This is a genomic window from Pseudolysinimonas kribbensis (assembly GCF_030161895.1).
Taxonomy (GTDB): Bacteria; Actinomycetota; Actinomycetes; order Actinomycetales; family Microbacteriaceae; genus Pseudolysinimonas; species Pseudolysinimonas kribbensis.
The window spans coordinates 1,290,192-1,345,836 of record NZ_BSVB01000001.1 but is presented as its reverse complement, the minus strand read 5'-3'; the positions used below and the strand labels follow the sequence as shown (position 1 = coordinate 1,345,836).

At 68.9% G+C, this 55,645-nt stretch carries 62 protein-coding genes and 6 pseudogenes (2 of these 68 only partly in view); 43 read left to right on the top strand and 25 right to left on the bottom strand.

The window, feature by feature from the left end; genetic code table 11:
- Positions 1-49, top strand: the 3' end of a protein-coding gene (locus tag QQK35_RS07490) for an NAD(P)-dependent oxidoreductase (RefSeq protein ID WP_284253619.1). Its footprint begins 845 nt before the window's first position; the window shows 49 of its 894 coding nt (coding positions 846-894); the start codon falls outside the window, past its left edge; its stop codon occupies positions 47-49.
- A gap of 3 nt (positions 50-52) precedes the next feature.
- Entirely contained in the window at positions 53-1,045 is a 993-nt protein-coding gene (locus tag QQK35_RS07485; protein WP_284253618.1) for a D-2-hydroxyacid dehydrogenase, read from the top strand.
- A 16-nt stretch (positions 1,046-1,061) separates the two neighbouring features.
- Here QQK35_RS07485 and QQK35_RS07480 read toward each other — a convergent pair whose 3' ends face one another.
- Both QQK35_RS07480 and QQK35_RS07475 read right to left on the bottom strand, forming a co-directional pair.
- Positions 1,062-1,721 (bottom strand): GntR family transcriptional regulator, encoded by a 660-nt coding sequence (locus tag QQK35_RS07480; protein ID WP_284253617.1) that lies wholly within the window; start codon positions 1,719-1,721, stop codon positions 1,062-1,064.
- 109 nt (positions 1,722-1,830) lie between these two features.
- Entirely contained in the window at positions 1,831-2,565 is a 735-nt protein-coding gene (locus QQK35_RS07475; protein WP_284253616.1) for a fumarylacetoacetate hydrolase family protein, read from the bottom strand.
- A gap of 158 nt (positions 2,566-2,723) precedes the next feature.
- On the opposite strand from QQK35_RS07475, the gene QQK35_RS07470 reads away from it, so the two are divergent.
- From QQK35_RS07470 to QQK35_RS20355, 8 genes and pseudogenes are all read left to right on the top strand, one after another.
- Positions 2,724-5,216: a glycoside hydrolase family 2 protein gene (locus QQK35_RS07470; RefSeq protein WP_284253614.1), complete on the top strand. Its 2,493-nt coding sequence runs from the start codon at positions 2,724-2,726 to the stop codon at positions 5,214-5,216.
- 76 nt (positions 5,217-5,292) lie between these two features.
- Positions 5,293-5,811 carry a GNAT family N-acetyltransferase gene (locus tag QQK35_RS07465; protein ID WP_284253613.1) on the top strand — a complete coding sequence of 173 codons (519 nt, stop codon included), beginning with the start codon at positions 5,293-5,295 and terminating at the stop codon, positions 5,809-5,811.
- Between the two features lie 243 nt (positions 5,812-6,054).
- Positions 6,055-7,440 (top strand): ABC transporter substrate-binding protein, encoded by a 1,386-nt coding sequence (locus QQK35_RS07460; protein WP_284253612.1) that lies wholly within the window; start codon positions 6,055-6,057, stop codon positions 7,438-7,440.
- Positions 7,441-7,527: 87 nt separating this feature from the next.
- Entirely contained in the window at positions 7,528-8,466 is a 939-nt protein-coding gene (locus QQK35_RS07455; protein WP_284253611.1) for a carbohydrate ABC transporter permease, read from the top strand.
- Positions 8,456-8,857 (top strand): ABC transporter permease family protein, encoded by a 402-nt coding sequence (locus tag QQK35_RS07450; protein WP_284253609.1) that lies wholly within the window; start codon positions 8,456-8,458, stop codon positions 8,855-8,857. The genes QQK35_RS07455 and QQK35_RS07450 overlap by 11 nt, the downstream gene beginning before the upstream one ends.
- Positions 8,848-9,360 carry a carbohydrate ABC transporter permease gene (locus QQK35_RS07445; RefSeq protein ID WP_284253607.1) on the top strand — a complete coding sequence of 171 codons (513 nt, stop codon included), beginning with the start codon at positions 8,848-8,850 and terminating at the stop codon, positions 9,358-9,360. Before QQK35_RS07450 ends, QQK35_RS07445 begins: the two co-directional genes overlap by 10 nt.
- Before the next feature lie 25 nt (positions 9,361-9,385).
- Positions 9,386-10,407, top strand: a pseudogene (locus QQK35_RS07440) (aldo/keto reductase).
- Positions 10,408-10,449: 42 nt separating this feature from the next.
- A pseudogene (locus QQK35_RS20355) lies at positions 10,450-10,680 on the top strand (Gfo/Idh/MocA family oxidoreductase); the annotation flags it as partial.
- Between the two features lie 40 nt (positions 10,681-10,720).
- On the opposite strand, the gene QQK35_RS07435 reads toward QQK35_RS20355, so the two are convergent.
- Positions 10,721-10,864, bottom strand: coding sequence for a hypothetical protein (locus tag QQK35_RS07435; RefSeq protein ID WP_284253606.1), 144 nt, complete (start codon positions 10,862-10,864; stop codon positions 10,721-10,723).
- A 218-nt stretch (positions 10,865-11,082) separates the two neighbouring features.
- Between QQK35_RS07435 and QQK35_RS07430 the strand changes: the two genes are divergently transcribed.
- Positions 11,083-11,364: a hypothetical protein gene (locus QQK35_RS07430; protein ID WP_284253605.1), complete on the top strand. Its 282-nt coding sequence runs from the start codon at positions 11,083-11,085 to the stop codon at positions 11,362-11,364.
- A gap of 70 nt (positions 11,365-11,434) precedes the next feature.
- Here the strand turns inward: QQK35_RS07430 and QQK35_RS07425 are convergent, their stop codons facing one another.
- The 11 genes and pseudogenes from QQK35_RS07425 to QQK35_RS07375 all read right to left on the bottom strand — a co-directional run bounded on the left by QQK35_RS07425 (position 11,435) and on the right by QQK35_RS07375 (position 19,924).
- Positions 11,435-12,175, bottom strand: a complete 741-nt coding sequence (locus QQK35_RS07425; RefSeq protein ID WP_284253604.1) for an MBL fold metallo-hydrolase — start codon at positions 12,173-12,175, stop codon at positions 11,435-11,437.
- Positions 12,172-12,660 (bottom strand): GMC oxidoreductase, encoded by a 489-nt coding sequence (locus tag QQK35_RS07420; RefSeq protein ID WP_284253603.1) that lies wholly within the window; start codon positions 12,658-12,660, stop codon positions 12,172-12,174. The genes QQK35_RS07425 and QQK35_RS07420 overlap by 4 nt, the downstream gene beginning before the upstream one ends.
- 94 nt (positions 12,661-12,754) lie before the next feature.
- Positions 12,755-14,266 (bottom strand): GMC family oxidoreductase N-terminal domain-containing protein, encoded by a 1,512-nt coding sequence (locus tag QQK35_RS07415; RefSeq protein ID WP_284253602.1) that lies wholly within the window; start codon positions 14,264-14,266, stop codon positions 12,755-12,757.
- Positions 14,193-15,254, bottom strand: a complete 1,062-nt coding sequence (locus QQK35_RS07410) for an ABC transporter ATP-binding protein (RefSeq protein ID WP_284253600.1) — start codon at positions 15,252-15,254, stop codon at positions 14,193-14,195. Before QQK35_RS07410 ends, QQK35_RS07415 begins: the two co-directional genes overlap by 74 nt.
- Positions 15,251-15,445: a hypothetical protein gene (locus QQK35_RS07405; protein WP_284253599.1), complete on the bottom strand. Its 195-nt coding sequence runs from the start codon at positions 15,443-15,445 to the stop codon at positions 15,251-15,253. Before QQK35_RS07405 ends, QQK35_RS07410 begins: the two co-directional genes overlap by 4 nt.
- Before the next feature lie 50 nt (positions 15,446-15,495).
- Positions 15,496-15,924 (bottom strand): annotated as a pseudogene (locus QQK35_RS07400) (ATP-binding cassette domain-containing protein); the annotation flags it as partial.
- A 67-nt stretch (positions 15,925-15,991) separates the two neighbouring features.
- Entirely contained in the window at positions 15,992-16,321 is a 330-nt protein-coding gene (locus tag QQK35_RS07395) for an ATP-binding cassette domain-containing protein (RefSeq protein ID WP_284253598.1), read from the bottom strand.
- Complete coding sequence (locus QQK35_RS07390) at positions 16,318-17,256, bottom strand: ABC transporter permease (RefSeq protein ID WP_284253597.1); 939 nt, start codon at positions 17,254-17,256, stop codon at positions 16,318-16,320. The genes QQK35_RS07395 and QQK35_RS07390 overlap by 4 nt, the downstream gene beginning before the upstream one ends.
- Positions 17,253-18,191: an ABC transporter permease gene (locus QQK35_RS07385; RefSeq protein WP_348534905.1), complete on the bottom strand. Its 939-nt coding sequence runs from the start codon at positions 18,189-18,191 to the stop codon at positions 17,253-17,255. The genes QQK35_RS07390 and QQK35_RS07385 overlap by 4 nt, the downstream gene beginning before the upstream one ends.
- 90 nt (positions 18,192-18,281) lie before the next feature.
- The gene (locus QQK35_RS07380) at positions 18,282-19,739 is read right to left on the bottom strand and encodes an ABC transporter substrate-binding protein (protein WP_284253595.1); all 1,458 of its coding nucleotides are present in this window, start codon (positions 19,737-19,739) and stop codon (positions 18,282-18,284) included.
- Positions 19,736-19,924, bottom strand: a complete 189-nt coding sequence (locus QQK35_RS07375) for a hypothetical protein (RefSeq protein WP_284253594.1) — start codon at positions 19,922-19,924, stop codon at positions 19,736-19,738. Before QQK35_RS07375 ends, QQK35_RS07380 begins: the two co-directional genes overlap by 4 nt.
- A gap of 186 nt (positions 19,925-20,110) precedes the next feature.
- Between QQK35_RS07375 and QQK35_RS07370 the strand changes: the two genes are divergently transcribed.
- The 3 genes from QQK35_RS07370 (at position 20,111) to QQK35_RS07360 (ending at position 21,994) form a co-directional block, all read left to right on the top strand.
- The gene (locus QQK35_RS07370) at positions 20,111-20,863 is read left to right on the top strand and encodes a GntR family transcriptional regulator (protein WP_284253593.1); all 753 of its coding nucleotides are present in this window, start codon (positions 20,111-20,113) and stop codon (positions 20,861-20,863) included.
- Positions 20,860-21,027 carry a hypothetical protein gene (locus tag QQK35_RS07365; protein WP_284253592.1) on the top strand — a complete coding sequence of 56 codons (168 nt, stop codon included), beginning with the start codon at positions 20,860-20,862 and terminating at the stop codon, positions 21,025-21,027. Before QQK35_RS07370 ends, QQK35_RS07365 begins: the two co-directional genes overlap by 4 nt.
- A gap of 214 nt (positions 21,028-21,241) precedes the next feature.
- Complete coding sequence (locus tag QQK35_RS07360; RefSeq protein WP_284253591.1) at positions 21,242-21,994, top strand: phosphotransferase; 753 nt, start codon at positions 21,242-21,244, stop codon at positions 21,992-21,994.
- A 57-nt stretch (positions 21,995-22,051) separates the two neighbouring features.
- Here the strand turns inward: QQK35_RS07360 and QQK35_RS07355 are convergent, their stop codons facing one another.
- Positions 22,052-22,297: a hypothetical protein gene (locus QQK35_RS07355; RefSeq protein ID WP_284253590.1), complete on the bottom strand. Its 246-nt coding sequence runs from the start codon at positions 22,295-22,297 to the stop codon at positions 22,052-22,054.
- 197 nt (positions 22,298-22,494) lie between these two features.
- Between QQK35_RS07355 and QQK35_RS07350 the strand changes: the two genes are divergently transcribed.
- The 9 genes and pseudogenes from QQK35_RS07350 (at position 22,495) to QQK35_RS07310 (ending at position 32,450) form a co-directional block, all read left to right on the top strand.
- Positions 22,495-23,982, top strand: a complete 1,488-nt coding sequence (locus tag QQK35_RS07350) for a glycoside hydrolase 5 family protein (RefSeq protein WP_284253589.1) — start codon at positions 22,495-22,497, stop codon at positions 23,980-23,982.
- Between the two features lie 6 nt (positions 23,983-23,988).
- Positions 23,989-24,911 (top strand): annotated as a pseudogene (locus tag QQK35_RS07345) (dihydroxyacetone kinase subunit DhaK); the annotation flags it as partial.
- Positions 24,912-25,217: 306 nt separating this feature from the next.
- Positions 25,218-25,658, top strand: a complete 441-nt coding sequence (locus QQK35_RS20350) for a DAK2 domain-containing protein (RefSeq protein ID WP_284255632.1) — start codon at positions 25,218-25,220, stop codon at positions 25,656-25,658.
- 798 nt (positions 25,659-26,456) lie between these two features.
- Complete coding sequence (locus QQK35_RS07335) at positions 26,457-26,777, top strand: hypothetical protein (RefSeq protein WP_284253588.1); 321 nt, start codon at positions 26,457-26,459, stop codon at positions 26,775-26,777.
- Between the two features lie 219 nt (positions 26,778-26,996).
- Positions 26,997-27,206 (top strand): hypothetical protein, encoded by a 210-nt coding sequence (locus QQK35_RS07330; protein WP_284253587.1) that lies wholly within the window; start codon positions 26,997-26,999, stop codon positions 27,204-27,206.
- A gap of 171 nt (positions 27,207-27,377) precedes the next feature.
- Positions 27,378-28,451 carry an ABC transporter substrate-binding protein gene (locus QQK35_RS07325; protein ID WP_284253586.1) on the top strand — a complete coding sequence of 358 codons (1,074 nt, stop codon included), beginning with the start codon at positions 27,378-27,380 and terminating at the stop codon, positions 28,449-28,451.
- A complete protein-coding gene (locus QQK35_RS07320; protein ID WP_284253585.1) occupies positions 28,448-30,229 on the top strand; it encodes an ABC transporter permease in 1,782 nt (593 codons plus the stop codon). Before QQK35_RS07325 ends, QQK35_RS07320 begins: the two co-directional genes overlap by 4 nt.
- Positions 30,226-31,371, top strand: a complete 1,146-nt coding sequence (locus tag QQK35_RS07315) for an ABC transporter ATP-binding protein (protein WP_284253584.1) — start codon at positions 30,226-30,228, stop codon at positions 31,369-31,371. Before QQK35_RS07320 ends, QQK35_RS07315 begins: the two co-directional genes overlap by 4 nt.
- A 224-nt stretch (positions 31,372-31,595) precedes the next feature.
- Positions 31,596-32,450, top strand: coding sequence for a hypothetical protein (locus tag QQK35_RS07310; RefSeq protein WP_431311801.1), 855 nt, complete (start codon positions 31,596-31,598; stop codon positions 32,448-32,450).
- A 32-nt stretch (positions 32,451-32,482) separates the two neighbouring features.
- Here QQK35_RS07310 and QQK35_RS07305 read toward each other — a convergent pair whose 3' ends face one another.
- On the bottom strand, positions 32,483-33,043 hold the full coding sequence (locus QQK35_RS07305; RefSeq protein ID WP_284253582.1) for a Chromate resistance protein ChrB: 561 nt from the start codon (positions 33,041-33,043) through the stop codon (positions 32,483-32,485).
- An 81-nt stretch (positions 33,044-33,124) separates the two neighbouring features.
- Here QQK35_RS07305 and QQK35_RS07300 point away from each other — a divergent pair, with 81 nt between their 5' ends.
- The 11 genes and pseudogenes from QQK35_RS07300 (at position 33,125) to QQK35_RS07250 (ending at position 42,063) form a co-directional block, all read left to right on the top strand.
- On the top strand, positions 33,125-33,727 hold the full coding sequence (locus QQK35_RS07300) for a DedA family protein (RefSeq protein WP_284253581.1): 603 nt from the start codon (positions 33,125-33,127) through the stop codon (positions 33,725-33,727).
- Between the two features lie 34 nt (positions 33,728-33,761).
- Positions 33,762-34,535: a COG4705 family protein gene (locus QQK35_RS07295; RefSeq protein ID WP_284253580.1), complete on the top strand. Its 774-nt coding sequence runs from the start codon at positions 33,762-33,764 to the stop codon at positions 34,533-34,535.
- A 36-nt stretch (positions 34,536-34,571) separates the two neighbouring features.
- Positions 34,572-34,859: pseudogene (locus QQK35_RS07290) on the top strand (response regulator); the annotation flags it as partial.
- 113 nt (positions 34,860-34,972) lie between these two features.
- Positions 34,973-35,236, top strand: a complete 264-nt coding sequence (locus QQK35_RS07285) for a winged helix-turn-helix domain-containing protein (protein ID WP_284253579.1) — start codon at positions 34,973-34,975, stop codon at positions 35,234-35,236.
- Positions 35,233-36,222 (top strand): sensor histidine kinase, encoded by a 990-nt coding sequence (locus QQK35_RS07280; RefSeq protein ID WP_284253577.1) that lies wholly within the window; start codon positions 35,233-35,235, stop codon positions 36,220-36,222. Before QQK35_RS07285 ends, QQK35_RS07280 begins: the two co-directional genes overlap by 4 nt.
- 62 nt (positions 36,223-36,284) lie before the next feature.
- A complete protein-coding gene (locus QQK35_RS07275) occupies positions 36,285-37,787 on the top strand; it encodes a glycosyltransferase family 39 protein (RefSeq protein ID WP_284253576.1) in 1,503 nt (500 codons plus the stop codon).
- A gap of 35 nt (positions 37,788-37,822) precedes the next feature.
- A pseudogene (locus tag QQK35_RS07270) lies at positions 37,823-38,365 on the top strand (CDP-glycerol glycerophosphotransferase family protein); the annotation flags it as partial.
- On the top strand, positions 38,344-39,030 hold the full coding sequence (locus QQK35_RS07265; protein WP_284253575.1) for a CDP-glycerol glycerophosphotransferase family protein: 687 nt from the start codon (positions 38,344-38,346) through the stop codon (positions 39,028-39,030). The pseudogene QQK35_RS07270 and the gene QQK35_RS07265, both read left to right, overlap by 22 nt.
- Complete coding sequence (locus tag QQK35_RS07260) at positions 39,027-40,427, top strand: glycosyltransferase (RefSeq protein ID WP_284253574.1); 1,401 nt, start codon at positions 39,027-39,029, stop codon at positions 40,425-40,427. Before QQK35_RS07265 ends, QQK35_RS07260 begins: the two co-directional genes overlap by 4 nt.
- 155 nt (positions 40,428-40,582) lie before the next feature.
- On the top strand, positions 40,583-41,374 hold the full coding sequence (locus tag QQK35_RS07255) for a COG4705 family protein (RefSeq protein WP_284253573.1): 792 nt from the start codon (positions 40,583-40,585) through the stop codon (positions 41,372-41,374).
- A 56-nt stretch (positions 41,375-41,430) separates the two neighbouring features.
- A complete protein-coding gene (locus tag QQK35_RS07250) occupies positions 41,431-42,063 on the top strand; it encodes a phosphatase PAP2 family protein (RefSeq protein ID WP_284253572.1) in 633 nt (210 codons plus the stop codon).
- On the opposite strand, the gene QQK35_RS07245 is transcribed toward QQK35_RS07250, so the two are convergent.
- Positions 42,060-43,334 carry a DUF3644 domain-containing protein gene (locus QQK35_RS07245; protein ID WP_284253571.1) on the bottom strand — a complete coding sequence of 425 codons (1,275 nt, stop codon included), beginning with the start codon at positions 43,332-43,334 and terminating at the stop codon, positions 42,060-42,062. The genes QQK35_RS07250 and QQK35_RS07245 overlap by 4 nt on opposite strands.
- A gap of 508 nt (positions 43,335-43,842) precedes the next feature.
- A complete protein-coding gene (locus QQK35_RS07240; RefSeq protein ID WP_284253570.1) occupies positions 43,843-44,265 on the bottom strand; it encodes a MarR family winged helix-turn-helix transcriptional regulator in 423 nt (140 codons plus the stop codon).
- A gap of 70 nt (positions 44,266-44,335) precedes the next feature.
- On the opposite strand from QQK35_RS07240, the gene QQK35_RS07235 reads away from it, so the two are divergent.
- The 7 genes from QQK35_RS07235 to QQK35_RS07205 all read left to right on the top strand — a co-directional run bounded on the left by QQK35_RS07235 (position 44,336) and on the right by QQK35_RS07205 (position 48,438).
- Positions 44,336-44,755: a hypothetical protein gene (locus QQK35_RS07235; RefSeq protein ID WP_284253569.1), complete on the top strand. Its 420-nt coding sequence runs from the start codon at positions 44,336-44,338 to the stop codon at positions 44,753-44,755.
- A gap of 274 nt (positions 44,756-45,029) precedes the next feature.
- A complete protein-coding gene (locus QQK35_RS07230; RefSeq protein WP_284253567.1) occupies positions 45,030-46,319 on the top strand; it encodes a multicopper oxidase family protein in 1,290 nt (429 codons plus the stop codon).
- 22 nt (positions 46,320-46,341) lie between these two features.
- Positions 46,342-46,680, top strand: a complete 339-nt coding sequence (locus tag QQK35_RS07225; protein WP_284253566.1) for a dihydrofolate reductase family protein — start codon at positions 46,342-46,344, stop codon at positions 46,678-46,680.
- Positions 46,611-46,898, top strand: coding sequence for a dihydrofolate reductase family protein (locus QQK35_RS07220; RefSeq protein ID WP_284253565.1), 288 nt, complete (start codon positions 46,611-46,613; stop codon positions 46,896-46,898). Before QQK35_RS07225 ends, QQK35_RS07220 begins: the two co-directional genes overlap by 70 nt.
- A 43-nt stretch (positions 46,899-46,941) precedes the next feature.
- Positions 46,942-47,397 carry a hypothetical protein gene (locus tag QQK35_RS07215; protein WP_284253564.1) on the top strand — a complete coding sequence of 152 codons (456 nt, stop codon included), beginning with the start codon at positions 46,942-46,944 and terminating at the stop codon, positions 47,395-47,397.
- 17 nt (positions 47,398-47,414) lie between these two features.
- Complete coding sequence (locus tag QQK35_RS07210; protein WP_284253563.1) at positions 47,415-47,816, top strand: hypothetical protein; 402 nt, start codon at positions 47,415-47,417, stop codon at positions 47,814-47,816.
- 94 nt (positions 47,817-47,910) lie between these two features.
- The gene (locus QQK35_RS07205; RefSeq protein WP_348534902.1) at positions 47,911-48,438 is read left to right on the top strand and encodes an NADPH-dependent FMN reductase; all 528 of its coding nucleotides are present in this window, start codon (positions 47,911-47,913) and stop codon (positions 48,436-48,438) included.
- Here QQK35_RS07205 and QQK35_RS07200 read toward each other — a convergent pair.
- Together QQK35_RS07200 and QQK35_RS07195 are read right to left on the bottom strand one after the other, a co-directional pair.
- Positions 48,435-49,622 (bottom strand): amidohydrolase/deacetylase family metallohydrolase, encoded by a 1,188-nt coding sequence (locus QQK35_RS07200; protein WP_284253562.1) that lies wholly within the window; start codon positions 49,620-49,622, stop codon positions 48,435-48,437. The genes QQK35_RS07205 and QQK35_RS07200 overlap by 4 nt on opposite strands.
- On the bottom strand, positions 49,619-50,728 hold the full coding sequence (locus QQK35_RS07195) for a zinc-binding dehydrogenase (RefSeq protein WP_284253561.1): 1,110 nt from the start codon (positions 50,726-50,728) through the stop codon (positions 49,619-49,621). Before QQK35_RS07195 ends, QQK35_RS07200 begins: the two co-directional genes overlap by 4 nt.
- Positions 50,729-50,935: 207 nt before the next feature.
- Here QQK35_RS07195 and QQK35_RS07190 point away from each other — a divergent pair, with 207 nt between their 5' ends.
- A complete protein-coding gene (locus QQK35_RS07190) occupies positions 50,936-51,814 on the top strand; it encodes an MBL fold metallo-hydrolase (RefSeq protein WP_284253560.1) in 879 nt (292 codons plus the stop codon).
- Between the two features lie 39 nt (positions 51,815-51,853).
- Here the strand turns inward: QQK35_RS07190 and QQK35_RS07185 are convergent, their stop codons facing one another.
- Together QQK35_RS07185 and QQK35_RS07180 are read right to left on the bottom strand one after the other, a co-directional pair.
- Entirely contained in the window at positions 51,854-52,840 is a 987-nt protein-coding gene (locus QQK35_RS07185; RefSeq protein ID WP_284253559.1) for a LacI family DNA-binding transcriptional regulator, read from the bottom strand.
- 101 nt (positions 52,841-52,941) lie between these two features.
- Positions 52,942-53,514, bottom strand: a complete 573-nt coding sequence (locus QQK35_RS07180) for a thiolase C-terminal domain-containing protein (RefSeq protein ID WP_284253558.1) — start codon at positions 53,512-53,514, stop codon at positions 52,942-52,944.
- A gap of 54 nt (positions 53,515-53,568) precedes the next feature.
- Between QQK35_RS07180 and QQK35_RS07175 the strand changes: the two genes are divergently transcribed.
- Positions 53,569-53,706, top strand: coding sequence for a hypothetical protein (locus tag QQK35_RS07175; protein WP_284253557.1), 138 nt, complete (start codon positions 53,569-53,571; stop codon positions 53,704-53,706).
- A 385-nt stretch (positions 53,707-54,091) separates the two neighbouring features.
- On the opposite strand, the gene QQK35_RS07170 is transcribed toward QQK35_RS07175, so the two are convergent.
- The 3 genes in view from QQK35_RS07170 to QQK35_RS07165 are tightly spaced (each overlapping or abutting the next) and all read right to left on the bottom strand, a layout consistent with a single transcriptional unit that may run on beyond the window.
- Positions 54,092-54,319 (bottom strand): Zn-ribbon domain-containing OB-fold protein, encoded by a 228-nt coding sequence (locus QQK35_RS07170; RefSeq protein WP_284253556.1) that lies wholly within the window; start codon positions 54,317-54,319, stop codon positions 54,092-54,094.
- Positions 54,238-54,468 carry a Zn-ribbon domain-containing OB-fold protein gene (locus tag QQK35_RS20345; protein ID WP_431311800.1) on the bottom strand — a complete coding sequence of 77 codons (231 nt, stop codon included), beginning with the start codon at positions 54,466-54,468 and terminating at the stop codon, positions 54,238-54,240. The genes QQK35_RS07170 and QQK35_RS20345 overlap by 82 nt, the downstream gene beginning before the upstream one ends.
- Positions 54,468-55,645, bottom strand: the 3' portion of a protein-coding gene (locus QQK35_RS07165; protein ID WP_284253555.1) for a CaiB/BaiF CoA transferase family protein. The gene runs 7 nt beyond the window's last position; the window shows 1,178 of its 1,185 coding nt (coding positions 8-1,185); its start codon lies beyond the right edge, outside the window — the gene reads right to left on this strand; its stop codon occupies positions 54,468-54,470. Before QQK35_RS07165 ends, QQK35_RS20345 begins: the two co-directional genes overlap by 1 nt.

The window sequence follows — 55,645 nt, the reverse complement described above, 5'->3', positions numbered from 1 at the left end:
TCTGCTGGCGGACGAGCTGAACACCCGCCGCGCCGAGGCGATGGTCTGACCCGTGCCGGCCATCCATCACGTGCTCGCGACGGTCGACTACTCACCGGCCCATCGCGAGCACCTGCGGCGACTGTTCGCGCCTGCCGACGTCGAGTTCGTCTCGGCGTCGGATGTCGCCGCCATCGATCGGGCGCTGGAGAGGTCCGATGTCGCCGTGCTCGCCGGCGACGTGAGCGATCAGATCGCCCGGGCGCCGGGGCTGCGGTGGATCCACTGCGACCATGCCGGTCTGAACGCCAGCGCTCGGCCGGAGATCATCGGGCGGCGCGACCTCGTGGTCACCGCCTCGGCGGGACGAGCCGCGCCGGCCTTGGCGCAGCACGCCATCTTCTTCGCCCTCGCTCTCACCTATGACGCGCCCGGTCTGGTGGAGATGAAGAGCCGTCGACTGTGGCGCGGACTGCCGGGCTATGAGGATCGCCGGGGCCTCATGGGCAAGACCATGACGGTCGTCGGCCTCGGGCACACCGGACGAGAGGTCGTGCGACTCGCGGGCGCTCTGGGCATGCGGGTGATCGGCTACGGCCGCGGTGCGGCACAGGGCCAGGTCGCCGGACTCGACGAGTACGTGGATGCCGCGGCCGGCGGCCGCCTCGACGAGGTGCTCGGCCGCAGCGATGTCGTGGTGCTCTGCGTGCGGTTGACCGACGAGACCTATCACCTGATCGGCGAGCAGCAGCTCGAGGCGATGAGGTCGACCTCCTATCTCATCAACCTGGCGCGGGGGTCGGTCGTCGACGAGCACGCGCTGGTCGCCGCCCTCCGCGCAGGCACGATCGCCGGAGCCGGCCTCGATGTCTTCGAGCGCGAGCCGTTGCCCGCGGATGCGGAGATCTGGGACGCGCCGAACACGATCATCACACCGCACGTCACCGCCGAGATGCCGGATCTGGTGGCGCGCTCGCTGGCGATCATCGAGCGGAACGTCGACCGGTACCGCGCCGGCGAGCCACTGGAGAACGCGATGGCGGCGGGCGACCTCTACACGCACTGAACGGGCAGCGCGAGGATCAGCGCAGCCCCGCGCCGTCCGCCCGCGCGGCGACCAGGCGATCGGCCGCCGTCTGAAGATGGTCGGTGATGCGGTGGACGGCGAGCTCCACGTCGCCCGTCCGGATCGCCTCGAGCAGGTTGCTGTGCTCCTGCCAGTTGAGGGTCGGGTCGAAGATCGACTGCTCGTGCGCGACGCACAGGTGGGCCTCGCCGACGATGGTCTCGTACATCCGGTTCAGCCGTTCGCTGCCGACGGCGTGCACCAGCGCCTCGTGGAAGCCGATATCGAACCCGACCGCCTGCGCCGTCGCGTCCGGTCCCTCCGCCATCCGAAGCGAGTCGAGCGCGGCGCTCGCCTCCGGGGTCACCAGGCGGCGGCCCGCCAGGTTCGCGACGACCTCCCGCTCGAAGAAGATGCGGCTGCGGTAGAGATCCTCGATGTCGGCCACCGACAGGATCGGCACCAGGGCGGACTTGTTCGCGGTGCGTCGGAGGATGCCGGTCTGCACCACGCGCTCGATGGCGGCCTTGGCCGTCGGACGCGCGACCCCGTAGAGGCTCGCGACCTCCTGTTCGGTGAGCCGGGAGCCGGCAGGGAACTCACCGGTCAGCACTCGTGTGCGCACGGCGTCGGCCAGGGCATCCACGATGCTCGGCGTCTTCAGCTCAATGGTCACGTCACTCCCTCAGCTTCGTCGGAGAAGCTTGCCGCCCCGTATTGCTAGCACACTAGATATACACACGTAATGTGGCGTGCGCGCGATGGGGGAGCGGTGGGATGCGATCTCAGCCGGCGAGGTTGGCGAGCGTTCCGATTCCCTCGATCTCGATGGCGACCTCTTCGCCGGCGTGGACGGCGTGCATCGTGCCGGGGCACCCCGTCATGATGACGTCTCCGGGCCCGAGTTCCATGTACCGGGTGACGTAGGTCAGCAGCTCGGGCACACTGCGGGCGAGGTCGGCCGTCGACCCCGTCGCGACCTCCGCTCCTGCCACCCGCAGACGGATGGACAGGGCGCTCGGATCGAGGTCGGTCTCGATCCACGGCCCGACCGGGCTGTAGTTCTCGCCGTTCTTCGTCTGGGTCCAGAAGCTGTCGAGGGGGCTCTGGTCTGCGGCGCTCACGTCGTTCACGACCGTGTATCCCAGGACGGCGTCGAGGGCGTCGCGCTCCTGGAGTCGACGGGCGCGGCGCCGGATGACGACGCCCAGCTCGCCCTCGACGACGACCCGGCCCAGCGACTCGTCGATGGGCACCACGTCGCCAGGGCCGGCGAGGGTGCGCGCCGACTTGTGGAAAGCCTGCGGCGGGAGCGCTCGATCGGCGCGCGAGCCGTTGTGCGCCATGCCGAGGATGACGGTGGGCACGCTCGGAGCGAGGAGCCGGGCGGTGTCGGCGTCGATAGTCTGACCGGTCGGGGTCGGTTCGACGGCGAACGGGTCGTCGATCACCGCCCACAGGCCGTCCTGCCACATGACGGGCACGGCGCCCTCGCCTGTCTGAACCCGGGCGATGCGCATGGTCTGCCTCCTGGCGACTCTCGACAAATTTCTGTCTTATCAGATTACTTGTCAGACTATTGTCGATTCGACGGCCCAGCAGGGCCACCGGCGCGCGACGATGCGGAGAACCAGTGAAACACGACACCCCCGCCCTGTCTCTCGATGGCGAGTGGCGAGTGACCCGATGGGATCAGGCTCCGGCCGACGACGGCCCCGAGCCCGCGAACGCCGACTGGCTGCCGGCCGTGGTGCCGGGCGTCATCCAGTACGACCTGGTGCGCGCGGGTCGACTCGAGAACCCCTTCGGCGGCACCGAGGCGGCACGCGAGGCGGCGTGGGTCGCGGAGTCGGACTGGGTCTACGCGACCGACTTCGATGCTCCCGACCTCGAGTCGGCGCCCCGCTGGGGCCTGCACTTCGACGGCATCGACACCTTCGCCGAGGTGTGGCTCAACGGGCAGCTCCTCGGCCGGACCGGCAACGCGTACCGCAACTACGACTTCGAGCTCGAATCGAGTCGACTGACGCCGACCGGCAACCGGCTCGTCGTGCGCCTGCGGAACCACGCGTCCGGCGTCGCCGACAAGATCCCCGAGGCGCGCGAGCGGCTGCGCGTCACCGACGGCATCGAGGGCCGGACGGGCAAAGCGCTGATCCGCCGCTATCAGCGGAGCTTCTTCACGGGCAGCAGCCTGCTGAACGTGGGCACCAGCGTGCTGGGAATCGGCATCCATCGCCCGGTCAGTCTCGTGCCGCTGCCCGCCGCGACGATCACCGATCTCTTCGTCAAGACCGTCGATGTCGCCGACGGCACCGCGACGCTCGACGCGCGCGTGGCGATCACGCGCACGGCCCCGGGCACGGCGGTTCGCGCCCGGGTGAGGTTGATGTCGCCCGATGATCCCGACACCGTCGTGGCCGATGCCGTCGCCGAGGTGCCCGCAGGCGACGGACCGACGGACGTGCATCTGCGCCTCGAGGTACCGGATGCGAAGCTGTGGTGGCCGCGCGGGTACGGCGAGGCCGTGCTGCACGAGGCTCGTGCGACCATCGAATCGGGTGACGTCGTCGTCGACGCCGTCCGCCAGCCGGTCGGCATCAAGACCGTCGAGCTGCGTGAGGAGCTGCCCTCCGGTCGGGCCACCTTCGAGTTCGTCGTCAACGGGGTGCCGGTGCACGTGCGCGGTACCAACTACATCCCGGTCGACTACCTGAAGGTGCACGGCGACGAGGGGGCCTATCGCCGGGTGTTCGAGCTGCTCGTGAACGGCAACAACAACCTGCTGCGGATGTGGGGCGGCGGAGCCGTCGAGTCCGACAGCTTCTACGACGAGTGCGACCGGCTCGGGATCATGATCTGGCAGGACTTCTACCTGCACAGCAATGTGTACCCCGACTACGACCCCGAGTTCGTCGCGGAGTTCGCGGCGGAGAGCCGGGAGATGGTCCACCAGCTCCGCCGTCACGCCGGCCTCGTGCTGTTGTGCGGCGGCAACGAGCAGCGCGAGGGCTGGGACGAGTGGGGCTGGCGCGACACGATGGACCGCTTCTACGGCGAGAAGCTGATCACCGAGACGATCCCGGCCATCGTCGCCGAGCTCGACTCCGGCATCCCCTATATCGACAACTCGCCGCACGGTGGATCGACGTCGCAGTCGCCTCTGGCGGGCGAGGGTCACATCTGGGGCAGCTTCTTCAACTCCACCAAGGACCCGCTGTTCGTGACCGAGACGTGCTGGGGCCAGGAGAGCTATTCGCGGCCGGAGACGCTCGCCGAGGTCATGGGTCTCGACGTCGACGAGTTCGCGGGGCTCGGCTGGGCCGAGCGGTGGCAGGCCCGCACCCATCTCGGTCTCTTCATCAGGATGCCGTTCACCGACTACCACAGCGAGGGCGGCCTGCGGGAGTACCTCGCCGCCCTCGAGGTCGAGCAGGGAATGGCCGACTACTTCGCCCTCTCGAACTTCCGTTTGAGGAGCAGCTCGAACCGCGGCATCGTCTACTGGTCGTTCAACAAGGGCGGCCCCCTCTTCCAGTTCGGTGCCGTCGACTACCGGCTGCGCCCGCTCATGAGCCACTACGTGGTCGCGCGGCTGTATGCCCAGACCGTCGTCGGTGCGTACCGAGACAACGACACCGTGCGCGTGATCGTCTCCAACCGATCGCGGCGGGCGGTGGCCGGCGAACTCGAGATCGTGCACGTGCGCACCGACGGAACAGTGATCAAGCGCTGGCACCAGTCGGTCGAGGTCGCCGAGGACACGAACGCCGAGGTGCTGTCGCTGGACGGCTATTACCGCGAGGTGATCGATCGGAGCACCGAGGTGATCCTCGCGCGCCTCAGCATCGACGGCGAGCCCGTCTCGGAGGATCTGCTGCTGCTGTGCCCTCTGGCAGAACTCCGCACGCCGCGATCGGAGGTCGCCGTCGAGGTTGCCCGAGCCGGTGCGGGGATATGGGATCTGACGCTGTCGGTCGCGGGGGTGTCGAAGCTCACGCAGATCGACGGCGCCGACGATCTCGTCATGAGCGACAACTTCCTGCCCCTCGTCGCGGGATATCCGAGAACGGTCCGGGTCACGGCGACCGACTCGTCCGGGGCGGCGGCGAGGACGCTGCGCGTGCACTCCCTCGACGGCCGGGAGGTCACCGAAGTCGTCCTCGATTGAGCGCAGGACAGGGGCACACTAGGTGGGGCGTGCCGACGTGACGTTGCACGGCCACATCGATAGTGAGGCGAAGGCGATGGAGCGACGTCGAGACGCGGGCCCGGCCGGGTCGGTGCTGATCCGTCGCGCCGATGCTGGCGACGTGCCGGCGATCGCGCGGTTCCAGCGGACGGCATGGCAGGAGGCTTATGCGGGGATCCTCTCGGCCTCCTATCTGAGCTCGCTGTCGGTGCCCGCCATCGAGCTCGAGTGGGAGGCCTACCTCGAGAGCGGCTCCCGTTCGATCGCGATGGCGCACGACGCCGAGGGCCGGCTGCTGGGGGTCGCGAGCTGGGGCCCCGCCGACGTTCCCGCCGAGCGGCTGCCCCCACTCGAGCTCAAGTCGATCTACGTCGACGCCGCCCATTTCGGGAGAGGGGTCGGGGGCGCCCTGCTGAAGAACGCGCTCGGCGATCGACCGGCGCAGTTGTGGATGTTCGAGGGCAATGAGCGCGCTGCCGCCTTCTACCGGCGGCATGGCTTCTCACCCGACGACGGCCGGCTGCACGATGCCGCCGCGGACGCCTGGGAAGTGCGCCTCGTCCGCTGGGGCTGACGCCCGCGAGGGTGTGCCGGGCCCGCTCTGCGGACCGCTTCGAACCGCGCCTGCGGCTTCATGGAGCCCGTATCCGACCGCCCGCTGAATCGCTCGACCAGAATACTTGACAGACAGTCTTGCCGAAAGTTATGGTCCCTACCGGCGGGTCGTCTGCGCGCAGGCGCGACATGACGAGCCCGAGCTCAGAAGGCGCGGATCGCCCCAGATCCGCGTAGGCCCCAACGGAGGAGAGCCATCACAGTGAGTAACTTCCACGTGCGTTCGGTAGGGCGGCGGCTCGCTGCCGGCCTGCTCGTCGCGGGGATCGCCATCGCCGTCACGGCGTGCAGTTCGGGAGGCGCGACCCCCACCGCATCAGCAACCTCATCCAAGCCCGGCGAGATCTCGGGCAACATCCGCTTCTCGTGGTGGGGCAGCACCGCCCGCTCCGCGCTCATCGACCAGGTGATCTCGCAGTTCGAGGCGAAGTACCCGAACGTCACCGTCTCGGGCGAGCCGCAGGCGAACTTCCCCGACTACTGGACTCAGCTGAGCGTCGAGGCCGCGGCCAAGAACGTGCCGTGCGTCGCCATGCAGGCGACCACCTACCTGGCCAACTACACCAACCCGAGCGTCCTGATGCCTCTCAACAGCCTGATCAAGGACGGCACGATCAGCACCGACGGCATCCCGGAGTCGATCATCAACGGCGGCCGGGCCAACGGCGCCTCGTCCGGCTCGATCTACATGATCGGCACGGGCGCCTCGTCGACGACCCTCGTCTGGAACACGACGATGGCGAAGCAGTACGGCATCCCGGCGCTCACCACGAAGATGACGTGGGACGACTACACCAAGTGGCTGATCGCGGCGCAGAAGAAGCTGCCGGCAGGCGTCAGCGCCATCGACATCCAGGGCGAGTGGAACGCGATGGACATGCTCTACGCCTACGCACGCGGCTACGGCGACGACATCTACGTGAAGACCAAGACCGGATACAAGCTCGGCGTCACGCAGAAGACCCTGACCGACTACTTCGACTGGTGGGCGAACCTGCAGAAGGCCGGCGTCACCACGACGCCCGCGCAGGCATCCGAGGAGCCGACGACGGCCGGTGACGACTATCTCGCTCAGGGCAAGGCCCTCGTGGAGGTCGCGACGAGCAACCTGCTCGCCGACCAGACCACGCTCAACGCGAGCAAGCAGGTCGCGGCCGCGACGTACTTCCCGTACGGGCCGGCCAAGACCAACGGCAACGTGTTCGACGTCTCCGGGCCCTCGATCGCCGCGGACTGCGCCGACAAGCCCGCTGCCGCCGCGTTCGTGAACTTCTGGATCAACGACCCCACCGCCGTCGCGACGTTCGCGTCGAACCTCGGTGCCGTCACGAACCCGAAGCTCCTCGCCCCTCAGCTGACGGCCACGACCAACGACCCAGCCACCACGGCGAGCCTGAAGTTCAACGACCAGATGCTGAAGGACAACTTCCCCGTTCAGGTGCACGCGGCCGGCTACCCGACGCTCCTCACCCAGCTCCAGACCGTGGTGCAGAACGTGCAGTTCGGCCGACAGTCGGCGAAGGCGGCGGCTTCGACGTTCATCAGCGAAGCGAACGCGACGCTGGCGCAGGCCGCGGCCGCTCAGTAGGTGCAGCGGAGCGCCGCCCTCGTGGCGGCGCTCCGCTGCATCGCACCCGGTACCGTGCCGGAACGACGAAGAACAGGTGGGACACACGTGACAACGATCACCAGGACGGCCCGGCCCGCGGCGGCCGCGGCGCTCCCGCGGCGGCGTGCCAAGAAGAGACGGGATGGCCGGGCCGCCCTGGTCTTCCTCGCCCCGTGGCTCCTCGGCATCCTGCTCGTCACCGCCGGCCCGCTGCTCGCGTCGCTCTACCTGTCGTTCACGCAGTACAACCTGATCTCGGCGCCCGTGTGGGTGGGCTTCAGCAACTTCATCGCCCTGTTCAACGACCCGAACTTCCTCGCCTCGGCAGGGGCGACGCTCATCTACGTCGTCGTCTCCGTGCCCCTGGTGCTGGTGCTCGCGCTGCTGCTGGCCTCCGCCCTCAACGCGAAGCTGCGCGGGATGGTGATCTACCGCACGCTCTTCTACATCCCCACTCTCCTGGGGGCGAGTGTCGCCATCGCGGTGCTCTGGAGCGAACTGTTCTCGACCAACGGCGCCGTCAACAACCTGCTCTCGATCTTCCACATCACCGGGTTGTCGTGGCTGGGCGACCCGTCGACCGCGCTGTACACACTGGTGGCGCTGAACGTCTGGACCTTCGGCGGCACGATGGTGATCTTCCTGGCCGGGCTGCGGCAGATCCCGGTGAGCCTCTATGAGGCGGCTGAGCTCGACGGAGCCGGCCGCTGGCGCAAGTTCACGTCGGTGACGTTCCCCACCCTCTCTCCGGTGATCTTCTTCAACGGTCTGATGGTGACGATCGCGGCGTTCCAGTCGTTCACCCCGGCCTACGTCGTGAGCAACGGCACCGGCGGCCCGGTGAACTCGACGCTGCTCTACTCGCTGTACGTCTATCAGGTCGGCTTCGAGCAGCTCCGGATGGGATATGCGGCGGCGGCGGCATGGGTGCTCGTCATCATCATCGGCGGCTTGACCGCCATTGCCTTCTCGACCTCACGATTCTGGGTGCACTATGGCGATTAGTCAGGCGAACATCGGCCCGCGACAGGGGCGGCGCTTCATCGTGGGGCCGCGTCGCGCGATCGTGCCCGGCAAGCTCCTGCGGCACATCGTGCTCATCGTGATCCTGATCTTCATGCTGTACCCGCTGGTGTGGCTCGTCTTCGCCTCATTCGGCCCGACCGCAGAGGTGTTCACGAACACGGGCCTGCTGCGCCACACCTGGACCCTGTCGAACTACGTCAACGGCTGGAATCTGCTGCCAGGGCTCTCGTTCTCGTCGTTCTTCGCGAACTCGCTGATCATCTCGGTGCTCTCGGTGATCGGCAACGTGGTGTCGTGCACGATGGCGGCGTACGCGTTCGCCCGCCTCAAGTTCCGATTCCGGGGGTCGCCTTCGCCGTCATGCTCGTGACGATCCTGCTGCCGGCGCAGGTGCTGATCATTCCGCAGTACATCGCGTTCCATCAGATCGGATGGCTGAACACCTACCTGCCGCTCATCGTGCCCCGGTGGCTCGCGACGGACGGCTTCTACATCTTCCTGATGGTGCAGTTCATCCGGGGTCTCCCGACCGAGCTCGACGAGGCCGCGAAGATGGACGGCGGAAGTCACTTCTGGATCTTCACGCGCGTGATCGTGCCGCTCGCCCTGCCGGCGATGGCGACGGTCGCCCTGTTCAGCTTCGTGCAGAGCTGGAACGACTTCCTCGGGCCGCTGCTCTACATCACGACGCCCTCGAAGTTCACCGTGCCGCTCGGACTCACCGCCTTCACGAACTCCGGCGGCACCGGCGCCGCATCCGCCTGGGGCCCGCTCTTCGCGATGTGCGTCATCGGTCTCGGGCCGGTGGTCGCCGTCTTCCTGGCGACGCAGCGCTTCCTCTCCGAGGGCATCGCCACCTCCGGTTTCAAATAGGCCCGACGATGAGGAGGACGCACTCGTGAGATACCGGACGCTGGGACGGAGTGGGACGGTCGTCTCCACCTACGCTCTCGGAACGATGACCTTCGGGGTCGAGACCGACGAGGAGACCTCGCACGCGATCCTCGACTCGTACCTCGACGTCGGCGGCAACCTGATCGACACCGCCGACGTCTACGGTCACGGGGCGTCCGAGGAGATCGTCGGCAGCTGGCTCGCGAAGCACCCGGCCGACCGCGGCCGAGTGGTCGTGGCCACGAAGGGCCGGCTGGGCATGGGGTCCGCGCCGAACGACCTGGGGTCGTCACGTGTGCACCTCGGCCGGGCTCTGGATGCGTCGTTGGCGCGACTCGGCGTGGAGCAGATCGACCTCTACCAGATGCACTCCTGGGACCCGCTGACGCCGCTCGACGAGACCCTGCGCTTCCTCTCCGACTCGGTGAGCAACGGCAAGATCGCCCACTTCGGCTTCTCGAACTACGTCGGCTGGGAGATCGCGAAGGCCGCCCACATCGTCGACCGGCTCGGCCTGAACCCCCCGTCACGCTGCAGCCGCAATACAACCTGCTCGTGCGCGAGATCGAGGCCGAGATCATCCCGGCGTGCCTCGACACCGGACTGGGCATCCTGCCGTGGTCTCCGCTGGCCGCCGGGTGGCTGACGGGCAAGTACCAGCGCGACAGCGCGCCCGATCCGGCGACCCGGATGGGCGAGAACCCCGAGCGCGGATCGGAGGCGTGGCGGGTGAGGAATGCGAAGGAGCGCACCTGGCGCATCATCGATGCCGTCCGCGAAGTCGCCGACGCGCGCGAGGTGCCGATGTCGCGCGTCGCTCTCGCCTGGGTCGAGGCGCGTCCGGCCGTGACGTCGGTCATCCTCGGGGTGCGCACTCCGGAGCAGTTCGACGACAACATCGCGGCGGCGGACCTCGAGCTCACGCCGGAGGAGTCGGATCACCTCACCGAGGTCAGCCGGCCCGACTTCCCGGGCTACCCCTACGGTGACACCGGCACGGTCCTGCGGGGCCGGCCGCTGCCGTAGCCCGTCATCCGGCCGCAGCCCCGCCAATAGGCTGGACGACACATGGAGAACGACGATCGTGCACGCGTCGGCCTGATCGGCACCGGGCCGTGGGCCGCCTCGGTGCACGCGCCGGCGATCGCGCGCGATGACCGGGTGCGCTTCGGCGGCGTCTGGGGTCGCAACCCCGACGCCGCGCGTGCGCTCGCCGACGCGCACGGCGCCACGGCCTACGCCGACCCGCACGAGCTGATCGACGCGGTCGACGTCGTCGTCTTCGCGGTTCCGCCCGACGTGCAGCACCCCTCGCACTCACGGCCGCGCGGGCCGGGCGTCAGCTGCTGCTCGAGAAGCCGACCGGGTTCTCGACGGCCTGCGCCCTCGTGCTCGCCGACGCCGTCGACGAGCACGGCGTCGCCTCCGTGGTGTTCTTCACCGCGCAGCTCGCGCCGGAGTTCGACGCGTGGGTGCAGCGCACGCGCGACGAGGGGGCGTGGCTGGCTCAGATGCGCAACATCGCGCGAACCCTCGTCGACCCCGCGAACCCCTTCGGAGCCTCGGCGTGGCGGCATGAGCGCGGACAGCTCTGGGACTCGGCGCCGCACGAGGTCGCGATGGCGCTGCGGCTGCTCGGCCCGGCTCACGAGGTGCAGTGCCTGCGCGGGCAGGGCGACCTCTCGCTGGTGACCATCGGCCATGCCGGGGTCGGCCGAGATCGCCCTGCGCGGCGATGCCCCGGTGAGCGACGTGGGCACGCGCGTGCTGACCCGCGAGGGCGTCGCGGTGCCGCCCGACAACGACTGGGGCGACCTGGCGGCATCGGCCGCGGAACGCGCCCTCGGTCATCTGGCGGAGGCGGCCGCGGGTCGGGCCACCGGGTCGCTGCTCGACGCGCGGTTCGCCGTCGACGTCACCCGGGTGCTGGAGGCCGCGGAGCGGTCGGCCCGCGACGGCGTGCGCGTCGGACTTTCGGCCTAGGCGCGCAGGAGGCGCCCCGCCTCGAGGCCGGTGAAGTGGCATCCCAGCACCGTGTCGTGGTCGTCGTCGATCAGGCGGGCGAGCTCGGCGCGCGTGCGACGTGCCAGAGCCGGGTCGACATCGGTGACGGCGTCCCAGTCGGTGTGGGTGAGCTGCGCGGGGCAGTGGATGGCGTCGCCGAGCAGGAGGGCGCGCTCGGTACCGTCGTGCGCGGCGAAGACGGCGTGGCCGGGGTGTGCCCGGGCGCGGCCATGCGGCGCATCCCGGGGCGCACAGGCGTGTCGGCGCCGTCGCGCAGGTCGAGTCGGCCGGCGACGGCGAGCGCCCTCATGGCCGACGTGGCCCGATCCGACGGTGCCCCTTCCGCCGGGCTGCCGTCGACGAAGTGGTCCCAGTCCGCCCGGCCGAGAACCGTCGTGGCGTGCCCGAAGACCGGAGCGCCCTCGGCATCCGCGATCCAGCCGATGTGGTCGGAGTGCAGGTGGCTGATGGCCACGATGGCGATGTCGTCCGGAGCGAAGCCGACCTCGGCGAGGGCGCCGAGAAGGCGGCCGCCGCTGAGGTGAGGCGGCGGGTCGGCGAGCGGTCCGAACCCGAGGTCGATGAGCGTCACGGGATCGCTCGGGATGAGGAAGCAGCCTACGGGCACCGTCCAGTCGCCGGCGTCGTCGTGATACCGGTCCCAGGCGGCGGTCGGGTGCTGCGGGGATCCGACGAAGTCGCGGTCCATGTCGATGTGGCCGTCGACGAGGGCGAGGAGGTCGAGGTCGCCGATCCGGTAGCGGCGGGTGCGGAAGTCGGGCGCGCTCACGCCGGGCTCATCACGGGATCGGCGACGGCGTCCTGGGCGAACCGGGTGCTGTTGCGGTAGGCGAGCGCCATGATCGTGAGCACGGGATTCACGCCGCCGTTGGTGACGTGCACGGAGCCGTCGGCGATCAGCAGCTCCGGATGACCCCAGACCCGCCCCCACGAGTCGGTGACCGACGAGGCCGGATCGTCGCCCATGCGGCAGGTTCCCGCCTGGTGCTGGCCGCCGCTCGGGCCGGCCGGGCGGTCCGACGCGTCCATGCGCACGACCCGTTCGGCGCCCGACGCCGTCAGCCAGTCGGCGGCCCGGTCGGCCAGGAGGGCCGCCGCCTGCCGGTCCTCCGCGCGAATGTCGCCGCTCAGCCGCGCGACCGGCACGCCGAAGCGGTCGGTCACCTCCGCGTCGACCTCGACCCGTGAGTCCGGATTCGGCACCTCCTGCACAGGCCCGAACACCATGAGCATCCGCGGCCACAGCTCGCGCATGCCCCGCTTCGTGTCGGCGCCCCAGCGGGGAGCACGCCGAGGGCCGTGAGCGTGTCCCAGACGTTCAGCGGCGTCGGCACGAAGTCGTTCGCGATCATGCCGCCGCCGACGATCCCCGCGTTGGCGTGACGGAAGTCGTTGGTCGCGATGTTCGGGCCCGGTCCGAGGAGTCCTGCACCACGTCGGAGAAGAAGCCGATCGAGCCGGCGTAGACGTGGGCCTGCAGGTTCCGTCCCACCTGGTCGTGGTCGTTGCCGACGCCTCGGGATGCGCCGGGCCCCGTGCTGTTGAGCAGCAGGCGGGCGGTCTCGATGGCGCCAGCGGCGACGACGATGCGCCCGGCCCGCACCTCCCGGCGCTGCACCCGACCTCCCTCCGCCGAGGCGAGCGCGACTCCCACGACGGCGCCGCTGTCGTCGAGCAGCAGGCGCTCGGCCTGCACGAGCGGCAGCAGGTCGCAGCGTCCGGTGGCCAGGGCGCGGGGGATCGCCGTGTTGTGGGCGCCGTTCTTGGCGCCCGCGTGGCAGGCGAAGCCGACGCACGCCCCGCAGCGCACGCAGGCGGCGCGGCCGTCGAACGGCTCGGAGTTGATGAGCAGGGGCACGGAGCTGGTGGTGAGCCCGAGCGCGGCGGCGCCCCGCCGCAGCGTGGCGGTGCCGACGGTGTCGGGCAGCGGGGGCATCGGATACCCACGGCGGCGCGGCCCGGCCGAGCGCACCCCTTCGGTATCGCCGGAGACCCCGTACTCCCACTCGCAGCGGTCGTACCAGGGCTCCAGGTCGTCGTAGCCGATCGGCCAGTCGGCGAGGGAGCTGCCCTCCGGGGTTCCGTAGACGGACGCCATCCGGAAGTCGTCGGGAGCGAACCGCCAGGCCTGCGCACCGTAGACACGCGTGCCCCCTCCGACGGCGAAGGCGTTCGCGCTCCAGCGCAGATCGGGGCCGTAGACGATCGCATCGCCCGCGCTGCTCTCGACGACGCGCGGGTCTCCGGTCGGCGACGGGCCCGTTCGGGTCGGATATCCCGTCGGCGATCGCTCGCTGCGCAGCGGATCGAGGGGCAGGTCGCGGCTCGACAGGGCGGCGCCCCGCTCCACCAGCAGCACCGTCAGACCCGACTCGGCGAGCACCTGCGCGGCGATCCCGCCACCGGCTCCCGCCCCCACCACGACGCAGTCGTACCGGTCGCGCAGCCCGTCGAGCGCGATGGTCGGGCTCGCGGCGGGTTCGGGCGCCGGCCAGCTCGCGCCGGCCGGCAGGATCGCGTAGCCGAGCGAGCGCCGCGTGCGGTCGGTGCCCTCGCCGTAGTACCCCTGCGCGCAGAGCGCGGCCACGAGGTCGACGAATCCCGCAGGATCGTCTCCCCGGCGCAGGAGCGCGTCCTGCTCGTCGGCGGCCAGCTCTGCGAATCCTCCCGAGGAGCCGTCGAGCGCATCGAGACCGGTCAGCAGCCGATCGCGCCACGGCACGTCGTCACGGCGCAGCATGCCGTCGATGAAGCCGCCGACGCCGGCGTCCCAGCCGGACGGCAGATCATCGGCGGGGATCATGCGATCGACGACGGCGCGCAGCACCGCACGCCGGCGCGGGTCGAGCGACTCCGTCACGCGGCCGCGGCGCCCTCCTCCGGCGCCGACGCGCGATCGGGATCGAACAGCCAGCATTTCGCCGTCTGACCGTTGCCCGTCTCGAACTCCGGGGTCGGGTCTTGCAGATCTCCATCGCGAACGGGCAGCGGGGCCGGAACTTGCAGCCGTCGCCGACGGGGGCGTCGCGCCGCTCGCGCTGCGCCGGCTTGGCGTCGATGATCGTCTTGCGCCGTGCCGTCGCCGCACGGCTCGGCGCCGACTCGGCGAGCAGGCGCGTGTACGGGTGCTTGGGCCGCAGGATCACGTCGTCGGCGGTGCCGCGCTCCACGATCTCGCCGCGGTACATCACCATGATGTTCGTCGAGAAGTGCCGGGCGGTCGCGAGGTCGTGGGTCACGTACAGGAGCGCCAGCCGCCGGTCGCGCTTCATGCGGTCGAGCAGGTTCATGATCTCGAGCCGGATCGACACGTCGAGCATCGAGACCGGTTCGTCGGCGAGCAGCACCGCGGGGTCGGGCGCGACGGCCCGGGCGATCGCGACCCGCTGACGCTGGCCGCCCGACAGCTCGTGCGGGAACTTCTTGGCCACGTCGGCGGCCGGCGTCAGGCTGACCGTCTCGAGGAGCCGGCGCACCTCCGCCTCGACCTCGCCCCGGCGCGTGCCGTGGATGATCAGCGGCCGCCGTACATGGTGGCCGACGGAGAAGGAGGGGTTCAGGGAGGCGAAGGGATCCTGGAAGACCACCTGCACCTCGCCGCGGTAGCGGCGCAGCCCGCGGCCGTGCCGCGGCGCGTCCTTGCCGTCGAGCAGGATGCGGCCCGAGGTGACCTTCGTCAGCTGGGCGATCGCGCGCACGATCGTCGACTTGCCGCTGCCGCTCTCGCCGACCAGCGCGAGCGTCTCTCCCTGGTTCATCGAGAACGACACGTGGTCGACGGCCCGGAAGCGCGGCACCCCGCGGCCGGCGTAGTCCACGACCAGGTCCTGCACCTCGAGCGCGCTCATCGTGCCACCGCCGCGGGCGCGAGCCCGTCGCGGAGGGCCTCCGGCGGGCCGTCCGGCGCCAGCTCCGGATCGTGCAGGTGACAGGCGACCAGCCAGCCGTCCGACGCGGGACGATGCCGCGGCGTCTGGAGCGGCGGATCGATCGTGCGGCACGCGTCGAAGACGTACGGGCAGCGCGCCGCGAAGGGCACCCGGCGGGCGGCCGGCGCAGATCGGGCGGCGAGCCCGGGATGCCCATGAGGTCGGGGTTCTCGGCCTCCAGCTCGGGAAAGGAGTGCAGCAGGGCCGAGGTGTAGGGATGCGCCGGCCACTGCCCGATCTCGTCGGTCGTGCCGATCTCGACGATCTCGCCCGCGTACATGATCGCGATCCGGTCGCTGAGCTCCAGCAGCAGCGACAGGTCGTGCGTGATGAAGACGATGCTCAGGCCCAGCTGCGCCTGCAGCCGCTTGATCTCGTCGATGATCTCGCGCTGCACGACCACGTCGAGGGCGGTGGTGGGCTCGTCCATGATGATGACGTGCGGGTCGAGGGCGAGCGCCATCGCGATCCCAACCCGCTGTCGCATGCCGCCCGACAGTTCGTGCGCATACGACATGACCCGGTCGGGGTCGATGCCGACGGTGTCGAGCAGCTCCCGCGCCCGCGCGAGCCGGGCCGCCCTGTCCATGTCGGGCCGATGCGCCTCGAAGATGTCGTCGAACTGCTTGCGCAGCCGGGTCACCGGGTTGAGGAGTTCATGGCGCCCTGGAACACCATGGCGATCTCCGACCAGCGGAAGGCCCGCAGCTCGGCCGGGTCGAGGGCGAGCACGTCGACCGGGGGCCGTCCGCCGGCCGGTACTCCAGGCTGCCGCCGACGAGGGCGGCCGGAGCCTGCAGCAGGCGCGTCAGGGCGTAGGCGAGCGTCGACTTGCCGCATCCGCTCTCGCCGGCGATGCCGAGGATCTCGCCGCGCATCAGCTCGAGGCTGACATCGCGCACGGCGTGGGTGTCGGCCTCGCCCTGGTAGTCGACCGAGATGCCGGTCGCGCGGATGACGGCATCGGGGGCCGTGGCGGTGCTCATGAGGCGTCCTTTCGGGGGCGACGCGTGCGCACCGCAGCCCGGAGCTTCGGGTTGATGATGGAGTCGAGGCCCAGGTTGATGAGCGTGAGGGCGGTGCCGACGAGGGCGATCGCGAGGCCCGGCGGCACGAACCACCACCAGGCGCCCGACGACAGCGCTTCGGAGTTCTGGGCGAAGTAGAGCATGTTGCCCCACGTCTGATCGCTGGGGCTGTCGAGCCCGATGAAGGCCAGGCCCGCCTGCGTCAGGATCGCGAAGACGACGCTGAAGATGAAGCTCGACAGGATGAAGGCGAGCAGATTCGGCAGCACCTCGACCACGACGATGCGCCAGGTGCGCTCGCCGGAGACCCGCGCCGCGGCGACGTAGTCCCGGGAGCGCATCGAGAGGGTCAGCCCGCGCAGCACGCGCGCGCCGCCGGCCCAGCTCGTCACCGCAATCACGATGATCGACGTCGTGTAGCCCTTCGCCGCCAGATTCGCCGAGATCACGATCACGAGCGGCAGGGCCGGGATGACGAGCACGACGTTCGTGATGAGGTTGAGCACGTCGTCGGCGATCCCGCCGATGAAGGCGCCCCCGACGCCGACGATCAGGCCGATGACGGTCGCGATGAGCCCGGCGGCGAAACCGACGATCAGGGTGCCCTGCGCCGACACGATCACCTGGCTGAGCACGCTCTGGCCGGATTGGGTGGTGCCGAGCGGGAACTGCAGCGACGGCGGCGCGAGGCTCGGGCCGACGAGGGCGTCGGGGTTGGGGATCGCGATCGGGCCGACGATCGCCGCGATCACGAAGATGGCGAGCACGATGACGCCGACGACCATCTGCGGCGACGACGTCAGACGTCGGAGAGTGCGGCGCAGGTCGCGTCGCCCGCCGGCGTCGGCGAGGTTGTCGGCTCCGACGGCGGCCGTGGTGGGGATGGTGCTCATGCGCTCTGCCTCGTCCGGGGATCGACGAACCCGTAGAGGATGTCCACGAGGAAGTTGGCCCCGAGCACCGCGAGCGTGATGACGAGGAAGATCCCCTGCATCTGCGCGTAGTCGCTGTTCTGCACGGCCTGCAGCAGCAGGTATCCGATGCCGGGGTACGAGAAGACGATCTCCATGATCAGCGACCCGCTGACGACGAAGCCGAGTGAGATCGCGAAGCCGGTGACGCTCGGCAGCACGGCGTTGCGGCCGGCGTATCCCATGAGGATGCGGCGCGGCGTGAGGCCCTTGGCGGAGGCCGCGATCACGTAGTCCTCCGAGCGCGTCAGCAGCGTCATGTTGCGCATGCTCAGCATCCATCCGCCCAGCTGGGCGAGCACGATCGTGAGCGCCGGGATGATCGAGTGCGAGATCGCCGACAGGATGAACGGGCCGTCGAAGGCGGGGATCAGCGACGAGTCATAGCCGCCGTTGAGGGGCGCGACCTGCCAGATCACCCCGAAGAGGTAGAGGAACAGCAGCGCGAGCCAGAAGTAGGGCACCGCGGTGAGGAAGGTGGTGGCCGGGGCGAGGGCGGTGAGGAACCGGTTGCTGCGCCATCCGGCGAGGGCCCCGAGGCCGGTGCCGATCACGAACGACAGCACCGTCGAGACGCCGACGAGGGTCAGCGTCCACGGCAGTCCGCTCGCGATGACCTGGGTCACGGGCTCCGGGAAGTTGGTGACCGAGATGCCGAGGTTGCCGTGGGCGAGCTGGTCGAGGTACTGCCCGTACTGCACGAAGAGGTTGCCGTGGCCGAGCCCGAGCAGCTTGGTGAGGGCGGCGCGCTCGCCCGGCGGGGGTGCGCCGTTCTGCGACATGCGCGCGATGAGGATGCTCACCGGGTCGCCGGGCACGAGCCGGGGAAGGAAGAAGTTGAGGGTCAGTGCCCCCACAGGGCCAGCAGATAGAAGCCGACCTTGCGGGCGAAGTACTTCATCGTCGTTCGTTCCTTCCCCGGCGCGCGCCGGGCAGAGGTGGTGCGGTTACTTGACGGGCGTGAGGTGCATCGCCACCCAGCCGACGTTCGGCTGCTGCTGGCCGGACGAGGCGTACGGGTTGTCAGGCGTCGGGAACCCGGTGATGTGGTTGCCGTTGAAGGTGCCCTCATTCTGCTGCTGGAACAGCGGGATGACGGGCAGGTCGCGCGCGAAGATCTGCTGGATCTGCACAAACGACGGCTTCTGCGCACTCACGTCCGGGGTGGAGGCGATCTGCTGGAGGAGCGTGTCGACCTCCGGGTTGGTGTAGCGACCCTGGTTGCCCGCGGTGTCCTCCTGGCCGATCGGCGGCAGTCCGTCGCTGCCGATCAGCGTCTTGTAGTACACGTACGGGCTCGAGGTGAAGCCCTGGTAGGTCATGAGCAGCTGGAACTGGCCGTTGTAGAACGCCGAGGTCCACGCGTTGACCGACTCACCCTGCACGACGAGGTTGATGCCCGCCGACTTGAGCTGCTGCACCATGATCTGGAGCGCCTGCACGTAGTCGGTGTAACCCGACGGCACCTGTACCGTCAAGGTCAGCTCCTTGCCGTCCTTCGCGAAGAACCCGTCGGAGCCCATCGTGTAGCCGGCCGACTCGAGCGTGCTCTTCGCCTTCGAGACGCTGAACTCGAACTTCGAGTCCTTCAGCGTCGGGTCGGCGACGTTGTCGAAGTTCGGGCTGATGAGCCCGGACGTCGAGATCGGGTTGGCGTAGCCGTTGTAGACCGTCTTGCTGATGGTGTCGCGATCGAGTGCATAGCTGATCGCCTGGCGGACGGGCAGCTGCGAGACGACCGGGTCCTGGAAGTTGGGCACCAGCGACGTGATCGCGACCGGGGTGTTCGAGACCGCGAACTTGGGGTTCTTCTTCTTGTAGACGGTGTCGATGTTGGGGATGTAGGTGTTCGCCCAGTCGACCTGCCCGTTCTCGATCGCGAGGTTCGCCGCCTGGTTGCCGTTGAAGTACAGGAAGCGGTAGCTCTTCACCTTGGGCAGCCCGGCCATGTAGTAGTTCGGGTTGGCCTTGAGGGTGAGCGCCTGGCCCGTCACCGACTGCACCGTGTAGGCGCCGGAGCCGACGGGCTTCGGGTTCAGGGTGGTGGTGGGGTTGCTGATCTTCGACCACACGTGCTGCGGCAGGATGTAGGTGCTGCCGGCGATGTAGTCGACCGCCGCGTACGACGACTGCGTGAAGTTCACGACAGCGGTGGTCGCGTTCGGGGCGGAGGCGCTGTCGATCGGAAGACCGGCCGAGTTCAGCGCCGGGTTCGACTTCAGCAGATTGAACGTGTAGGCCACGTCGGCCGCCGTGACGGCCTGGCCATCGGTCCACTTCGCGTTGGTGCGCATCGTGAAGGTGATGGTCTTGCCGCCATTCGACCATGCGTACGACTTGGCGAGCCACGGCTGCGGGGTGCCGGCCTTGGCGATGTTGAAGAAGAACAGCGGCTCGTAGATCATGCCGAGCGTCGGGCGCTGCGCGTTGGGGAGAACGGGTTGAAGTTGTCGACGAACTGGCCGGCCTGGCCGGTCTCGGCGGTGACGGTGCGGTCGGCTCCGGAGCCGCCCGTGTTGGTGCCGCCGGTGCAGCCGGCGAGCAGGATGCCCGCGGCAAGCGTGGCAGCGGCGGCGAGGAAACGCGCCACAGTCTGTTTCGCACTGTTGATGCCCTTTCTGATCGATCCTTCGTTGGATCGCGACGGACGGGAGCCCGCCGCGCAGACACAAAAGCCTGCGTGCTGTGAGACAATAGTCGTCAGACAACTGATATCTGTCAATGTGGACTGGGTCATGCCATCCTGGCACTGCTCGAAGGAAGGAGCTCGCCGAGAATGAGCACGCCCGTCACGCCCTCGGGTCGCCTGACCAGCGGTCTCGACCTGCCCACCCGACTCGCCAACGACCTGCGGCAGCGGCTGGACGACGGTGAATGGGGCGCCGGCGACAAGCTCCCCACTGAGAGCGAGCTGTGCGCCCATTACGGCGTCTCGCGCGCGACCGTCCGGCAGGCCCTGCGGTCCCTCGGCGGCGACGGATTGATCGTGATCCGGCAGGGCGTCGGCAGCTTCGTGTCGGAGACCGCCCTGATCCGCACCGGCATGCAGGAGCTCAAGTCGATCACCTCGACCATCGCCGAGATGGGGCTCACCCCCGGCATGGAGTACCACCACCGCGTGATCCGCCCCGCGACCGAGGAGGAGGCGCAGCGGCTCCGACTGGATGCCGGCGCCGAAGTGCTCGACATCCGGCGGCGCATCCTCGCCAACGGCATCGTCGTCGCCTACTCGTTCGACATCCTGCCGCGCTGGGCCTTCCCCGCCGACTTCAGCCCCGACGACCTCACCGGCTCCGTGTTCGGCAAGCTGGCCGAGATCGGCGGGCCGACACCCGACTGGGGCACCGCCCAGGTGCACGCCGTCGTTTCGAAGGACATCGCGTGGGATGCCGACGGCGACGACGCCCCCGACCTCTTCGTACTGCTCGATCAGCTCCAGTTCGACCTCGAGGGCCGTCCGTTCATGCACACCCGCAGTTACTTCGTCGAGGGCCGCTTCGCCTTCAACGTGCTGCGCACCACCCGATGATGGACTACTACGAGTTCGACCTGGCCGGTGCGGCGCGCTTCGCCGACGACTTCGTCGGCGGCGCACTGAGCTCATCGGAGGTCGGCGACGGCAATCTCAACCGGGTCTTCCGGGTGGGGGCAAACGCGGCTCGGTGGTCGTCAAGCAGGCCCTGCCGTACCTGAAGGTCGCGGGCGCCGACTGGCCGCTCACCCGACGTCGCGCCTGGATCGAGCGCTCGGCGCTCGAAGCGCACGGCGAGATGGTGCCCGACCTGCTGCCCGACGTGATCCACTTCGACGACGACCTGTCGGCGCTCGTGCTCGAAGACCTGCACGCCCACGAGAACTGGCGCGACCTGCTCATCGCCGGGCGCGAGACCCCGGTATCGCGGCCCAGGTGGGCCGCTACTCCGCGGCGGTGCTGCTCGGCACCGGCCACCTGGCGACGGGCCAGCGGCGGACCGCCATGCGACGCACCTTCGGATACTCCGACCTCTGCCTGCTCACCGAAACCCTGGTGTTCACCGCCCCGTTCACGGCCGCCGAATCGAACCGCGTCGAGGACGCGCTCGCGCCCACGGTGGCCGCGCTGGCATCCGACTCGGCCCTGCGCGCGGCGGCCGCGCAGCTGCGCTACGTGTTCCGCACCCGCAACGAGGCCCTCATCCACGGTGACCTGCACAGCGGCTCGGTGCTGGTCGGCGCCGACGGCGCCCGCATCATCGACCTCGAGTTCGCGTTCTTCGGGCCGATGGGCTTCGACATCGGGCTGCTCATCGGCAATCTCGCCCTCTCGTCGATCGCTCACGCGAGCAACGGCAATGAGCGGTACGCCCGCGTGGTCGCCGGCTACGCCGCCGAGTTCTGGAACGCATTCGTCGACGAGAGCGCCCGGATCTGGCGCCCCGGCGAGCCCTGGTTCCACCCGTTCATCGCGGGAGTCATCGCCGATGCCGCCCGCTTCGCGGGCCTCGAGATGATCCGCCGCACCGTCGGCCTCGCCCACGTGCGCGACATCGACTCGCTGCCGGAGGCCCCCGTCTCGCCGCGCAGCTGCAGTCCGTCGACGGCGGTCGGTCGCTCGTGCTCGGGCCGACGTGCACGACCTTCGCCGAGCTCTGGGCTCGGGCCACCCGCAACGACCACCTGATCTGACCCGCCGCCGCTACGCGGCCGCCGCCCCGAAAGGACGCCCATGCACCGCCCGTCACGCAAGCTCCACCTCGACGGCCGACCCGTGAACTGGATCGGCGTCAACTTCTGGTCCCGGGCGGGCGGCCCGCGCATGTGGGACGAATACGACGGGGAGGTGATCGACGCCGAACTCGCCCAGATGCGCGACCTCGGCATCAGCCTCACCCGCAGCTTCTTCTACTGGCCCGACTTCATGCCCACGGCCGTAGCCCTCGACGAGCAGAAGGTCGAGCACTACCGCGACTTCCTCGACCGTCACACGAAGCACGGCATGACCACGATCCCCACCTTCCTGGTCGGGCACATGTCGGGCGAGAACTGGGATCCCGCGTGGCGCGACGGCCGCGACCTCTACAGCGACATCCGCTTCGTCGGACGCCAGGCCTGGTACATCCGCGAACTGGGGCGCGCTTCGCCGACCATCCCGCGGTCGCGGCATGGCTGCTCAGCAACGAGGTGCCGATCTACGGCGACCAGAAGTCGGGCGGCCACGGCCGCAACGACGCCGAGGTCATCACCGCCTGGGCGCAGATCCTCATCGACGCGCTCCGTGCCGGCGGCGCGCACCAGCCGGTGTCGATCGGCGACGGCGTCTGGGGCGTCGAGGTCAGCGGCAGCGACAACGGGTTCCGGGTGCGTGAGCTCGCTCCGCTCATCGACTTCCACGGGCCGCACGTGTACCGCATGGAAACCGACAGCGTGCGGCAGAACCTCGCCGCCGCCTACATCTGCGAACTGCTCGACATCGGCGAGCTGCCGGTCGTCGTCGAGGAGTTCGGGCTAACCAGCGACTACGTCAGCCCCGACAACGCCGCCTCCTACTACCGCCAGGTGCTGCACAACTCGCTGCTCGCGGGGGCCACGGGCTGGCTGGCCTGGAACAACACCGACTACGACCACCTGGCCGACCGAGCGCCGTACTCGCATCATCCGTTCGAGATGCACTTCGGCATCACCGACGCGCACGGCACCCCGAAGCCGCAGGCGCTCGAGATGCGCGCCTTCGCGGAGCTGGCCGAGCGCATCGACATGCCGGGGCTAGAGCGACCCGACGCCAACGCCGCGATCGTGGTGTCGTCGTTCCTCGAGGCGAAGTACCCGTTCCTCGACAGCGTCGACGCCGGCTTCGTGCTGACCACGACGCGGCAGGCGTACATCGCCGCGAAGGAGGCCGACATCCCGGTCGGCGTCGCCCGCGAAGCCGACGGCCTGCCCGACGACCTTGCGCTCTACATCGTGCCGTCCAGCAAGCAGTTGCTCGCCACGACCTGGACCTTCCTGGTCGAGCAGGCCCGCCGCGGCGCCGTCGTGTTCGCCTCCTACTTCGTCGGCGACAACGGATCGCAGCGCGGCCTCTGGTGGCCCGACGTCGACGGCATGTTCGGCGTCGAGAAGCGCACCAGGTACGGCATCGTCGACCTGCTCGACGACGACGAGCTGCAGGTCGAGTTCGTGCAGGAATTCGGCGGCATCCCGGCGGGCGAGGTCGTCGTCATCCGGCCGGCGGGGTCACCGCTGTCGCGCACCTACCTTCCCGTCGAGCCGACGGATGCCGAGGTCGTCGCCGTCGACGGTCGCGGTCGCCCGATCCTGCTGCGCCGCCGCGTCGGATCCGGGTGGATGGTGCTCGCCACCGTGCCGCTCGAGTACTTCGCCGCCGTGCTGCCGGAGGCCAACCCCGAGCCGACCTGGCGCGTCTACGACGGACTGGCCGACCTCGCCGCCGTGCCGCGGCCGATCCGCGTCGACGACCCGCGCGTCATGTGCGCCGAGATGGTGCACGACGACGGATCGCGCTACGCGTGGTTCGTCAGCCAGTCGCCCGAGCCCCTCGACATCCAGCCGCGCCTCGAATCGGGCACCCTCCGCGACCTCGACGGTGCCGACGTCGCGACCCTGCATCTGAAGCCGTACGACGTCGCCGTCGTGCATTACGAGAAGTAGACCGCCATGCGCAAGATCATCAACGACCCGGACGCCTTCACCGACGAGACCATCGAGGGCATCATCGCCGCCCACCCCGGCGCCCTCCGACGCGCCGTCGCGGGCGGGCGAGCCCTCGTGCGGGCGGATGCCGGCCGCAGCGGCAAGGTCGGCATCGTCACGGGCGGCGGTTCGGGTCACCTTCCCGTGTTCCTCGGCTACGTGGGCCTCGGCCTCTGCGACGGGGTGGCGGTCGGCAACACCTTCTCGTCGCCGTCGGCCGAGCAGATCGCCGACGCGACGCGCGCCGTCGACGGCGGCGCCGGCGTGCTCTACCTCTACGGCAACTACGGCGGCGACATCTACAACTTCGACATCGCCGCCGACCTCGTCGCGGCGGAGGGCATCACCACCGAGACGGCGCTCGCCGCCGACGACGTGGCGAGCGCGCCGGCTGCGAGCCGAGCCACGCGTCGAGGAGTCGCGGGCATGATCTACGCGTTCAAGATCGCCGGAGCCGCCGCAGAACGCGGCGACGACCTCGCCGGTGTGGCGTCGATCGCCCGGCGCGTCGGGGAGCGTACCCGCACGATGGGAGTCGGGCTGTCGCCGACGATCCTGCCGGCGGCGGGTGAGCCGACCTTCCATCTCGACGAGGGCGAGATGGAGGTGGGCATCGGCATCCACGGCGAGCCGGGTGTGCACCGGGGCCGGCTCGAGACCGCCGATCAGATCGCCGACCGGCTGGTCGGCGCCGTTCTCGATGACCTCGACGCGCCGGCCGGCAGCACCGTGTCGGTGCTGGTGAACGGCCTCGGCGCGACCCCGCTCGAAGAGCTCTACATCCTCTACCGTCGTGCCGCCCGGCTGATCGCCGAGCGCGACCTGTCGATCCACGCACCCTCGTCGGCAACTACGTGACTAGCCTCGAGGCCGCCGGAGCGTCGATCTCGGTGCTGCTCCTCGACGACGAGCTCACGGAGCTGCTCGACGCTCCGGCTGCGTCGCCCTTCTTCCGACACGGCGCCGTCGACGTGCTCGACGTCGAGCCCGCCGCCGGGCCGGTCGCGGCATCGGCGACCGCCGCGATCGGTGACCATCCCGATGCCGTTCCGACGGCCTTCGCCGAGCGCGTGCTCGCCGTGCTCGCCGTGCTTCCCGAGCACGCGGAAGAACTCCGCGAGCTCGACGCCGCTCTCGGCGACGGCGACCTCGGCATCACCGTGGCCGAGGGCTCGCGCGCGGCCGGTGACGCCATGCGGCGCGATCCGTCACTTGAGCCCGCCGAGCTGCTGCGCCGTGCCGGTGCCGCGTTCGCATCCGCCAACCCGTCCACGTTTGCCGCCCTTGTCGGCGGTGCCGTCGTGGGCGCAGCCGCCGACCTGTCGGGCGATCCGCTCGATCCGCTCGTAGCCTCTGCCCTGGCCTCGTCCGTCGCGGATCGGATCCGCGCGCGGGGCGGCGCGGAAGCGGGCGACAAGACCGTCGTCGACGCGCTCCTCGCCGGCGCAGGCGCGGGCACCGATCTGGACGCGGTCATCGACGCCGTGCGGCGCGCAGTTGACGACGGCGCGGAACGCACCTCGAAGCGGGGCCGGGCCGCGTGGCTGCAGGAGCGGAGTGTCGGGCTGCGCGATCCGGGCATGGTCGCCTATCTGCGGTTCCTCGAGGATCTTCGAGCGACCCGGACTCGCTGAAGTCTGAAGCGCCGGATCTTCTTCGGCACAATCGATCAGCCGGGCCATGGCGCGTGCGAACGCTACGGCGGCCGCATTCTGCGCAGTTGGCCAGCGACGTCGCGTTCAATATCCTCCGCGTCCCGCGGGTTTCGTGACGCGCTCTGCACCGGTGCATGGGGCCACGGCCCAAATGGACCGCGAGTCGGGCTTCCGCGCTCCGCTCGTTCGGCTGGCGATCGACCGGCGACGTCCCGGCGTGACGCGAGATCGTGCCCACATTTTGCCCACGTCGCCCTGTCATGCTGGTCATTCAGGTGAAGTTGCAGTCACCGCTATCGTCGAGGTTTTCGGCTCGGTCAACGTCCTGATCGGGCTGCGGTTCGAGCACACGGCTCATAATCGTGGTGTCGCGGGTTCGAGTCCCGCCCTCGCTACAAAAAGTCCTGATCAGGGCAGTTTTATACCGGTGTTTTGTTAGCCTCGCGCATGAAAATCCCGCACTTTGCCCCGCACTTTCAGTTAGAGGGTTCCGGGACCACGTCGACGAACGACGCGGTTCCCGACCCGCAGGGTCGTGGCGATTGATTGGTGCGCGTCGGGAGCGAGCTGCCTAGGCGCGCTGGCTGCGCAGGGGGTGCGGCGACCAGCGGTAGATCTGTACGCACGCGAGCGCGAGCCACAGTCACGCCGGGGCGTTCGAGACTCAACTCCTCGAGTTCTGTCGGCGATTTGCGGGGTCGGCCGGCGGCCCATAGGCTCCAGCGAGTTAGGTAAGGCTTGCCAAATGGAGCTGGTGTGAACTACGTCCAAATCGTCATGCTGGGCCTGATCGCTGGTGTGACGATCCTCCTGGGGATGCCCGTCGGCCGCCTTCGCAATTTAGGGCCCAGCGTTCGTCTTCTCCTGAGCGCGATCTCCGTCGGGGTGCTGCTGTTCCTGGTGTGGGACGTGCTGACTCATGCGTGGGAACCGATCGACGCAGCACTCGCGGACGTTCAGGGTGCCTCCACGATCGCCCTGGACGGGGCCGTCTTCGTTGTGGGCCTGGGGGCGGCCTGGTCGGGTTGGCCGTCGCGGAGCGGCGGTTGCGCGCGGCTCGCGGAGCCGACTTGGAGCCCCGACATCTCGCGACCCTGATCGCGGCGGGCATCGGCGTGCACAACTTCGCCGAGGGCCTGGCGATCGGCCAATCCGCCGCGAGCGGCGCTCTCGACCTCGCGGTCGTCCTCGTGGTGGGTTTTGCACTCCACAACGCGACGGAGGGTTCGGCATCGTCGCGCCGCTGGCCGGGGAGTCCGAGCGGCCGACCTGGCCCTTTCTCCTCGTCCTGGCGCTGATCGGGGAGGCCCCACCGTCGTGGGCGCTGCCCTGGGTGCGATTGTCGTGAGTGATCTGCTGTCGATCATGTTCTTGACGCTCGCCGGCGGTTCGATCATCTATGTGATCGTTCAGCTCGTCGGGAGCATGTCCAAGGCGCGGCGCCCCGAACTGATCGCGGCCGGGGGTTTCGTGGGGCTGGTGGCCGGGTTCGCGACCGACGCTGTCCTCACGGCGGCGGGTGCCTGAGCCCGACGACTCGAAGCGATGAAGGGGTGGCCGTGAATCGGCCGCCCCTTCGTGCGTCCCGCGCACTCGTTCATCTTCTCGTTACCTTCGTGGACCTTGCGCGCCACGTTCGTTCGGCACGGTATGTAACCGCCGTTCGATTCGCAACGTGACGCTCTATTGGAGGATTCTGTGAAGACCCGAACCCGAGCTCTGGGAGCAGCTGCAGCTCTCGCCGGCATCGCGCTGCTCGCCGGCTGCTCCGCAGCTGCCGCGGCGCCGGCGGCCAGCGGCTCTGCTGGCGCCAAGCTGGAGCCCCTCGTCCTCTACGCGGCGGAGGGATACGACGCCAACATGGGCAAGGCGTTCACGGCGAAGACCGGGATCCCGGTGAAGGTGGACGACGACAGCACGGGCCCGCTGCTCACCAAGGTCGCGGCCGAGAAGAACAACCCGCAGTGGTCGATGCTCTGGGTCGACGGAGACCAGGCGTTCGCGTCCCTCGCGCAGCAGGGCCAGCTCCTGGCTTACCAGTCCCCGGCGGCACTGAACGCTGTAGGAAAGACGATCGCACCGGCCGACCACTCCTACACTCCGACCGGCACCACCGTCATGGCCGCCCTCATCTACAACGCGGCCAAGACCACCTCGGTTCCGACCAGCTACGACGAGCTGCTCGGCGCCGCGTACATCGGCAAGGTGGGGATGAACGACCCGGCGCAGTCCGGTCCGACCTACCCCTTCATCGCGGGCGTCATGAACCAGGACGGCAGCAAGGCCACTGGCATCAAGGCGGGTGAGGCGTTCTTCGAGAAGCTCAAGGCCAACGGACTGCACGTCTACCCGACGAACGGCGATACCCTCCACGCTCTGGAGACCGGACAGGTCGAGTACGGACTGATCCAGAGCAGCGCCGCGATCGGGGAGACGATCAAGGTCAAGCCGACGGCCGACTACCAGCCGAAGATCGTGTACCTGCCCAAGTCGACGTTGCTGCCGAGCGTGCTCGGCATCGACAAGCACATCGACGCCACCCAGCAGGCCGAGGCCAAGAAGTTCGTCGACTTCGCCCTGTCCGCCGCCGGCCAGAAGGTGATGCAAGCTGAAGACACGAGCGGCGATTCCCTCTACTGGCCGATCGTCACGAGCGTCAAGGCGTTGCCGCAGCTGCCGGCATTCCCGTCCGCCTACCAGCGCATCGACCCGACGTACTGGGGCTCGCAGGAGCCCGGGATCGTCAGCTGGTTCGAGCAGAACATCAAGTGACTCGACTGACGGTCGCTCTTCCCGCGGCGCGCCGAGGACAGTCGTTCCTCGGCGCGCCGCGGCGAGCCCGCCGCGTCGCCATCGGACGGTCCAAGGCCTTCCTCGCGTTCTGGATCGTCATCGTGCTGATACTGGTGCTGCCGATCGCCGTCTTCCTTGCCGTGGCCATCAGCCCCGCTCTCCTCGACCAGGGTCCGGCGTGGCTGTCGGTCGACGCGTTCGCCAGGGCCCTGACGGGCCCGACTCTCCGCGGGTTCCTCGACTCGATCGTCGTCGCCGTTATCGCGGCGGCGGTCGCCGCCGGCGTCGGTTTCGGGCTCGCATGGATCCTCTTGCGCACTGACGCGCCGTTGCGCGGACTCACGACCGGCCTCTTGTTCGCGCTGTTCCTGACGCCGTCCTACCTCATCGCGCTCGGGTGGGAGCGTCTGCTCGAACCCAATGGCGTGCTGCAGGCCGTGGGCTTCGACCCGGCCGGCATCCGCAGCGTCATCTACGGTCCGATCGGCGTTGCGCTGATCCTCGCGGTCAAGGGCATCCCCTTCGCCTACCTCACCGTCTCGAATGCGCTCCGCGGACTGGGACGCGAGTACGACGACGCCGTTCGCGCCCATGGAGGCGGACCTCTGCGCAGCATCCGCATGACCGTTGCCATGCTCGCCCCTGCGATCTGGAGCGCCCTGGCGATCGTCTTCGCGGAATCGATCAGCGACTACGGCGTCGCAGCCACCCTTGCCAACTCAGCGCATTTCCCCGTGGCGACCTCCGAGCTCTACAACGCGGTCGAAGCCTTCCCCGTCGACTTCCCGCTCGCCTCGGCGATCAGCTGGCTGCTGCTCTTGCTCGTCGTGGTGGCTCTGTGGCTGCAGAACCGGGCGCTCAACGGCCGCAGCTTCCAGGTCTTCTCCGGCCGGGCGCGGCAGCCCCTGATCGTGAGGATGCGTGCGGGCTCGATCGCGATCTGGCTCGTCGCGTTCGTCACCCTCATCGCCACGAGTCTCGGCGTGCCCGTGGTCGGCGCCGTCTCCGCTTCGCTCATCGACGGCCTCGGGAGCATCTCCGGCTCGCACGCCTGGAACCTTCACAACTACCAGCGTGTGCTGGTGAGCCCGGAGCTGGGTGGACCGCTCGTCTACTCGGCGATCCTCGCGACGATCTGCGCGAGCGCCGCGGTCGTCCTCGCCCTCATGTGCGCGCGGGTTCTCGCCACCCGGGGCGGAAGCCGACTCGGACGGCTCCTCGACACCGCCCTTCTCGGCGCCGTCGCGCTGCCGGGCATCGTGTTCGCAGCGGGGTACATATTCGCGTACAACCTGCCGATCGTGAATGCCCTCGGCATCCGCATCTACGGCACCTCGGCACTTCTGCTGCTCGCCTACCTTGCGACCGCGCTTCCGTCGACCACGCGCCTGCTCGTGGGCGCGATGAGCCAACAGCACGACTCGATGAGCCAGGCGGCGCGCGTACACGGCGCCGGTTCGATCGGCACCTGGCTGCGGGTGAGCCTGCCGATCCTGGCCCGGCCGCTTCTCTCGGCTTGGCTGCTCACCTACTCGGCGACGTTGCTCGAGCTGCCCGTCTCGCAGCTCTTGGCGCCCCCGGGATCGCAGCCGATCTCGGTCGGCATCACCGTCGCTCTCAACCGCTACGACTATGGAGGCGGCACCGCCATGGAGATCCTCGCCATCCTCTCGGCTCTCGCGATCGTCGCAATCGCCTACGGCCTGTTCCATCTCCTTGCCCCGCGTGGCTGGAAGCGGATCGGGGTGGCGCGGTGACCGCCGTGCTCGCCGCATCCGGCGCGCCCGCGTCCTTCGAGCTCCCCGCCGGCACCGGCGTCGAGGTCGAGATCTCGGGCGTGAGTCGCTCGTTCGGCTCCGTGGCGGCCCTCGACGACGTGTCGCTGGCGATCGAACCCGGGCAGATCGCTGTGCTGCTCGGACCTTCCGGCTCCGGAAAGACCACCCTGCTGCGCGCGGTCGCGGGCATCGAAACCGTCGATGCGGGCACGATCCGCCTGGGGGAGCGAGTGCTGAGCCGCCGAGGGTCGACGACGTCGGCCGACCGCCGTGATCTCGGCATGGTGTTCCAGGACTATGCGCTCTGGCCCCACATGACCGTGCGCGACAACGTCGCGTTCGCGCTCCGTCGGACGCGAATCCCGATCGCCGATCGACGGGCACGGGTCGACGAGGTGCTGGGTCGGGTCGGGCTCGGCGAGCATGGCCCCCGCTACCCGAACGAGCTCTCCGGCGGACAGCAGCAGCGGGTCGCCCTCGCCCGCGCCATCGTCGCGAACCCCTCGCTCCTGTTGTTCGACGAACCGCTGTCCAATCTCGACGCCGACCTCCGCGAGCGCATGAGGGTCGAGATCTCGACCTTGGTCCGCGAGTCCGGAGCTACGGCGATCTACATCACACATGACCAGTCGGAGGCCTTCGCTCTGGCCGACGTCATCGCCGTCGTCGAGGCGGGCCGCATCGTGCAGGTCGGGTCGCCTGAGAGCATCTTCTCCCACCCTGCGACGCCCTTCGTCGCGCGGTTCACCGGGATCTCGGGCGGGTCGAACGGAACGCTCCGGCATCTGGGCGACGGTCGTGCGGTCGTCGACGTCTCCGGATGCGAGCTCTGGGTGACGCTCATCGGCCAGGCGATGCCGGGAGAGCGTGTCGATGTGATCGCCCGAGCCACCGCGCTCGCGATCGTCCCGGACGGGACCCGAGTCGATGAGGCGGTCCACGGGTTGGTGGAAGGCACCGTCATCGACAGCGCCTACCGCGGCGCCGGCTATGACCACGTCGTTGAGAGCTCGCTCGGGCGGCTGACCGGCGTGCGCGACGCTCAGTCGCATCCGCGCGGGAGTCGATGCATGATCTCCGTCGCGGTGGCGGCGACGTTCGCATTCGGTAACAACCGTTAGACTGATAAACGAACCACTGAGAGGAATCCATGAGCCTTCCCGCCCTGTTCATCGCGACCTTCATCGCCTGCTTCGTCGAAGCCGTCGAAGCGGCCACCATCGTCCTCGCCGCAGGAACCTCCCGCGACTGGCGGTCCACGATGAAGGGCGTCGCCGCCGCGCTGATCGTCCTGGCGATCGCGATCGCCGCACTCGGCCCGGCGATCACGCTCATCCCGATCGAGGTGCTCCGGATCGTCGTCGGAGGCTTGCTCCTCGTGTTCGGACTCCAGTGGATCCGCAAGGCCGTGCTGCGAGCCTCCGGTCGCAAGGCCCTCCACGATGAGGCAGCGATCTACGAGCGAGAGGTCGATAAGGCTCGCGCGGCGACCATCGAACGCTCGGGCCTGCTGGGCGACCCCTACGCCTTCACGCTCGCGTTCAAGGGTGTACTGCTGGAGGGGCTCGAAGTCGTGTTCATCGTGCTCACCTTCGGCACGAACGCCAAAGCTGTTGGCCTCGCCTCCATCGCTGCGGGTGCCGCCGCGATCGTGGTGATCCTCATCGCGGTCGTGGTGCGTGGACCGCTCGCGCGGGTTCCCGAGAACACACTCAAGTTCGTCGTCGGCATCATGCTCACGGCCTTCGGCCTGTTCTGGGCCGCTGAGGGAGCGGGGGCCGAGTGGCCAGGAGCCGACATCTCCTTGCTGGTGATCGCTCCCGTTGTCGCTGTCATCTCGCTGCTGATCGTCGCTGTCCTGCGGTCGCGTCCCCGGCCCCAGCAGGTGTCCACACCGGCCCCGACGCTCGTGCCGGTGGGGGCGGCGGTCGGAGGTGCGGGTGCCGAGGCGACCCCCGAGTCGGCGATGGCGTCGACGGCGCCGGTCGCTGCACGGAAGCCGGGCCGCATCCGCGCTTTCGGCTTGTTCTGGTGGGACTTCATCGTCGGTGACGATTGGGTCATCACGGCGATCGTCGTCCTCGGACTCGGCGCCACCGCTGCGGTGGCGCTCTCCGTCGCGCAGCTCGCATGGATCCTGATGTCGGCAGTCGTTCTTGTCGCGATGCTGATCGGTATCGCGCGCGCCGCCCGGAGCTGACGGCATTCACGAATGGGCCCGAGGCGGCACGATCAGTGCCCCTCGGGCTCCTCGGCATAGACGCGAGCTGCGTACTCCTCGAGGGCCCGTTCGCAGCGTGACAGTCCGTCTTCGGCCGCAGCGCGTCCTTCGGCTCCGAACTGGTCGCGCTCTCCGACGCTCTGGAACCAGTTGACGAGCTTGTTGTAGTCGACCTCGTTCTCCTCGAGCTCGGCATAGGTGAAGTGGGATGCGTCCCACTCCTTCTTCAAGCCCTTCAAGAAGTCCTCGCAACGATCCACGATCTCCTCGAACTCGTCGGATCGCGCGGCTTGGAAGGCCCCGAGGACGGTGTCGTCACCGACGAGGATCGAGCTGTTCAGGAGGACGGCCGTGCCGGACATCTCGATGATGTCGTGGCGGAGCTTACGCAGAGCCCGCTCCGCTGTCGGCGTCCGCGGAAAGGCTGCGACCGAGTTCTGCAGGTACACCGCCCCGAGCGCCTTGAGACGCCGCCAGGCCCCGGATCGAAGGCGCGTGGGCTCCGCCGGGATCTTGTAGATCAGCACGAGCCACTCGCCCGCGTCAGGGGCAGATGCCTTCGGGGACGCCACGCCCTTACCCTAGCCAGCGCCGATGACCAGAATCCGCGGATTCTTGACGGGGCATCTGAGGTCGCGCCGCATGGTCAGGGTGTGAATCTCACCACGATCCTCGTCGCGGTAGGCCCCGCGGCACTCGTCGTGATCGGCGCGATGGTGTTCATCGAGAACGGGCTCCTGTTCCCGTTCCTCCCGGGCGACAGCCTGATCTTCGCCGCTGCGATCATCGCCGTCCCACTACACGTGCCCTGGTACCTGATCGTCGCGATCGCCGCCGGGTGCGCGATCGGGGGCGCCGAGGTCGGATTCGCCATCGGCCGCCGCTACGGCCGGCGGCTGTTCAAGCCGGACGCGCGTCTGTTCAAGACGCGCTACCTCGAGGAGGCCGACCGGTTCTTCGCGCGGTGGGGCCGCGGCTCGATCGTCCTGGCACGGTTCGTGCCGATCGTGCGGACCTACATCTCGCCCGCGATCGGCGCCTCCACCGTCGCGCACCGCACCTTCTCGATCTGGAACGCGCTCGGCGGCCTGGTCTGGGCGGCGCTGCTCGGGACGGCGGGACTCTTCCTCGGCTCGATCCCGTGGGTAGCCGGCAATATCGAGTGGATCGCGCTGGGCATCATCATCGTGTCCGTGGGGCCGATCCTGATCACCGCCCTCGTGCGCAGGCACCGCGCGAAGGCTGCCGAGTCTTAGACACTCATCTGAGAGATTTTGGGAACGTACGAGCGTGGCATCGCCCCTTGATCGTCTGCAACGGGTTCCGCAGCTCACCCTTCTCTTCTGGGTGGTGAAGCTGCTCAGCACCGGCGTCGGCGAGACCACCTCCGACTACTTCGTGAAGACCCTCGATCCCGTCCCGGTGGTCCTGGTCGCCGCCGTGCTATTCGCGATCTGCTTCGTGATCCAATTCACGGCCCGACGGTACGTGCCCTGGCGCTACTGGCTTTTCGTGTGCATGGTCGCCGTGTTCGGGACGATGGTCGCCGACGTCACCCACATCGTCATCGGGGTGCCGTACCTCCTCTCCACGATCGCCTTCGCCGCGGTGCTCGTCGTGATCTTCATCGTGTGGCGCATCACCGAGGGCACCGTCTCGGTCCACTCGGTCACCACCGGCCGGCGTGAGTTGTTCTATTGGGCGACCGTGCTCGCCACGTTCGCGCTCGGCACCGCGGTGGGCGACCTCACCGCCACCACGTTCACCCTCGGATATCTCGGCTCGGGGATCGTGTTCGCGATCCTCATCGCCATGCCCGGCATCGCCTACCGCTTCCACCTGCCGGCGACGATCGCATTCTGGTGGGCCTACGTACTCACCCGACCGCTCGGGGCCTCCTTCGCCGACTGGCTGGCCGTCGACCACAGCCGCGGCGGCCTCGCCCTGGGCACCCTCCCCATCAGCGCCGCCGGGGCCGCGCTGATCATCGCCGGCGTCGCCGTGATGCAAACCCGTCAACGGCGCCTGCAGCGCCTCACCGCATCAACATCTGAAGTTTCTTGAAGCCAGGTAGGGAGCATCCTTGACAGAGGAGCCCGCATGAACGACGCACGACCCCGTCTGCTGCTGATCGAAGACGATCGCGATCTCGGCCCGATGATGCGCGGCGTCCTCGAAGAGAGCTATGCGGTGACGCTCTGCGCGGATGCCCGGTCCGGGTTCGAGACCGCACGCGACGGCGAGTTCGACGCCCTCATCGTCGACCGCCGGCTGCCCGGCGCCGACGGGATCGACGTCGTCGAATCCCTCCGCAAGGCCGGGATCACCACCCCGATGCTCATGCTCACCGCGCTGGGGACCCTCCACGACCGGGTCCGCGGCCTTGACGCCGGAGCCAACGACTACCTGGTCAAGCCGTTCGAGTTCGACGAGCTCTTCGCCCGGCTGCGCGCGATCCGCCGCGTCTACTCCGGCGAGGGTCCCTTCATCCGCATCGGCGCGTGGGAGTTCTACCCGGACAGCCGCGCCATCTACTCCCCTACGACGGACGATGCATCCTCACCCAGCGGGAGAACCAGCTGCTGCGGCTGTTCGCCGAGCACCCGCAGCGCACCTTCACCCGGGAGCAGATCCTCCGCGCCGTCTTCGACGAGGCAGACCTGCCGGGCAACGTCGACACCTACGTGCACTACGTGCGCCGCAAGACCGATCCTGACATCATCACCACCGTGCGAGGACAGGGCTACCGACTGGGTCAACTGTGACACGACAGCGGCCGGACGACCCCGACGAGCGGGCGATCCGACGCGCTTCCCTCATCGTCGGGCTGCAGATCACCGGCGCCGCCACGATCCTCGTCGTCGTGGTGGTGGTCGTGGCATTCGCGTTCGTGCTGGACCACATCCGGGCCGACCGGCTGTTCAGCCACCGCGAGGCCACGATCGACATCGGCGGCCTCGATATCATCGAAGGCGCGATCATCATCGGCGGTTCCGCCGTGATCCTCGCGGCCGCGCTCAGCTGGTTCGCCACCCGCCGAGCGGTCCGGCCACTGGGTGAGGCCCTCCACTCACAACGCGCGTTCGTCGCCAACGCCAGCCACGAGCTCCGCACACCCCTCGCCGTGCTGGACACCCGCCTGCAGACCCTCCAACGCAAGCTCTCCGATGACGACGTCGCCGCTCCCACGGTGATCGAGCTGCGCCGCGACACCGCCACGCTCGTGCAGATCGTCAACGACTTGCTCGAGGCTGCCGAGGACGGACCGGCCAGCGACGGCATCGTCCTCGTCAACCCCGTCATCGCCCTAGCCGTGGAGTCGCTGCAGCTCCTCGGAACCGAACGCGACATCACCGTGACGTTCACCGACGACGAGGAGATCCACCTCGCGGTGCCGGCGCCCAGCATCCACCGCTGCGTGATCGCGCTGGTCGACAACGCGATGAAGTTCTCACCGCCCGGCTCCACCGTCGAGGTCGGCCTGCGAAGCGACGGGCCGACCGCCGAGCTGTCCGTGAAAGACCAAGGCAGCGGCATCCGCGGCATCGACCCGGGCGCCATCTTCGACCGGTTCGCGCGCGGCACCGAGGTGGGCGACCGTGCCGGGTTCGGCATAGGACTTTCCCTGGTCCGCGACACGGTGCAGCGCGCCGGCGGGAGCGTCCGGGTCGAAGCGACCGGCCCGCAGGGCACCGAGATCGTCATCCGCCTCCCGCGGGCTGATGCGCCCCGCAGGCGCCGCCGCAGCTGACGCAATCGAGGTCTGGATCGCAGATCAAAGGATTCTGTGGTCCGCGCTGATGGCGTAGAGCCATGCTGCTGCCGCTGCGGTCCCGAGCCCGGGTCCATCTGACCCGATCGACCTCCGCTGCGCTCCTCGTCGGCATCATCGCGGTCGCGGTCGCCGCCATCGGATCCTGGATCCCGTCACTATGGGGCGACGAGGCCGCCAGCCTCCTCTCGGCCGAAAGGTCGATCCCATCGCTGCTGCTCGAGATCTCCCACGTCGACGCCGTGCACGGCACCTACTACCTGTTCCTGCACTTCTGGATCCAGCTGTTCGGCACCACACCGTTCGCCATCCGCTTCCCCAGCGCCCTCGCCATCGGCGCCGCGGCCGCCGCCGTCGTCCTCATCGGAGCCCGTCTGCGCTCGGTGCCCGTGGGCGTGACCGCGGGCCTGATCTGCGCCGTCCTCCCGCGGATCACCTACATTGGCGAGGAAGCTAGGTCCTACGCGTTCAGCGCCGCGATCGCCGCCTGGCTGAGCCTGATCCTGATCGTCGCGCTGACCCGACACGGCAAGAACCGAGGCGTCTGGATCGCCTACGGAGCGGTGCTCGCGGTCGGGGTGTACATGTTCCTCTACCTCGGGCTCATCGCGGTTGCGCAGGGCCTCGTCCTGCTGATCGCCGCACGCCGCCGCCGGATCCTCATCCCGTGGGCGATCGCCACCGCATGCGCCCTCGTCGCCGCCGCGCCGGTGATCGTCGCTGCCCTATTCGAGCGCAACCAGATCGCCTACCTCGCCACCCGCACCGAGATCACGGCCGACTCGGTGCTGGTCACGATCTGGTTCGGGCAGATCCCATTCGCGATCATCGGATGGCTGCTCACCGTCGCCGGACTCGCCATCGCGCTCGTCCCGTGGATCCGTCGGCGACCGGAGTCGCCGCGCAGCCCGATCGGGCTTCTCGTGGCGAGCTGGTTCCTGGTGCCGTCCGCGATCCTGATCGGGACCAGCCCGATCGTCGCCGACTTCACCGCCCGGTACCTCGCCCTGTGCAGCCCCGCCGTCGCGCTCCTGATGAGCCTGCCGTTGGCCGCACTGGCGACCCGGTGGCGACCCGCGCTGGCCCTCGGCACCGCGGTGGTTGTGGGCGTCGCGATCGCGCCGTGGGTCAGCCAACGCGGCCCCTACGCGAAGAACAACAGCGACTGGGCGGTGATCTCCGCCGACCTGCAGCGCGTCACCCACCCCGGCGACGCAGTGGTGTTCGACGAATCCGTGCGCCCCTCCCGTCGCACCCGGCTCGCGCTTCGCACCTACCCGGTCTCGGTGCAGCTGCGTGATCCCACCCTCGGGGTGCCGTTCTGGCAGAACACGACCTGGCACGATGACGCCCTGACCATCCCGGTCGCTGCCGCCGCCGGCCGGTTCAGCGGCGTCACGCGGGTGTGGGTGGTCGAGTACGCGATCGGGTACAAGGTCGACAGCTACGGCATCCAGGACCTCGCCAACCTCGGGTTCGTGCGTGGCAACACCGAGCTGGCCACCCACCGCAGCCGCATCATCGAGTTCACCCGTGCGGATTAGAGATAGATCTGCGTCGCCGGACGAGCCTCGATGAGGTGAGCGACTCCATCTTCACGCGTCTGTCCCGCCGCACCCGCAAGCTGATCACCCGGCTGGTGAGGGCATGGGAGGCGGAGGTCAGGGCCCGCGCCTTCCGGCAGCCGCTCTGGAACGACACGGTGCTGTACGAGTCCTTCGCCGGCAACGGTGCGCTCGACAACCCCGAGGCGATCTTCCGCGCCCTGCTCGCAGCCCCGGACCAAGCGCACCTGCGGCACATCTGGGTGCTCACCCGCGGCCACCAGGAGTTCCGTGCCGAGTTCCGCGATGACCCTCGTGTTCGGATCGTGCGGCACCGCTCGTCCGGGTATTTCCGCGCGATCGCTCGGTCGCGCGTGCTGATTAACAACGCGACCTTCCCGCACGAGTTCGACAAGCGCCCCGGGCAGCTGTACGTGAACACCTGGCACGGCACCCCGCTCAAACACATGGGGTACGACATGCCCGACGGCGCCCTCCAATCCGGCAACGTCCTGCGCAACTTCCTCGCCGCCGACGTCCTCCTCGCGCAGAGCCCGTGGATGACCCAGCAGATGTACCTCGACGCCTACAAGCTGCGCGGCATCTACGAGGACGCATCCTCGAGATCGGCTACCCCCGCGTCGACCGGCAGGCGCTCACGCCCGCCGAAGACGCCGCGCTGCGCGCCTCGATCCGAGTCGGGAGCGACCCGGGCCGGCAGGTCGTCGTGTACGCGCCGACCTGGACCGGAGAGAGGTTCGGCGCACCACGCGACGAGGCCGACGCGATGCTCGCCACCGTCGCCGGCCTCCAACAGCGTCTCGGATCCACCTACCGGGTCGTCCTCAAGGCGCACCAGTCGGTGCACCACCTGCTCGCCGACCGGCCCGACGCACGATCGGTGCTGATCTCCAACGACCTGCCCACCAACGCGCTGCTCGGCGTTACCGACCACCTCATCACCGACTTCTCGTCGATCTTCTTCGACTACCTCGCCCAGGACCGGCCCATCACCTTCTACGTCCCCCAGGCGGGCCAGTATCGAGAGGAGCGCGGCGCGTACTTCGCCGACGACGAGCTCCCCGGTGAGGTCGTCCACGACCTCGACACCCTCGCCCACCGGATCCAGGCCGAGGTCGACCCGCACCTGGACAAGAGACGCGACTGGGCCGAACGATTCACCCCCGCAGCGACGGGCACGCCGCCGACCGGTTCATCGACGCCGTGTTCCGAGATGGCATGATCCGCGCCGCTGACGCCTCGGACTCGCGCCGCAAGATCCTGATCTACGTCGGAGGGATGCGATCCAACGGCATCACCAGCGCCGCCCTGAACCTGCTGCGCTCCATCGACCACAGCCGCATCGACGTCTCCGTACTGATGGCGCGGCCCGCGAACGCGCAGCAGCGAGCCAACCAGGCCCTCATCGACTCCCGAGTGCGGCAGTTCATCCGACAGGGCGGCATGACGGCAGGCAAGACCGCGCTGGCTCGCCTCAAGCTCAGGGAACGGCTCCGACCCGACGCCGGCGAGACCGCGCACCAGACCCGCGTCTACCGCAACGAATGGCACCGCCTCGTTGGTGACGCCCGCTTCGACGCCGTCGCCGACTTCAGCGGGTACAGCCGATTCTGGAGCCAGATCCTGCTCCACTCGCCGATCGCTCGGCGCAGCATCTGGCTCCACAACGACATGGCCGCTGAAGTGCATCGCCCGATCCGTGGTCGCGCCCGGATGCGCCGCAGCCTCCCCGCGGTGTTCGTCCTCTATCCCCGATTCGATGCCCTGGTGTCGGTGTCGCCCGAGCTCGCGAAGCTGAACTGCGCCGCCCTCGCCCCCACCACGGACCTGTCGTCGGAGGTGTTCATTTCGGCGCGCAACCTCATCGACGAGGACCGCATCCGCAGGGGTGCTGCGGTCGCCGTCGCGACCCTTCCCGAGCTGCAGGAGCCGAGCCCTCCGGCGTGGGTGAAGGAGCTGAACAACCCAGAGCTGTCCTGGTTCATCAACGTCGGACGACTGAGCCCGGAGAAGAACCAGCGTCGCCTGCTGGACGCGTTCGCCACGGTGCACGCGGCGGTCCCCAGCGCGCGGCTGCTGATCGTCGGCGACGGCCCCGAAGCCCCCACACTCGAGCGCGAAGTCCACCGCCTCGGACTCGACGGCATCGCCATCCTCACCGGCGCGATCTCCAACCCCTTCGCGCTCATGGCCGCGGCGAAGTGCTTCGTGCTCTCCAGCGACTACGAGGGGCAACCGATGGTGCTCCTGGAGGCAGGAGCCCTCGAGCTGCCGATCATCAGCACCGACTTCGGCTCAGTCCGAGACGCCCTCCCCGGAGAAGCCATCACCGTCGTCGCGCCGAACCCGGATGCTCTCGCGGACGGGATGCGCGCCTTCCTCCGCGGCGAGGTCCCGCCCGCGCACCTGGACGTCGAGAGCTACAACCGCGACGCGCGTCGCGAGGCCGAAGCTGCGATCTTGGGCGACGCCTCGGTGAAGTCATCGTCGGCTTCGTCGTCCACCATCGACCCCACCTCCGCGAGCACCGCGATCAAGGCCCAGATGATCGCCACCAGCACGACCACCACAGCGGCGGCGATCCCGACGATCCACCACATGACGACCTCTACGGACTGATCAGCATCAACTGAGTCCCATGCTCGCGACGATGGTCACATGTCCCTCTAATCGTCCTGCTCGAGCGAAGCGGTGCGGCCCGCAACGATCTGAGGCATCTCAAAACCGTCCTGGTTCCGTGGACCCGTCAGCCCCCTTGAACAGGAGACCGAACTATGACCACCACCGCCGCGCTGCGACCGCCGACGAGCAACAAGGTGCCTCAGGTCACCGCGGTGTTCTGGATCATCAAGGTGCTCGCCACCACCGTCGGCGAGACAGCCGCCGACTTCCTCAACGTGCAGCTCGGCCTCGGGCTGCAGGTGACCTCCGTCGTCATGGGAGCCCTGCTCATCGTCGCTCTGATCGTGCAGTTCGCCCTGCGCCGCTACGTGCCGGCGGTCTACTGGCTCGCTGTGGTGCTGATCAGTGTCGTCGGCACCCTCATCACCGACAACCTCACCGACGGCCTCGGAGTGCCGCTGTGGGTCACCACGTCGGTCTTCACCGTCGTCCTCGCCGCCGTGTTCACCACCTGGTACGTCTTCGAGCGGACCCTGTCGATCCACTCCATCGTCACCCGCCGCCGCGAGACCTTCTACTGGCTCGCGGTGCTGTTCACCTTCGCGCTCGGCACCGCCGCCGGCGACCTCCTGGCCGAGAGCCTGAACCTCGGCTACGTGCTCTCGCTGGTGGTCTTCGCGGCCGCGATCGCCGCGATCGGACTCATCTACCGATTCGCCCACATCAACGCGATCCTCGCCTTCTGGATCGCGTACATCCTCACCCGCCCGCTCGGCGCCTCCACCGGCGACCTGCTGTCGCAAGACCTCAAGAACGGCGGGGCCGGACTCGGCACCACGTTCACCAGCCTGATCTTCCTCATCGTGATCGTCGTCCTCGTCGTCGTGCAGTCGATCCAGCTCCGCGGCCGGCGCGAGGCAGGCGACACGGCGGCGGAAGCGTGACCGACGTATCGCCGAGCCCGCTGCGGCCGCTGGCTGTCATCGCCGCGATCAGCGTCGTGCTCGTGATCGCGGGAGGGCTGGCCCTGCGTTCGAGCTCGTTCGACCTGTCCCCGGTCCAAGCCCTCAACGGATTGCACCGTGGCCTCATCGGGACGATCGGGGACGGCGTCTACAAACTCGTCGGGCCGCTGCCGGCGATCATCGGCACCGTGATCATCACGGTCATCATCGCGGCCGTGCGACGAGATCTCGCGGCAGCATCGACATTCGCGATCACGGTCGCCGCCACCTGGCTGCCCGCGGCCTTCATCAAGATCATGGTCGCCCGGCCGCGCCCACCGCAGTCATTACTGCCGCACCCTCCGCACACGCAACCTGACGCGTCCTACCCAAGCGGACACACCGTATTCCTTATCGCCCTCGCGATCGCCGCGGTGCTCATCACCCGGTCCCGCGCGGTTCGCCGAATCTGGGTGATCGCGGGAATCGCGGGGACCCTACTCGTGGCGTTCTGCGTCCTCACGGACGGGTTGCACTACCCGACCGACGTCATCGCCTCAGCCATCTGGGGCGGAGGAGTCGCGCCCCTGGTCGGTGCCCTGTGGTCGCGAGCCGTAGTGCCTCGGATCAGGCTCTTTCGCCCCAACGGCAAGGGCCCGACCTCATCGACGCAGACCCCCGCGCGCTAGCGAGCGCCGGGGGCTCGACGGGCGTGCGCGACGTTGTACCGCGCGGTGATCGCGTCAAGGTCGACGCCTGCGGCGATGGCCTTCCGGCCCAAGTCGTAGGCGCGGGCGCTCAGACCCTGGTACTGCACGTTCCCGTTCTTCGTCTTCCGGCAGAAGTACGCCGCATCGTCATCCTTGATCGCGAGATGCTCGATAAGCGCATAGCCCTGCTGCTGAGTGATGCCAAGCCGAGACCCGAACTCCCGTAGCCGGCCGCCGTACTCCTCGAACGGATCCATCGACCGATAAGCCAGAGCCTCTTCGTCACGGCGCGCCTTCCGGACTGGGATCGCCTCGGCGCCTCTGCCGACACGCAGGATCACCTCCTGCGCATCACCGTCGGGCGCGACAGGTGTCACGCTCAACGTCGCTAGTCCGGGCAGCACCCGCGTCCACTCTGTTCGGGCGCGCAAGGCTGCCTCAGCGCGTGCCACCTCCGCCTCGGTTGGCGGGTCGACTCGTCCCGTCGCCGCGCCGTCCAGACTCAGCAGAGGCCGCAGACGCGCTCTCGCCTCGGGACCCTTCCGCGTGCCCGGCGCAAGGAGAGCAGCGATCGTCGCGAGCTCATCCTCGACAAGAGCGTGCAACTCATGCGGCGGCTCAGTGCTCACGGGGATCACCCTCCCCGGCAAGAGGTCGGTCAAGTCGAGCTGGAGCTCGTCTCGCAGCAGGCGCCGAATGACCGAAATGCCCGATCGCATGTGCACCCAGAGCAGTTGCTCGCTCATCGAGATCGAATCGTGCGTCGCGCAGTCCCGATCCTGCTTGAGCGCGGCGATCAGGGCCCGCTCGTCCTTCGAAATGATCTGCAGGTCGTCCGCGGCAATGCCGATGCAGCGCGCCAGGGAGTAGGTCAGCTCGTCCCCACGATCACGGACCGTCCGACGCGCTTGGAAGATGATGCTCTTCAGCAACATCTCGAACGAGTGCCCGAGCAGCATCGGGACAGCGTGATCCCGCGCGATCGGGGAAGGGCGGTTGAAGAGCTCGATCGCGAGGACCAACGATTCGATCGCACTCTCCAGATACATGGCGGCCTGCCGACGCATCCTCACCGCGTCAGTATCTCCCCTGCTCTCGGCCGTGCCGATAACGATCGTTTTCGGCACAACTGCCGCATCGACATCCACACGCGCGACACGCCGATCGAGGCCATGCCGAAACCCTGTGCCGAAACCGGATCGTGCCGAAACGGGTATGCCTACGATTTCGGCACGACGCTCCTCGCCCAACCGACGCGCCGCGCCCACACAGACCCCTGACTGAGCACAGCCGATCGTGATCAGCAGGCCATTTCTCGGTCGGGTGCGAGGCGAGCGAGAGTACGTGGCGATGACCGAGAGCCCCGATCAAGCGAGAAAGTTCCGTCAGCGCGAACAGATCATGCCGTGGGTCGAGGTCGCTCAATCGGCTCGCATCAACGCTGACGTGCTGGAGCGGTCGATGCCTCCTCGAGAGGGCTCATATCTACTTCCTTAGTTGATGCTCCGACGGAGGCTCAGACTTTGTGGGTTCCTCTCGCCCGACGAATTCAAGTCCCACCGGTACCAGCGTGAGACCCCGCACTTACCCCGCACATTGGTCGTCAGTCAGCGGGGACGACGTCATCGGGGGCTTCTCGATTCCCCGTGATTGCGGGTCGTCGGCAAGTCCGTCATCCCGTGGCGACGACGTCGAACTAATCGTGGTGTCGCGGGTTCGAGTCCCGCCCTCGCTACTGGCCCGGATTTATCCGGGCCCTTATCGCGTTTCGCCGTGAAGGCGCTGCAGGAGCGCGATGAGGTGAGCGAGCTCGGCATCGTCGAGGTCTCGGACCAGCTCGTCGCCGACGGCGGCGGCGAGCTTGCGCGCCTCCCGGAACCGGGTCTCGCCGAGCTCGGTGAGGCGGAGGTGGACGAGGCGGCGATCCACGGCGTCCACGTCGCGGGCCAGGAGCGCCAGGTCCTCGAGCTCGGCGACCGTTCGGGCCATGCCCGCCTTGTCTCCGCCGGTCTGAGCGAGGAGGTCGCGCTGGGTGGAGGTGCCGTCGCGGTCGATGATCAGGAGCACCCCGAAGTGGCGCCCGGCCAGGCCGAGGGGAGCCAATGCCGCGTCGAGGGCCTGCGCCGCGCGTCGGTGGGACTGTCGCAGGAGCAGCCCGAGGCGCATCGCGCCATCCCTCATGTGGATCCTCTCTCCGCGCCCATGTTTTTCTCATCTGAAACCGTTCCAGATGAAACTAGTTGGGGGAACGTTGACCAGGTCTCTCGTGCACGACGAGGTCACGCCCGTGACCAGGAGCGGACCGCGGTGGCCGCGCTGGGTCTTTCGCGTCACGGCGACGCTGGCCGCGGTCATGCTCTTCGACCAGGCGATCTTCGCAGGTCAGTTCCTGTCGGGCGTCTACCCGGCGCTGGACCTGCATCGCGAGAACGCCACCTATGCCGGCATCTGCGTGCTCGTCGCCGCCGTCGCGGCGGTGCTGCAATTCCGGCCGGGCCGCGGGCCGTGGTGGCCGATCGTCGGGTACGTGCTGCTCTTCGGGCTCATCGGGCTGCAGATCCTGCTCGGCTTCATGCACACACTGGCCCTGCACATACCGCTCGGCGTCGCGATCATCCTGATCGCCACGGCCCTCGCCGTCTGGGCGTGGAGGCGGACATGGCCGCGGTGAGCCGCCGCGCGTTCATCGGCGGCGGCGTACTGGCCGGGGTCGGCCTCGCGGTGGGGCTGCCGTTCGCTCTCGAGGGCACGGGGCGGCATTCGACCGGTGAGCAGTTGCGGAGCACCGCGCGTCTGCCGCGCTCCTTCACGCTGCCGCTTCGGCTCCCGCCCACCCTCCGACCGTCCTCGACCGAGGAGGGCGTGGACCGCTACATGATGACGACCCGGGGGGCGACGGCGCACATCCTGCCCGGGCTCACGACGCCGATCCTCGGCTTCGAGGGGTGTTCCCCGGCCCGACGATCGAGAGCCGGCGCGGGCGTCCCGTCGCGGTGCGGCACCGCAACCGGCTGCCGATCCCGATCGTGGTCCATCTGCACGGCGGGCACACCCCGCACGAGAGCGACGGCTACCCGACCGATGACATCTATCCCCAGGACATGACCTATCTGCATCGGCATCAGGGCATGACCGGGATGGATGGTCATGCCCCGATGCCGGCCGGCGACGTCAGCCACGGGGAGCGGGTCTACCGCTACCCGATGCAACAGCGCGCCGCGATGCTCTGGTATCACGATCACCGGATGGACTTCACCGGCCCCTCGGTGTGGCGCGGCCTGGCCGGTCTGCACATCGTGCGCGACGACGAGGAGGACGCGCTCGGCCTTCCTCGCGGCCGCTACGAACTGCCGCTCGTGCTCACGGACCGCGCGTTCGACGCCGACGGGTCGTTGCTCTATCCGAGTGTCGACGCCACGCTCGTCAACACGCCGGGCGTCACGGATCCGTACGTCGCCGGCGTGCTCGGCGACGTCATGCTCGTCAACGGGGTGCCGTGGCCGTTCGCCGACGTGGACCGCGCGACCTACCGCCTCCGGTTCCTCAACGCGTGCAACGCTCGCCGGCTGCGATTGCGGCTGGATCCGGAACCGCACGACGGGCTCCTGCAGATCGGCACGGAGGGCGGACTGCTGGCGGCACCGCTGCAGCACGACTCGTTCGAGCTCGCGCCGGCGCAACGGCTGGACGCGCTCGTCGACTTCTCGCGCTTCCCGGTCGGCGCGCTCGTCACCCTGTACGACGATTTCGCCGACGGCCGGATGCATCAGATCATGCGATTCCGCGTCGGCGAGCGCGTCGGCCCGCGTTTCACCGCGCCCGCGACGCTCTCGACGATCGAACCGCTCGACCCCACGAAGGCGACCGTCACGCGCACCTTCCGATTCCAGCGAGGCTCGGTGGGCCACCGCGACGGCTGGATCATCAACGAGGAGCCCTTCAGCCCGACCTCCGTCGCGGCCCGGCCGAAGCTCGGCGACATCGAGATCTGGCAGCTGTTCGCCGACTTCCACCATCCGGTGCACGTGCACCTCGACCCGTTCCAGGTGGTGGGTCGCGGGATCTACGGACCGGGCCCGTTCGACGCGGGATGGAAGGACACGATCGACCTCAGCCCCGGCGAGCAGGCCCGGATCGCGGTGCGCTTCCGCGACCATCCCGGCCGGTTCGTCTTCCACTGCCACAACCTCGAGCACGAGGACATGGCGATGATGGCCAACTTCGTCACGGCATGAGACGATCCGGGAGGCGCGCTCCATGACACGACTGATCTACGCGACGAACACGACCCTCGACGGGTACATCGAGGATGCGAGCGGAGCGTTCGACTTCTTCCCGGTCGACGACGAGGTGTTCGCGGCTCACACGGACCTCATGCGCTCCGTCGGCACGCTCCTGTACGGGCGGCGGCTCTACGAGGCGATGGCCGTCTGGGAGACCGACACCGACCTCGCCGCCCATTCCCCCTGTTCGCCGACTTCGCCGCAGCCTGGCGAGCGCCGCGCAAGATCGTCTACTCCCGGACCATGGCCGCGGTCGCCACCGCCCGCACCCGGATCGAATCGACGTTCACCGCTGCTGCGGTGCGGGATCTGAAGGCCGCGGCGACCCGTGATCTCCTGATCGGCGGCGCCGAGCTCGCCGGCCAGGCGTTCAGGGCGGGACTGGTGGATGAGGTCCAGCTCTATGTCGTGCCCGTCAGCGTCGGGGCCGGCAAGCCCGCGATGCCGACCGACCTCCGGATCGAGTTCGAGCTCCTCGACGAGCACCGCTTCGGCAACGGCGTGATGCGACTGCGCTACCGGCGTCACTGAGCCCCGCGTCTCCGAGGTCCTGCGCTCCCGATACCGTGGAGCGGTGGACCTCGAGCGCGTCGACTTCGGTCCGCTGACCTCCTCGCCATCCGCGTCGCTCGCCGCCGAGGTGCACGCGAGGGCGCTCGCGGGGGATCTCGGCCCCGAGACGGTGGACGAGGTCCGATCCGAGCGGACCCGGGCGATCGTGCCGATCGCGGTCGTCGGCGGCACCCTGGCGGTGATCCTGGCGATCACCACCATCGTCGAAGCCGCGCAGGAGAAGGGTCCTGAGGCGGTGATCGGGCTCGAGGGCATCGCCGTCATCGCCCTCGTCTGCCTCGCGGTCTACGCGTTCGTCCGCCGCGTCGTGCAGCCTCGGGGCTGGCTCCGTCTCGTGCGGTTCGTGGCCTTCGCCGACGCCAACGGCTTCATCGGTCGGCCGGTCGCGGACCCGGCGCGCACCCCGGACCACTGGGCCGGCGCACCTTCCGGTACCGTCGCGTCTTCCGGTTCCTGACGTGGGAACAGCGGGGCGTGCAGGTCGAGACCGGCGAGTACGTCGACTCGTCCACGGGCACGCGCTCCTCGGTGGGGATGAGGCTGCGATACCTGGCGATCCCCGTCCGCGACGCGCTCCCCACCGCGACGTTCCTCTGCGGCCGCTCGATGTCGAACCCGTCGCCGCGCTCCTTCGCCTGGGTGAACGCGCTCGGTCGCGGTCGCGTTCAGCTCCTGTGCGAGAAGGACGATGTGCGGGAGGTCCGCGCGTTCTTCACCGATGAGCTGATCGCCGCGCTCACCGACAAGCGCCGCCCCGCGCACGCCGCTCTCGAGGACGGCTGGTTCTTCGCCTACTTCCTGCCGGGCGGCTGGGAGAAGCCGGACATGTGGCGGTCCGTGTTCCGTGTCGCGGAACTGGTCACCCGCGCCGGGTAGCGGGCGGCGCCTCGATCGGCCAGCGGCGGTCGACGGCGATCGACGTTCGATAAACTGATATGACCGTCGCGTCTGTGGGTGGCGGAGGGGACTGATGATGCTGAAAGCTGTCGTTCTCTGCGGCAACCCGAAGCCTCGTTCCCGGACGCTCGCCCTGGCTGAGGCGCTCGCGGCCGCCTTGCTCCCCGGAATCTCGATCGTGACCATCGACCTGGCTGCGCACGCCGATTCGATCTTCGCCTGGCCGTCCAACGACATGGACGAGCTGATCGCGGTGGTCGCGGGCGCCGACGTCGTGATCGTGGCATCACCGACGTACAAGGCCGCATACACCGGACTTCTCAAGGGGTTCCTCGATCGTTACGGACCCGGTGCCCTGGACGGGGTCGTCGCGATCCCCGTCATGACCGGCGCTTCCCTGGCGCACGCCATGGCGCCCGAGGCGCACCTTCGTCCCCTCCTCGTTGAGCTGGGAGCGAGTGTCCCCACCCGGGCTCTCTACTTCGTGACGGACAACATGGATGAGGTCGACCGCTCGGTCGAAGCCTGGGTCACGACGAACGCGCGGTACCTGCAGGCGACGCTGGGAAGGGACACGGGTCGCCACCCCAGCGGTGCCTAACCAGGCTCGAAGGAGTCGGGCAGCCATCCGCGAGCGTGCGGACCCGGCCCGGGAGCGATGAGTTCGCCGGCACGGACAGTCGTCCGCGGGAGGATCAGTCGGTCGAGCCGGAGCGTCTGTCCCACGGAGTCCACGGCTTCCCAGCTGCCGGTGACGACGTCGAGGATCGAGACGTCGGCCGTGCCGCCGATCGTGAGCGAGCCGACATCGTCTCGTCGGGCGGCATCGGCCGGCCCCGACGTGCTGAGCGCGATCACCTCGGCGAGGTCGAAGCCCAGCCCGAGGTACCGGCTCATCACCTCGGTCATCGTGTAGACGACGTCGCGGCGCCCCGCCGCCGTCATGTCGGTGCTGATCGCGTCGATCCGGATTCCCTGATCGAAGACCTCGCGAGCGACGTCGAAGCTGAAGTTGCCGCGGCCGTGCGCCGCATCGAAGCGGATACCGCGTTCCGCCGCCGCGAACGCCTCGGGGATCACTCGTCGCCGTCCATCGAGGATGCCGCCGGGGTGCGGTGTGAACAGGTGGGTCACGATGTCACCCGGCCCGAGAAGTTCCAGGGTTCGAGCGCCGAGGTCGGCCGGACCTTCGCCGTGCACGTCACCGATGTGCACCATCACGGGCAGACCGGCCGCGTGGGCGATCTCAACCGACCTTCGCAGCATCTCGATCCCGAGGATCCGAAGCGCGGGGTTGACCATCCGGACCTTCAGGCCGCCGATGAGCCCCTCGTATTGCGTGAGGGAGCGCTCGACGAGCTTGAAGTCGACGTCGGACTCGGCGGTGATCTCCGGGTTCGTGGCGAACCCGGTCGTCGCGATATGCAGAAACGGGATGACCCGAGTTCGCCGGTTCGGGATGATCCAGTTGGCGAACGCGCCGATCGTGCCCGCCCCCGCGCTCCCCGCGTCGACCACCGTCGTCACACCGGAGCGGATGCCGACGTCGTCGGGATCGGCGCATGAGTCGAGCACGCCGCCCAGCACATGCGTGTGCAGATCGACCAGTCCCGGGGTCACCAGGGCACCCGTGGCGTCGACGACACGAGCGGCACGCGCGCGCTCGATACGGCTCGCGATCTCGACGACCCGTCCGTCCCGGATGGCGAGATCCGCAAAGAGGTCGATGGCGCGCGATGGATCCAGGACGCGACCTCCTGAGATGAGCAGGTCGAGATCGGTCATGCCATGACGATGACAGCTCGTCCGGTGATCTCGCCGCGGGCGAGCGTCTCGTACGCGGCGGCGGCGTCCTCGAGTCCGAAGCGGCGGGTGACGAGGTGCTCCGTGTCGAATCCGCGGTCGGCGGCAAGGGCGACGACGGCGGGAAGATCCTCGCGCGTACGCGCACCGTAGGAACCGGAGATCGTGGTGGCGCGACGCACGAGAGGAGTGATCTCGATCTCGGCGGTCGTGGACCCGGCGGCGATCCCGATCGCCACCATCCGTCCGCCGTCGGCCAACATGTCGACCGCCTGCCGGAACGTCTGGGGGCGACCGAGCGCCTCGAACGAGACGTCGACACCGCGCCCGCCGGTGATCTCGCGCACGGCCGCGACGGGGTCGGCCGTGGACGCATCGACGACGTGGGTGGCGCCGAGCGCCCGCGCGGCTTCGAGCTTGTCGGCAGACACGTCGACCGCGATGACCGGAACGGCCCCGGCGGCCCTGGCCATCTGCACGACGCCGCTGCCCACCCCGCCGACGGCGACGACGGCGACCGCCTCACCGGGCTCCACCCGGGCGGCGCGGTGAACCGCTCCATAGGAGGTGAGAGCCGAGCAGCCGAGCACGGCCGAGGTCACGGGATCGAGTCCGGGGGCGAGTTTCGCGAGAGCGGTCACGGGGACGACCGCGTACTCGGCGAGTCCGCCCATCGAGTACATGGCCAGGAACGAGCCGTCCGGCATCGCGAGCCGGCTCTCGCCGTCGTAGAGCGTGCCGTTCAGCCGGTTCTGGCCGAAGAAGTTCTCGCACAGATCGTCGCGGCCGCGGCGACAGGCCGGGCACGTCGCGCAGGGCATGATGAACGCACCGACGACCGTGTCGCCGACCGCGAGGCCGCGAGCATCGCTCGTACCTGCGCCGATCTCGATGATCGCGCCGCTGATCTCGTGGCCCAGAACGGCGGGGCGCGGGAACGTCACCTCGCCCTTGATCACGTGGAGGTCGGTGTGACAGACGCCGCAGGCGATGATCTTGACCAGGGCCTCACCGGCCTTCGGCGTGGGAATCGCGAGCTCGACGATCTCGAGCCCGGGCTCTCGGTCACGGAGAACTGCGGCCCGCATCGTCCCGCCAGGCGGGGCCGTCTCACTGCGGGCTGATGCGCTGGCGGCGGGCATGGCACCCAGCACATCAGGATTCACGGCGGAAATCAATCCGTTGAGTGCACCAGTCTTGCCCTGCTCGAGTAGATCTGATCATGGATAGGACTCGGTACTCTGGCTGCTAAGTCAATCGGTTGTCGAACCCTCGGCCAACGGACGGAGCACGTCGTGATCGCGGTACCGCAGAAGCAGATTCCCGGCATCTACCACCGTCGTATCGGCGACATCGTCGTCACCGCGATCAGCGACGGCCTCATGATCCCGGATCACACGATGACGCGGAACCTCTCGGAGGACGAGCTGTCGCGCGCGCTGGCGAGCGGCTTCCGGCGACGATTGGCGTTCTCGGTCAACGCCTTCCTCCTTCGCACGCGTGATCGAATCGCTCTCATCGACACCGGCTCGGGCGCGTACTTCGGCAGCGCGACCGGGCATGTCCTGGAGAACCTCCGGGCAGCGGGCGTCGCACCCGAGGAGATCGACACGGTGCTCCTGACGCACATGCACCCGGACCATTCGGCGGGGCTGACTGATGTGGCCTCCGGATCGGCGATCTACCCGAACGCGGAGCTGCTCGTCCACGAGAACGAGCCGCGCCACTGGTTCGACGACGCGCAGATGGCTCGAGCCTCGGACCTCTACAAGCGGATCCACTTCCAGTACACGCGCGAGCAGGTGACGCCGTACCTCGACGGCATGCGCACGTTTTCAGGCGGAGAAGTTCTGCCGGGGGTGACCGCCGTGGAGCTCGCCGGGCACACGCCGGGCCACTCCGGATACCTCGTCGAGTCGGGCGGGGAGGGTCTCCTGATCTGGGGCGACATCATCCACATCCCCGAGATCCAGTTCGCACGGCCCGAGATCGTCATGGTGCCCGACCTCGACCCCGGTATGGCCGAGGCATCGCGGCGCCGGATTCTCGATCTCGCCGAGCAGGAGCGGGTGCTCGTCACCGGCGCCCATCTGCACTATCCGGGCTTCGGGTACGTCAGCCGCGAGAACGGCGTGTACCGCTACCACCCGGAGGCGTGGAAGCAGGAGTGGTGACCGCCGTCCCGGCGCGCGGCGGTCGTCCAGTCCGCCGTCTCAGGCGTGCGGCCTGCTCGTGGAGTGACGTGCGATGAGCTCCAGCGGGGTGTCGACGACCTGTTCGATCGCGTCATTCGGAGGCGTGTCGGCGAGCAGCTGCACGGCCAGCCGACCCATCTCATAGATGGGCATGCGGATGACCGTGAGCGCCGGGGACGCGTACTCGGCAAGGTCGAGGTCGTGGATCGAGATGAGCGACAGGTCGTTCGGGATGCTGACGCCCGCTTCGTACGCGGCGCTCATCGCGCCGAGCGCCGAGGTGACGTTCGCGGCGAGGACAGCCTGCGGTGGCTCGCTCAGCTCCAGCAGGCTCCGCATCGCCTGATACCCGCCGCGTGGCGTGTAGTCGGCGTTCACGATGTACGAAGTCGGGATCGCAAGCCCCGCATCCTGCATCGCCGAGAAGAAGCCGTCGAGCCGTCGCGTCGACGTGTCCAGGTCGCGGGGGCCCCCGATGTGCCCGATCCGGGTGTGACCGAGCTCGACGAGATGACGGACCGCCTGCCGTGCTGCCGCGAAGTCGTCGAGGATGACGTAGCGGTCGAGGCCGGGGATGCGGCGGTTCACCGACAGCACCGGCTGTCCGCGCTTGCGGAAGAGCCGCACCAACTCGTCGGCCCGGGCAGCGCCGGCTACCAGCAGCCCGTCAATGGTCCCGTTGCCGAACAGGGCTGCGAGTCGGGACTCCTCGTCGGAGGTCGGCGACGCGCTCACGGTCAGCAGCGCGTAGTTCATCGCATTCGCAGCGCTCTGGGCGCCGTCGATGATCCCGGAGTACACGCTGTTATGAAAATCCGGCACGACGAGCCCGAACGCGTCGGCTCGCGACCGCCGCAACGAACGCGCGGCATAGTTCGGCCGGTAGTCGAGCTGGGCGACGGCCCGGAGCACTCGCTCGCGAGTGGACTCCCGCACCGAGAGAGACGCGTCCCCGCTGAGCATCTTCGAGACGACTGCGACATCCACCCCGGCGAGTTGAGCCACGTCGCGCATGGTGACACGGCGTACCGACGACCCGGTGTTCTCGCTGCTTGCCACCGCCTCACCCCCGCATCACTGTGCTCGGCTCATGCCGAGGTTGGAACCTAGAGTGTAGCCACGCCACCGAGAAGCGCCGTGGCTTGTGCGGACAGCACCGCGCCGTTCGCATGAACGAGCGCCACGTCGGCCCCCGATACCTGCCGAGCGCCCGCGGCCCGCCGCAGTTGCCGGGTCGCTTCGATGAGCATGAAGATCCCGTACATTCCGGGATGCGTATACGACAGGCCGCCGCCATTCGTGTTGACGGGCAATCGACCGCCCGGAACGATGCTGCCGTCGGCGACGAAGGGGCCGCCCTCGCCCTTGTCACAGAAGCCGAGGTCCTCCAGGAACAGTGGCACATTGATGGTGAACGCGTCGTAGAGCTCGACCACGTCGACATCTGCGGGACCGAGACCGGCCATCTCGAACGCCCGTGCGCCCGAGTCGACCGCTGCTGTCGTGGTCAGGGACGGCATCTGCGAGATGCTCCGGTGCCAATGCGCCTCGCCCACCCCGAGCACGGGCACGAGCGGCTGGCGCAGCGTTCGTGCCCGCTCGGTCGTGGTGACGACGATCGCGCCACCGCCGTCGGTGACCAGGCAGCAGTCCGCGACGGTGAGCGGATCGCTGACCATCCGAGAGTCGAGCACGTCCTGCAGAGCCAGCGGGCCCTCGCGAACGCGCCGGGCGTGAGATGCGCCCACGCGCGGGCGGCGACGGCGACGGCGGCGAGCTGCTCGCGGGTCGTGCCGAACTCGAACATGTGGCGGGCTGCGGCGAGCGCGTACATGGTCACCGGATATCTCGGCCGGTACGCCGTCTCGTAGAGGTTCGGCGCCGACGCGGTCACCAGCCTGCCGCCGTCGGAGAGCTGGGTGCTGCCGTATGCGATCAGCGCTGTGGAGCAGAGGCCGGCTCGGATCGCTGAGATCGCGTGGAGCAGGTGCGAGACGAAGGACGCTCCGCCCAGGTTGTTCGAGTCGGAATAGCGCGGACGGATGCCCAGATACTCGGCGAGCTCGAGCGCTGACATCGCGTAGTGCGAGGTGGCGCAGAACACCGCGTCGACCTCATGAAGCTCGATGCCGGCGTCGCTCGCTGCGGCTGCGGACGCCTGCGCAGCGAGATCGAGGCTCGTGAGACCTTCCGCGACGCGGCCCAGGTCCGATTCGGCGGCACCCGCGATCGCCGCGAATCCGCGCAACGCGTCGCTCATGACTCCGCGATCCGACTGAACTCGAGGGTCTCGGCGGTCGTGCCGGGCGGGACGATCGCGCGCACCCGGTCCCCGATCCGCACCTGACCGTCACCCGCATCGCGGACCGTGCACATCATCCGGAAGCCCTCGTCGAGATCGATCAGGGCGACGTTGTAGTCACCGGAACGACTGCGGGTGGTCGTCGTCGAGTAGACCACCCCGAGCCCGCGCTGTCCTCCCATTCGAGCCGGGCGTCACCGCAGTGCGGGCACACGACACGGGGAAAGAACACCGCATGGCCGCAGCGCGTGCAGCGCTGGTAGCGCAACCGTCCACCGACGAGCCCCTCGGCGTACACCGCGGCGGGAGAGATCCCGATGCGCTCACCCATCACGAGACGGTGCCTTCGTGACGCAGTCGCCGGCGCTCCTCGGCGTCGCGGCCGATGCTTTCAAGCACGGCATCGGTGTGCTCGCCAAGGGCAGGGACTGGCCCCATGGATGGCGAGTATGCGGAGCTCAGGACCGGGGGCAGCACCGCGGCGATCTCGCCGACCGGGGAGCCGATGGTGGTCCATCTGCCGCGCTCCGTGAGCTGCGGATGCTCGACGACGGCCGCCATGTCGTTGACCAGGCCGTTCGGGATACCGGCCGCGTCGAGGCGCGCGCCGAGCTCCGCAGCCGTCATCGCGCGGGTCTTCTGGGCGATCAGGTCGTCGACGAAGTCGCGGTTCTCGGTACGGGCGATGTTGGTGCTGGTGCGGGGGTCGTCCACGAGGTCCGGCCGCTCGATCACCTGGCGAGCGAACGCGGACCAGCCGCGGTCGTTCTGGATGCCGATCAGCACCGCCGTCCCGTCGCCGGTCGGATACGCGTCATAGGGAGTGACCGTCGGGTGGCCGAGCCCGACACGTGGGGGCGGGGACCCGAGGTAGAGCTGACGGTAGATGGGATACCCCATCCATTCGACGAGCGCGTCGAAGAGGCTGACCTGGATGTGCTCTCCGGCATCGGTGCGCTGCCGGAGAAGGAGGGCCGCGAGAATGCCCTCGAGCAGATAGGTCCCGGCTGCGATGTCCGCCACCGGGATCCCGGCCTTGGCGGGGGCATCGCGGGAGCCCGTGATCGAGACGAAGCCGGCCTCGGCCTGGACCAGGAGGTCGTATGCCTTGCGCCGGCTCATGGGGCCCGCTGTGCCGTAGCCGGTCAGTTCCGCGACGATGAGTCTCGGAAAGCGCTGCCGGACGGTGTCCGCATCGAACCCGAGACGGCCGACCGCGCCCGGGCCGAGGTTGTGGAGGAAGACGTCCGCGGTGGCCAGCAGGTCGCCGAGCACGCTCTTGCCATCATCCGCCGCGAGGTCGAGGGCGATCGACTGCTTACCGCGGTTCAGCCACGCGAAATGCGTCGCGAGACCACCTCGAATGGACGAGTCGTAATCGCGCGCGAAGTCGCCACCGTCCGTGCGCTCGACCTTGATGACCTCGGCGCCGAGATCCGCGAGATGGCGCGTCGCGAACGGGGCCGCGACGGCCTGCTCGAGGGACACCACGCGCACTCCGTCCAAGG

Coding starts and splice junctions, on each gene's coding strand:
- QQK35_RS07420 (WP_284253603.1), bottom strand. CDS start 12,660: ATGCGCGAGCTGTGGCCGCGGATGCTCATGGTGTTCGGGCCTGTGCAG.
- QQK35_RS07255 (WP_284253573.1), top strand. CDS start 40,583: ATGACCACCACCGCCGCGCTGCGACCGCCGACGAGCAACAAGGTGCCT.
- QQK35_RS07390 (WP_284253597.1), bottom strand. CDS start 17,256: ATGAGCACCATCCCCACCACGGCCGCCGTCGGAGCCGACAACCTCGCC.
- QQK35_RS07335 (WP_284253588.1), top strand. CDS start 26,457: ATGCTGGGCCTGATCGCTGGTGTGACGATCCTCCTGGGGATGCCCGTC.
- QQK35_RS07430 (WP_284253605.1), top strand. CDS start 11,083: ATGCCGGGGTCGGCCGAGATCGCCCTGCGCGGCGATGCCCCGGTGAGC.
- QQK35_RS07205 (WP_348534902.1), top strand. CDS start 47,911: ATGATGCTGAAAGCTGTCGTTCTCTGCGGCAACCCGAAGCCTCGTTCC.
- QQK35_RS20350 (WP_284255632.1), top strand. CDS start 25,218: ATGCGGCGCGATCCGTCACTTGAGCCCGCCGAGCTGCTGCGCCGTGCC.
- QQK35_RS07410 (WP_284253600.1), bottom strand. CDS start 15,254: ATGAGCGCGCTCGAGGTGCAGGACCTGGTCGTGGACTACGCCGGCCGC.
- QQK35_RS07380 (WP_284253595.1), bottom strand. CDS start 19,739: ATGATCTACGAGCCGCTGTTCTTCTTCAACATCGCCAAGGCCGGCACC.
- QQK35_RS07475 (WP_284253616.1), bottom strand. CDS start 2,565: ATGCGCATCGCCCGGGTTCAGACAGGCGAGGGCGCCGTGCCCGTCATG.
- QQK35_RS07180 (WP_284253558.1), bottom strand. CDS start 53,514: ATGGTCAGCGATCCGCTCACCGTCGCGGACTGCTGCCTGGTCACCGAC.
- QQK35_RS20345 (WP_431311800.1), bottom strand. CDS start 54,468: ATGGGTGAGCGCATCGGGATCTCTCCCGCCGCGGTGTACGCCGAGGGG.
- QQK35_RS07225 (WP_284253566.1), top strand. CDS start 46,342: ATGACACGACTGATCTACGCGACGAACACGACCCTCGACGGGTACATC.
- QQK35_RS07220 (WP_284253565.1), top strand. CDS start 46,611: ATGGCCGCGGTCGCCACCGCCCGCACCCGGATCGAATCGACGTTCACC.
- QQK35_RS07465 (WP_284253613.1), top strand. CDS start 5,293: ATGGAGCGACGTCGAGACGCGGGCCCGGCCGGGTCGGTGCTGATCCGT.
- QQK35_RS07260 (WP_284253574.1), top strand. CDS start 39,027: ATGATCCGCGCCGCTGACGCCTCGGACTCGCGCCGCAAGATCCTGATC.
- QQK35_RS07450 (WP_284253609.1), top strand. CDS start 8,456: ATGGCGATTAGTCAGGCGAACATCGGCCCGCGACAGGGGCGGCGCTTC.
- QQK35_RS07370 (WP_284253593.1), top strand. CDS start 20,111: ATGAGCACGCCCGTCACGCCCTCGGGTCGCCTGACCAGCGGTCTCGAC.
- QQK35_RS07445 (WP_284253607.1), top strand. CDS start 8,848: ATGCTCGTGACGATCCTGCTGCCGGCGCAGGTGCTGATCATTCCGCAG.
- QQK35_RS07365 (WP_284253592.1), top strand. CDS start 20,860: ATGATGGACTACTACGAGTTCGACCTGGCCGGTGCGGCGCGCTTCGCC.
- QQK35_RS07195 (WP_284253561.1), bottom strand. CDS start 50,728: ATGCGGGCCGCAGTTCTCCGTGACCGAGAGCCCGGGCTCGAGATCGTC.
- QQK35_RS07395 (WP_284253598.1), bottom strand. CDS start 16,321: ATGAGCACCGCCACGGCCCCCGATGCCGTCATCCGCGCGACCGGCATC.
- QQK35_RS07170 (WP_284253556.1), bottom strand. CDS start 54,319: ATGGGAGGACAGCGCGGGCTCGGGGTGGTCTACTCGACGACGACCACC.
- QQK35_RS07240 (WP_284253570.1), bottom strand. CDS start 44,265: ATGAGGGATGGCGCGATGCGCCTCGGGCTGCTCCTGCGACAGTCCCAC.
- QQK35_RS07275 (WP_284253576.1), top strand. CDS start 36,285: ATGCTGCTGCCGCTGCGGTCCCGAGCCCGGGTCCATCTGACCCGATCG.
- QQK35_RS07200 (WP_284253562.1), bottom strand. CDS start 49,622: ATGACCGATCTCGACCTGCTCATCTCAGGAGGTCGCGTCCTGGATCCA.